Here is a 57,671-nt window from a genome sequence, read left to right as displayed (position 1 = left end):
AGCGGGCGGCTGTCAACAATATGAGTCCTTCTAGCTACATGGTTGTTCGGGACGGTCAACGTGTATAAGCTCCACTGCGGGGTAAAACTCGAATCACTACAACGAGGTGCGACTTATGATTCAGGATGAACCGAACCCGCCAATTCCCGACCCGCAGGCGATATTCACCCTCGGCATTACCGAGCCTCCTGACATCTCCGCGCCCGGTCTCCGCAAATGTTTCGACGGTTGCGATGATTCTTGTTAGACTTGTCCAGCTTCTGCAAATCGCGTAAGGCTTGCCTAGACCAATTCACGGAATAAGTCATAGCCCGAGCTGACGCTTTAACGTATCGGTGGACAACGTCCTGCCCATGCGGACGTCCGCTTCGCCTTCTTGAACCGCCCGTTTCTCTTTCTCGGTCTGAGGCTCATCGTCGAGGGGCGCATTGGCGAGTGCCCGTTGCACCGGGTCGTCGGAAGCATCCGTGAACCTCTTCAAGTACCTCAAAACAGTTGGCAACTGGCTCTCCGGAATTTCATCAATTATGCGATGGATTTCCTCTCGGGTCACGTTCACCGTCATGTCCCCTTTTCATCGTTAGCGCGTACCTTACACGATGACGCAACTGCCTCTGCCATTCCCATTGTATCATAAACATTTGAGCGAAAGCTCACCTCAGGATGAGAACATGATTTCAGTTCTCGCCTGAAAAAGCCGCCCGCTCCCTCATGGGAGCGCGGGCGGCCTTCGACAACATCGGCCCCCTGGGGCAAGTTTATGCCGCTGCCCGCATCATCGGCGCTTCTTTGCTTCTTCTTGTTTTCTTAAGACCTGTCGCTGAATCTTTCCGGAAGGCGTCATGGGGAAACTCTCCACGAACTCGATCTCTCTCGGATATTCGTAAGCAGCCAGACGGGTCTTGACCCAATCTTGGAGCTCCCGGACCAGGGCCGGGCCGGCCTGGGAGGGACCGGACAATTTGATGAAGGCCTTCACGGCCTGGCCCCGGACGGGGTCCGGCGTCCCCACCACGGCGGCCATCAGCACGGAGGGGTGTTTGACGAGGACCTCCTCGATTTCCGCCGGCCCGATGCGATAACCTGCCGAGGAAATAATATCGTCGTCCCGGCCGATGAAGATAAAATTTCCGTTCTCATCTCTGTACCCCAGATCCCCGGTTCGGAGCCAGTCCCCTACAAACTTGCGGGCCGTGGCCTCCGGGCGTTTCCAATATTCGAGAAACATCACCGGATCCGGCCGGCGGACTGCGATCTCCCCCACTTCTCCCGGCGGAATTTCTGTGCCATTTTCGTCGATAATCCGCACCACGTGTCCGGGCACAGGCCGCCCGGCGGAGTTGGGCGTTGGGGGATAGAGCTTGCCCGCATTGGTCAACACGAGGTTGCATTCCGTTTGCCCGTAGAATTCGTTGATGGTGAGGCCCAGTGCTTCCCGGCCCCACTCCATGGTCTGCTCGCCGAGGGGCTCGCCGCCGCTGGCCACGGTGCGGAGGTCGAGATTCCAGCGGTCGCGGGGGTTTGTGACTCCCCGCATCATTTTGAGGGCCGTGGGAGGGAAAAAGACATTTCTCACTCCCCATTTGGCCACCAGGGCGAAGGCCTCTTCCGGGTCGAACTTTGGCATGCGCCGGGCGAGAACCGGGACCCCCCAGTACAGGGCCGGAAAGAGGACATCGTACATCCCCCCGATCCACGCCCAGTCTGCCGGTGTCCAAATAAAATCCCCCGGGGCGGGCATCAAATCGTGGGACAGACTCACGCCGGGCAGGTGGCCCAAGAGCATGCGGTGGGCGTGCAGGGCGCCTTTCGGGGCCCCGGTGGTCCCCGAAGTATAGATGATGATCGCCGGGTCGTCGGCCCGGGTGGGGAAAACGTCGAATTCCGGGGAAGCGGCGGACAGAAGGTCCCCCCAAAATGTTGTCCCGGGTACCCGGCCGTCTGTGACGATGATTCGTTTCAGGCCGGGCATCTCGGTCTGGTGGTCCATCACCACACCGACGTGTTCGTGATCAGTGATCAGCACCTTGGCTTCGCTGTCATTGAGTCGATAGACAAAAGCTTCGGGGCCGAACAACGTGAACAATGGCACCACGATGGCACCGAGTTTATAAGCCGCGATATGGGCGATGGGGAGCTCCGGGCATTGCGACAAAAACACGGCGACTCGATCTCCGCGATCCACGCCCAAACCGCGGAGTGCATTGGCCAGGCGATTGGACGTTTGCTCCATCTCCCAGAATGTCCATTTTTCGTGGTGACCGTCGCCCCGGTCGTAGACCAGCGCCAGCTGGCCTCTTTTTGACGCATGCCGGGTGCACACTTCTTGTCCAATGTTGAAACGTTCCGGCACATCCCACACAAACTTGCGGTCAATCTCCTCATAAGACATCGGGTGCGCTGAAGTTGTGGCCCAAAAATCATCTCGGTAGTACGACAGCATAGGTGCACACACCCTTTCGGCTTCAGCTTTCAGTCCTGTACCATGACCCTACACGCCCAAGTAAAGCAGTGCCTCTTCACTGTCGGATAAATCGGTCACGTCTCCGCTCAATTGAACCGCGCCCTTATTCAGGATATAGGCCCGCTCGCTGAGGGAAAAAGCGAACTTGGAGTTTTGTTCGGCCAACAAGATGCCAACTCCCGTTTGTGCCAGCGCCGCGATCCGATTGTGCAACTCTTTGACAACAAGCGGCGCCAGGCCTTCCGTGGGTTCATCCAGCAATAAAATTATAGGATTCGCCAAAAAAGCACAAGCCATCTTAAGCATCTGATTTTGGCCGCCGGAGAGGACCCCGGCGGCGACATGGAGCCGCTCTTTCAGAGCGGGGAAGATTTCAAATACCCGGTCAAAAGCCTCGGAAGCATCTTTTTTCTTTCGGTGGCCCCGACCTTCCACGGCAACCTGCAGGCACTCTCTTACGGTCAGCTGGGCAAAGGAGCGCCGCCCGCTCGGCACGTACACCACGCCCTGCCGGGCGATCTGGTAGGCTGGCAAATGGGTCAGTTCCCGCTCCGCCAACTTTATGTGCCCTCGAACCTGGGGAATTAAACCCGCAATCGCCCGCAGGGTCGTGGTTTTGCCGACGCCGTTGCGACCCAGAAGCGCCACCACTTCCCCGGAATGAACCTGCAGAGAGACTCCGTGCAGAATGTGGCTCTGACCGTAATAAGCGTGCAGATTCTCGACTTGCAAAACAGTTTGATCCTGTGCGGATGACGCTGAACCGGCCATGATGTCACTCTCCCAAATAAGCTCGCTGGACAGCAGGGTTCTCACGGATTTCTTGGGGTGTACCCCGGGCGAGAACCCGACCGGCTTCCATCACGGTGATTCGGTCTGCCAGGCCGAACACCACTTCCATGTCATGTTCGGATAATACCACCGTCAGTCCTTGGGCCGCGACGATTCGCCGAACCAATTCCACGGTTTGCTGGGTTTCGTAGGGCGACATCCCGGCAGTCGGCTCGTCCAGCAGAAGAACCTTCGGCGAAGTGGCCAAGGCCAAGGCGATTTCCAGGGCCCGTTGGTCACCGTGGGACAAGGCGCCTGCAGGAAATCCGTGGTGTTCCGTCAGATTCACCAAGGAGAGCAACTGTTCCGCTTCCTTCCGTACAGATCGCTCACTTAGCCCCCACACGCGATAGGTGTGGCGGTTTGCCGTATGTACGGCAGACAGAACGTTTTCAAGGACCGTCAGGCTTGGGAAAATATTGGTGGTTTGAAAGGCCCGGCCAATTCCAAGACGGGCGACCTTATGCGGCTTTTGTCCCGCGATATCGACGTTGTCCAGATAGATATGCCCGCTCGTGGGTTTCATGTGGCCGCTCAAAACATTAAAAACCGTCGTTTTCCCGGCGCCGTTTGGCCCAATAATGGCCATCACTTCCCCGTGACGCACCTCAAAGCTGACATCATCGACAGCCGGGAAAGTCCCAAAGTATTTTTTGATGTGTTCCACTTTTAACCGTATCCCTGAATCAGAGGGGTGATGGGCCATCGCTCTACCCCCGTTTCATCCATAGCTGCCGGATTTGAGACAATGCCCGAGAAGCGCCGCCCGGGTACAGCAGAACGAACCCGAGGACGATCAGGCCGACAAACAGCGGCCAGTGTTGGGTTTCGGTGCCCACCCACATTTGCAAAATCGTGTATATGAACGCACCGACGATGGGTCCTATGAAGGATCCCATGCCGCCCAGCACCGACATCAAAATCGGAACTCCCGAGGCTTCCCAGTTCAACATCGCCGGATAGGCATGTTGTTGGTACACAATGAACAACGCTCCCGCGAGTCCGCAAAAAAATCCACTGATCACAAAGGCCGCAAGCTGGACCGAGAACACGTTGACGCCCAGAGCTTGGGAACGAGTCCGGTTGTCGCGAATGGCCCGAAGGGTGAGCCCAAAGGGAGTGCGCCGAATCCACCATAACACCACGGTTCCGAGAGTGCCCACGATTAAGATAAACTCGTAAGAAGAAACGGGATTCCTCAGATAGTCCGGCAACGGAATGCCGAAAATCCCCGTATCACCCTGGGTGAAAGAATAAAACTGAATGCTCAGCGAGTAAAACAACTGTGAAAATCCCAGTGTCAATAACGCGAAATAGAACTCCCGAGCCCGAAGGGACAGGGCTCCAATGATTAAAGCTACGATTGCCGCAATGAACGGAGCCAACACAAACCCGATTTCGAAGGGCGACCGATTGTGCATCCACAGCAAACCGATGGTGTAGGCGCCCGTCCCGTAGAACACCGCTTGTCCAAAGCTCACCAACCCGGCGTCGCGAACGAGGAAATTCGTGGCCAGGGCGAACAGCGCCGCAACCAAGGCACTTTCCACGATCAGTGTCATTTCAAGCGTCATCATAAAAGGAACGCCTGCCAAGATCAGAAAGACAATCAGGGAAAACCACCCGGCCAATCTGGTCTTGGGTGTTTCCACCGCCTGCGTTGACTCCGCACGGACTTTCGCTTCGTTCGCCATCTACGCCTCAGCCTTTCCAAAGATGCCTGTCGGCCGAATGATCAAAACCAGAATCATCACGAGATACGGAGCCAATGCCGCCACCTCTGGCGCAATCAGGTTCCCAAGGGATTGAAACAACCCGATGACTAAAGCCCCGAGAGCAGTTCCCCAGATGCTTCCCAGGCCCCCGATCACCGAAACGATGAAAGCCTCCATGACAATCTGAGCGTCCATTCCGGGGCCCAACGAGGTGGACGGTGCCACCAGTGCGCCCCCTAGGGCGGCCAAAAAGGTCCCCAGGGCAAATACCTGGGTGTAGAGTCGCTTCACATTTACGCCAAGGGTATAGATGAGCTCCGTGTCCTGGACCGCTGCCCGGATGATCCTGCCAAGGGGTGTAAACTTCAGCAAAAGCCAGAGTAACGCCGCGATGACAAGGGCCGCACCGATGAGGAACGCGTTGTAAAAGGGAAAAGACTGTCCGCCGATGGCGAAACTCCCGCTTAGACCCCCGGGGATACTCCCTGTTACATTGTTGGGGCCCCACACGATCAAGGTGACCTCTTCAAGCACGAGCATAAGCCCCCAGGTCGCCAGGAGCTGGAAGAGATGTTCACTTTGGTATAAGCGTCGTAAAACGAACATCTCGATGACGATTCCGAGCACACTAACCAGTACTGCGGCCAAAATCAGGGCGATGACAAATCCGGTGGCGCGCATCGTGAGCCCGGCAAAGGCGAGGGTGACCAGATATGCCCCGATCATATAAAAGGTACCATGGGCCATGTTAATAATTCGCATGGTTCCAAAGACCAGACTGAGTCCCGCGGAGACGATGAACAGAATGGCTGCCGTTGAAAGTCCCGTCAAGATGGAAACCATGGTGTCGACTCCTTCACGTCCTTATTGGCCGATGCCGATCTATTGTGCTGACGTCGAGGGTGCGGGAGCATTCATGATTTGGCTCGGAGGAAAGTACTTGATCTCCTCCCAGATCGCAAAGGGATACTTGTCCGTTTTTGCAATATGTCCAACCCATTCCCCGACTTCCGCCTGATGATCGCTTTTGCGGATCGTGATCGGGCCCCGTATCGTGTCGATAGTGGCTCCGGCGATGGCATCCGCCACTTTGTCGGCGTCAAAGGTTCCGGCTTTCTGAACGCCGTAGGCCCAGGTTTGCACGGCGGTGTATGCCAAAATGGCGTAGGAATTCGGATAATCTCCGTACTGTTTATGATATTTATCGACAAAATCCTTCACGCCGGGGGTGTCGATGGCAAAGAAGGGAGCCCGGGCGTATCCCCATGCCCCGACGGGAGCATCGTTCCCCAACGTTTGGAGTACAGTGGGGCCCATCTGGCTGACGAAGGCGGTTTTTTGAAATAGGCCAAAGCCGATGGCCTGTTTTGCAAAGGTGGCGAGATCCCCGCCGTAAAGGGGGCTGAAAACGACGTCCGGCTTTGCGGCCAAAACCGCGCTGATGTCGCTGTTATAATCGGTGGTGCCGAGTTGCGGCCACTGTTGGGCGACGACCTGATAGTCAACGCCTTCGTCTTTCAGTGTCTGTAAGAAATGGTTGACGGTGTCCCGGCCATAGGAATAGTTGGGGGAAATGGTCGCAATTCTCTTCCACCCTTTTTCTTTGATGAATAGGGCCACGGCCGTTGCCTCCATGTTCGTATTCGGAACAACTTGGAAGGCGTACTTCGTGAACCCCTTCGTGGTCAAGTTGATGTCGTTGCTCGTATGGAAGAAGACCAGTGTCTTGTTCTGAGCCGCCACCGACTCAATGGCCGCAGCGCTTGCGCTGGACACGGGTCCAAAGATTGCCACAACGTGATCGTTGAGGATGGCGGTTTGAGCATATTGTGAAGCAAGATTGGGTTTGGCGTTATCGTCGAATTTCTCCAATTCAATTTTTTTGCCGAGCAAGCCTCCTTTGGCATTAATTTCGTCAATTGCCATTTTTTCAGCGTTATATCCGGGTATCCCGAGGGGCGCAGTAGAAGTCGTAAATGAAGTGATGGCCGCCACCTTGACGGTGTCGCCTCCTCCCCCGGCACTGCCGCCGGAACTGCCGCTGTTGGTCGGTGTATTTGCGGCGGTGTTGCAACCGGCGAGTACGAGAGAAACTAACGCTAGGGTTGAAAGAAGCGGGCGTTTTTTTATCATCGAATGACCTCCGATCTGTATTTTTGTATTCATATAGAAAATCTGGCGACAATGATGTTTGACAGATGCTTTCCTTGATGATCACCCCCCTATCATTGTTGCCTCAACGACCTTCCAGCCAAGTTCTGAGGACCTCATCCGTAGCATTTCCCAAAACGGGTGGTCCCGTCATTTCCCCGCCGTATTTCTTCCACGGTGAGGTCGGCCAGGAGAGCAGCCCCATGGTCGGGTGTCTCGCGGTAATGCGGGGCACTTTGCTCATCGCCCATTTTGTCGCCGCCGAGGACACCGATTCTACAATGGCCACCGGCAAGTTGGCCCTTGTAAACGTATTTTTCCAATGTTCGGCTGTGCGGGTGACCAACTCTTTTTCAATCGACTCGTGTAAATGCCTTCTGTCCGCCACCCGTGCTTCGTTGGTCGCCCATTCACTCTTCTGCGGCCACTCCGGATGGCCCAGGGCGTGGGCCAAACGTCGAAATTGTTGATCATCCACAGCTCCCAGGATGAGTGGGCGATCCATCGTTGAAAACATTTCATAGGGGGCGATGTTCGGGTGTTCGGTGCCAGCTGCTTTGTATTCGACATTTCCCGCCAAGTACATGAGCCAGGGGTGAGTCATGAGCAGCGCTGCCGTTTCTTCCAGGCTGACGGAGATATAGGCTCCCTCCCCGGTACGCTCTCTTTGCAAAAGCGCACTGTAGACGCAACTGACGGCCAGAAGACCGGTCATCATGTCAATTGCCGCAACTCCAAGGCGCACGGGCATACCGTCTTCCCCCGGGCCGGTAATGGACATCAGGCCCGATTCCGCCTCCAGCATGACTTCCAGGCCGGGGTCGTTCGCCCGGCGGGAAAATTCGGAATACCCGCGGATAGAGACGTAGATGAGCCCCGGGTGAACCTTGCGCAGCTCGGCGGCACCCAATCCGTATTTTTCTAGGGAACCTGGCCGAATGTTCTCAATAAGCACATCGGCGGCAAGCGCTAATTGCCGAACGATCCCAAGATCGTCCGGACGTTTAAGATCCAACTGAACACTTTTTTTTCCGCGGTTGAACGCGGCAAAATAAACACTTTCTCCTCCGATAAAGGGCGGGCCCCAGTGTCGCGTAGGGTCCCCGTCTGGTCTTTCCAATTTAACGACTTCGGCTCCGGCGTCTGCCAGTAACATCGTGGCGAAAGGCCCGGACAGGATCTGTGTGAAGTCCAAAATGCGTATTCCCCTTAAAACCGACAAGGTATTCACCCCATTGATTCATATTCCGAGTGGCATTATTAACACATGCAAAATTCATTCCCTTTCTTGGAGAGCCAAAGTCTATGCCTTTCAGCTGGGCCAATCTCATTTTTCTGCAGCACGGCTGTTGAGCCGTGATTTCTAGTTTTCTAGAAATAAGTATGTGTTTTTCTAAACAGATAGAAATATTGCGTTTGATCCGGTTAGGACTTGGGGGAGCTATTCATTTTGTTGTACAGAGTGGCCAAGGAGATCCCCAGTTCCTGAGCTGCCCGTTTCTTTGCCCCAGTACTGTTTCCGTATTTCTCTATGGTCGCTCTGATTGTCTCCAGTTCAAGTTCCCGGACTTTGGCCTTTAACGTACTTGATGGCTCCCTGACAGTTCCAAGGGTCCTGGGGATGGTGCTGGGCAAATCCTCTACCGTAATGGTCCAGTCGTTTGCCATACAGGTCGCATATTCGATGGCATTTTTAAGTTCTCGGACATTACCGGGCCAATCATAGGATTGTAAGACATTGATCGCTTCTTCACTGATCGAGTAACAAGGTTTTCCGGATTCGACCGTCGAATTTCCCAAAAAGAAATATATTAGAGGCAATAGATCTTCTTTTCGCTCTCTCAAGGGCGGAATGTGCAGGTTGACCACACTGAGTCGATAATACAGATCTTCTCGGAACCTGGACTTCCGGATGAGTTGATCCAAGTTCTTGTTGGTCGCCGCAATAATGCGGAGATTAACTGTTCGTTCCCGGGTCCCCCCCACCCGCCGTACAGTTTTTTCTTGAAGGACGCGCAACAGTTTGGCTTGGAGATGATAGGAAAGATCTCCGATTTCGTCGAGAAAGATTGTCCCGTGATCGGCAAGCTCGAATAGTCCGACTTTACCACCCCGTTTGGCGGCAGTAAAAGCTCCTTCTTCGTAACCGAATAATTCACTTTCCAAAAGCTCATTTGGTATCGCCGAGCAGTTGACAGGTACAAAAGGTCCATTGGCGCGGGTACTCTTGTTATGGATTGCTTGGGCAAATAGTTCCTTGCCAGTCCCGCTTTCGCCAGTAATGAGTACGGGCAGGTCCGTTTCTGCGGCTTTGCGCGCCATTGTAACGGTGGTGCGCAGCCCTCCTTCTTTTCCGATAATATCTTCAAATGTATACCGGGCTTTGGCCATGGACCCGATAGTCTTCTCGAGGATATCCACTTTCTCCTTGTGTTTTTTTAATTGTTGGTATAGGGCATGTACCTCTGTCATCGCCTTGCTGATCGACACGGCACCGACCACCTTGCCATCGATGATGATCGGCGCCATGTCCACGACGTATTCTACCCCTCCTTCACTGCGAAACACACCCGACCGACTGTGTCCGTCCTGCAGGACGGACACAAGCTGGGCACCGGGCCGAACATCGAGCAAGGGCCTGCCAATGATTTCATCTGGTCGGACACCGGTTATTTTCGTATATTCAGGGTTGACCATTCTGACGATTCCGGCGCTATCGATGACAAGAATCCCATCGTTAATCGAGGCAATAATTGCCTGAAGCCATTCTAAAGGGTGAGTCGTCACGATGGAATCTAGGCGATGAGATGGTTGGCGGGAGGATTTTGACACAAGCACTCCCCCTTGTTGCGAAGAATTTATCGTTGTCCATATGTTTTAAACTTCTCCGCCACCCGGCGGATTTCCTCGTCCGGCAGGATATTCGGTGAGCCGATGGACCTGGCGCGATAGTAAAGCTCCGCCAGATATTCCACCGTTTCAGCGTGGTGAAGGGCTTCATCCAGATGGCCGCCTACCGTAATGACGCCGTGGTTTTGAAGAAGGATCGCCCGCCGCTCGGGCGAGATGAGTTCGGCGGCGTTTGCGGCCAGATCCTCGGAACCGTAAGTGGCGTATTTTGCCACTGGAATATCCGTTCCCATCCCTGCAATGACGTAGTGGACGGCGGGGATGGCCTCGTTCAATACGGCGAAAGTGGTGGCGAACATCGAATGGGTGTGCACTACGGCTCCGGCCCAAGGGTGGTTGTGGTAGATGCGGGTGTGAAGGGGCGTCTCACTAGAAGGCTTTCGGTTTCCTTCCACGACGGAGCCTTGCAGGTTGACCTCCACCATGTCCGAAGGGGTGAGGCCGTCATAGGGGATGCCGGTTGGGGTGATGAGAAACCGGTTGGTTCCCGGAATCCGAAGACTGACATTGCCGGTTGTCCCCGGGACCAGGCCCCGAGCTGCCAAACGGTGGGCCGCGGCGAGCAAAGCGTTTCGAAATTCTTGGATGTTCTCGGGCATGGAATTCACTCCTTAGTCGGGGAGGGTGCTATTTTCACTTAAACGAGCACCACAGTGGATATTCAGTCGTGTCCTAACCAACTTACAGTTCATCTTACTTGCCAGCCTGAGCATAAACAAGAACTCGGCATCTCGTATAAGTCACGTACAGCGTAATAGTCCTGAAAATGGCAGATTATCGCTCATTGAGCAAGGGGGTCAACGCTTAGTTATTCCGCTAACCTTACATGGACTCATCCACAAAATCATATATTATGCAGATGCGCATAAAACACACTGTGTGTAGAAGCTGTGGTGGCGCAAAAGTCTGGGTTACCGTCTGTAACATGCCGGCACGTTTCTTGCATTCTATCCTAGATATCTATAGCACGGAAGGAGGAAGTCGAAGGAGATTCCCAAACCTAGGTTTTTATCATACTAGCAGAACTCTGTGCATTTTTGGGAAGGGAGAAGCGATATGAATTCGGAGGTTCGTTTGCACCGAAGCTTGACTCTTTGGCCAGTGGTTCTCTTTGGATTGGCTTATATGGTTCCAATGACGGTATTCTCGACTTACGGCGTGGTCGCCCAGACAACCCATGGGCAAGTCGCTGCTTCTTACGTAGTGGCACTTGTTGGTATGTTTTTTACCGCGTTAAGTTATGGGAAAATGGTCAGGGCCTATCCGTTTTCAGGCTCGGCATATACGTATACCCAAAAATCAATGAGCCCTCAGTTGGGTTTCCTGGTAGGTTGGGCTGTTCTCATGGACTACTTATTCCTCCCCATGATTAACTATTTATTGGCTGGTATCTTTCTATCTGCAGCACTTCCGGGGGTACCAGCCTGGATATGGATTATTTTATTCAATCTCCTTGCCACTGTGATCAATATCCTGGGGCTACGCTTGGCCAAAAACGTGAATCTCTTATTGATCCTGTTTCAGGTTCTGATCATGATTATTTTTGTTGGCCTGTCGATCAGAGGGCTGCTTTCGGGTCAGGGTGCGGGAACCCTGTTGTCCACACTACCTTTTAATAATCCTGATGGTACCTTTTCCATGATCCTGGCTGGAGCATCAATCCTTTGTCTTTCTTTCCTCGGCTTTGATGCAGTCTCTACGTTTACCGAGGAAACCATTGAACCTTCAACAACTATCCCCAAGGGCATTCTCTTGGTAACAATGATTGGCGGCATAATGTTCATTATCGTGTCTTATTTTACTCAACTCGTATACCCCGACTATAACTCGTTTACTAATCCGGATGCTGCTGCGTTTGACATTGCGCGTTTTATCGGGGGCAATCTTTTCGCCTCAATTTTTATTGCCGGTTATGTGGTAGGATGTTTTGCCTCAGCATTGTCCGCCCAGGCGAGCGTGGCGAGATTGCTCTATGCCATGGGCAGGGACGGGGTATTGCCGAAAAAGGTTTTTGGTTATATTCACCCCACTTATCGCACCCCGATGTTCAACCTCTTATTGGTGACGCTATTTTCTTTGACCGCTTTGGTACTTGATCTCGTAACTGCTGTTTCTTTTATCAATTTTGGGGCACTGGTTGCTTTTACCTTCGTAAACCTATCTGTGATTGCGCATTATTTTGTGAGAGAAAAAAAGCGAACTCTTAAGGACATTCCTAGTTACTTAATCCTGCCGTTAATCGGTGCCATCGTCACGTTCTGGTTGTGGACGAGTCTAGACAAACATGCCATTTTGCTTGGGGCCGTGTGGGCTATTTGTGGCATCCTTTATTTGGCGGTGTTGACGAAAATGTTTCGTCTACGTCCTCCTGAATTTGATTTTAGCGAGATGGATTGAAAAAGAGTTCATATCTTGAGGAGGGCAAGTCATGCGTGCCGTTACAATGGGATTGATTCAGTTACACTGCACACCAGATCCGGAAGCGAATATAGAACGTACTATCTCAGCAATTCAGGATGCAGCTACTAAAGGTGCTCAAATTGTATGCCTGCAGGAGTTGTTTCATTTGCAATATTTCCCGCAGCGGGTTGCTATGGAAAACTATAATTTAGCTCAGCCGACTGACGGGCCTCTGCTCGAACGTATGGGACGTGTAGCGGCGGAACTCGGGATTGTTTTAATCGTTCCCTTTTACGAGCGGGCGGGGAAGGGAATGTATTTCAACAGTGCGGCGGTGTTCGACGCCGACGGAACGATGCTTGGAGTCACTCGAAAAAACCACATACCAGAAAGTCCACAGTATTACGAGAAGTATTATTTTTCTCCAGGAAACACAGGATACCCTGTTTACGCCACTCAATACGGGGTGATTGGCGTAGGGATTTGTTGGGATGAGTGGTTCCCGGAGGTGAGCCGGATACTGGCCTTACGAGGGGCAGAAATTTTATTCTTCCCATCCGCAATTGGGTCAGAGCCAGAACACCCACATATTTCTACTAAAAGAGCCTGGGAAAAGGCTATTTCAGCCCAGGGGATTTACAATGGTGTTTTTGTGGCGGCTGTAAACCGAGTGGGACAAGAAGATCAAATGACTTTCTACGGAGGTTCATTTGTGAGCGATCCCTTCGGTGAGATAAAAGAATCATTAAGTGACCAAGAGGGTTTGCTTTTATGTACTGTCGATCTTACGGATATAAGTTTTGCACGTAATCTTTTACAGTTTTTACGAGATCGTCGAGTCGAGACGTACCAGCCACTCTTAGAACTTGAGAATTTCCAGGCGGGAGGCAAAGTCCATGCGAAAGGCAGATTGGATTCTAGAAAGTGAGGCATTGTTTACAGGAATGACCGCAGGTCCCGAGCCCGGCTGTGTAGCAGTCGGGGGTGATCGCATCTTAGCTGTAGGGTCACTCTCTGAGGTTCGAGACCTTCGCGGTCCTAACACGAAGGTCTTCCGATTCGGGAACCAACTGATCATGCCGGGGTTTCATGATTTTCATTTGCATGTTGTATTGGGCAGTCTATGTCTGGAAACGGTAGATTTAACCTCGGCCACGTCTGAGGAGGAGGCGGCCCTTATGGTCAAACGGTTCGCAGATACGCGACCTGACGATCCGTGGGTTCTCGGTTGGGGATGGTACCATACTTTTTGGAACTCTAAGCGTTTACCACATCGTTCCACCTTGGACCGACTGATTCCAGATCGTCCAGTGTTTTTGTTCAACGCCGAATTTCACGGTGCTTGGCTTAACACTAAGGGATTAGAAGTGGTGGGGATTACCAAAGAAACTCCTGACCCGCCCTTTGGTCGGATTGAACGGGAACCTGATGGGAGTCCGTCGGGCTTTTTGTATGAAACGGCTATGGGTCTAGCGAAAGAAGCATTGAGCTTGTCGAAATCCAGGCGCCGGAACCTCATTAAAGGCTTTTTGAAGGAATGCGCACGGCAAGGTGTTACATCTGTCCATGATATGTTTCCTTTGCCTGGTCTCAACCTGGGAGACCTAGAAACGTACGAGGAACTTGAACGATCGGGAGAATTGACCTCTCGTATTCATTTTTTGTCAGCTCTCGATGGAGATTTTGAGTGGCCGCAATATCTTAGACGGACATACCGATCTGATGTTTTGCAGTTTTCCGGTCTCAAACAATTCCTTGACGGTGTTCCCGTTACCTATACGGCGTATTTACTGAGTCCCTATTCAGATCGACCGGACATTTCGGGTCGCCCTTTGTTTCCCCCTGAGACTGTGAAAGAATGGACAGTTGCAGCCGATAAAGAGGGGTTTCGGGTTCGTTTTCACGCATGTGGAGATGGGGCCGTACGATTAGCACTTGATTGCTTTGAACTAGCAAGGGTAAAAAATGGTCGTAGAGATGCTAGGCACACCATTGAGCACATTGAGGTTATTCATCCAGCCGACCTACCGAGATTTGCTGAACTGGAAGTTATTGCCTCTATGCAACCTGAGCATCTGAGAGCTACCCCGTTCTTCGAAGACAACCCCTACAGGGTTCGCTATGCGGGTGAACGGGAACAGTATCTGTGGGCGATTCGTTCACTCAAGGAGCATGGTGCAAGGGTAGCATTGGGCAGCGATTTTCCTGTAGTTACTATTAATCCTTTCACAGAAATTTATCGTGCGGTGTCTCGATTGCATGATGACGGTCAGCCTGTAGGGGGCTGGAATCCAGAGCAAAAGCTTTCTGTGAATGAGGTTTTGACCGACTATACTGCGGGATCGGCATTCGCGGCGTTTCGCGAGAACGACTTGGGGACCCTGGAGCCAGGAAAAAGGGCTGACCTTGTAGTCCTGGATCGCAACCTCTTTGACATAGATCCAACTGAAATTCGCGATACGCGTGTAATTCTTACCATGATGAATGGGAGAATCGTTTATGAAGGGTAGGGGAACGTAACATGAAAGTGGCTTTGGTTCAAGAGGCTCCGATCTTAAACGATCCTGAGACAAATCTCGTTCTAATCGAAAACTACGTATCGGAAGCTGCAAAGGCGCAAACTGACCTCGTGATATTCCCGGAAATGTTTGTAACGGGGTACTCCATCTCGGCAGAATTTCGAGCTACTTACCGTCACGAACTTTATCTTGAATCTCTACAGGACATGGCAGGTACTTACAAGCTTTGGCTAGTTCTGGGGTATCCAGAACGGGCGGGTGACGGCCAACTGTATAACACAGCTGCCATAATCTCTCCGAAAGGAATCATCGGGCAGTATAGGAAGGTTCACCTCTTTGGGGCTGAGGTTACTATGTTTTCACCTGGTCATTCTTTTCCTGTCTTTGACACACCTTGGGGTCGTATGGGACTCCTAATCTGTTACGACATAGAGTTTCCTGAAGCCGCCCGAATCCTAGCTCTTCGCGGCGCCCAGTTGATCATTGTCCCAACGGCGAACATGATCCCGTGGCAACAATATCAGACTTTATATACTCGAGTAAGGGCGATGGAAAACGGGGTATTCGTTGCTGTGGCAAACCGTGTAGGGAAAGAAGGGCAAGTGACCTTTTGTGGAGGAAGTGCCCTGGCCGGACCGGACGGAAAGTGGGTTATTGAACCCGCCGATGAAAACGGGCTGTTAATCGGGGATATTGATCTTGCTATCTGTAGTGACATACCCCAAGAGGTACAATACCTATCACAACGCAGACCAGATGCGTACCTGCCGTTGATTGAAAGAACCTTATGGCCTCCCAAGGAATAGAGAACGTGTTTATTCGCCCCGCCCGGGGCTGCGGGCGGCGAGGAACCGGGCGGCATCGATGGCCACCTCCAGGGCGAGGCGCCGGGGCGGCTGGTTCCAACCGTCTCCCAGAAGTGCCGAAATCTGTTCCAACCTATAATAAAGGGTTTGCCGGTGAATGAACAGGGCTTGGGCGGTCTGTTGCTTAGACTGATTGCACGCGAAAAACATCCGGGCCGTTTCGACAAGCTCCGTTCCGTGTAAACGGTCGTGGGCAAGCAAGGAACCAATTTGGCCGTCTACGAACTCGGCCAAGGCACGTTCGTCCATTTGAAGGAATACTTGCCAGGTGTACAGGTCGTCGTAGGACAAAAACGAGATTCGGGGTTGGCCATTGTCCGCTTGACCTGCTACGCTTGCGGTGCTCTTCGATCCACTGGCTGCCAAAAGCCGCGGGCCGGGTATCGCCGAGGAGATGCCGAGAGGGTGACCGGAGCTGGGCATCTGGGCGGCCAGGGCATGGGTGGCCTGACGCCACGCCTCGGACACCTTCGCCGGGTGGAACACGATCCGACCGATCCCCACAACCCACTCCTGGCCGTCTCCAGCATTGCCGGAAGACAGTCGGCGCATAAGTTCCCTCAATGCCTCGCGAACCCTCATCATGACCTCGGGTTCCAAGCTCCTGGCCGGATCGCTGTCTCTTGCTGGCGGACTGGGAAACGAGTCCCGGGCGGGACGGGTGTGCGCCCTTCGGCTGCCCGTCAGCTCTGACGATTCCTGGACAAGGGTACCCGTACTCGAAACCACCGCACCCCGGGGACGTCCACCATTCCGCGTACCTTTTGTGCCCCCCGAGTCCGCCGTAGCCCGGGTATTCGCCGCGATCACAGCCCAGTGGTTTCCCACCGGGGACAACCAAGCGGTAAAACCATAATTTTGAAACACCCGGGGGAGAATTCGGGCGGCCCGGAGTAATAGGCGATCTTCCGGCGACCCTTCCAGGGAGTCCCTCAGCGCCTCCCCGGGTTCTTCTGCTTGCGTTCCTGGTGTGGCACTGCCCGGGTTGGGGGCCGTCGCAGCCTCTACCGCGCCTCCCCGGGGGAGAGGAAGGATCGCTGTCACGACCAGGGCAGTCTCCGGCCTCAGGTGTTTGGCCGCCGTTGCGGGCAGATGATCCACACCCCGGTGGAGCAGATCGTCCATCCACCGGCGCGTGGTTCGCAGGCGCCGCTCTTCCAGGGACATGCGGCGCAACAATTCTTGTGCGATGGCGGTGGCCGCCCGGTCCAGCACAAGATGCAAAAACTCCGTGGGTTTTCCTCGTACAACGACGCTTAACTCCCCGACCCGGGTGTCCATGGCCAGGATGGGTTGATAGAACACCCGAGGGCCCCGGGATTCCCCGGCGGCTTCCCCGGCCCCCGCAGCTTCGGTGTCGAGCGCTTCCCCCTGTCCCGGGCCGGTCCCTTCCGGGGTTCCGCTCGCCGAAGCCGCCATCTCCGCTTCGGCGTCTTCGGGGTACACCAACACCTCCCCATCCTCCTCTTGCAGTCGAACGGGGCAGCCGGTCTCTCGATACAGGAGTTCCAGAATTCGCCGCAACCCTTGGGGGCGCAGCGTCAATTGTAAAAATTGGCGGGAAATCCGTTCGAGTTCCACCAACTGGTCGTGGTGGCGGTTGATCAAATGGGCGTGGATGTCCTGGGTGATATCGATAAACCGGACGGGTCGCTCGAAAACGATAATGGGGAACCGGCTGGCATCGGCTAAAGAGCGCAAGCCTTCGGGCACTTCCGGAAAATACTTGCCGAGCTCGATGCACAGTCCGGAGACTCCTCTGTCGATCAATCCCCGCACATACTGGAAAGTCAGCGACTCGTCCCGGCCGAGTCCAACCCCTGTGGTGAGAATCAGTTCTTCGCCATGGAGCAACTCCGCGGCGTCGGTGACCTCCAGGACGTGCACCCAGCGCACCGGACGCTCCAACCCGTCCCTTCCGGCCACGAGTTTTGCGTCCTGAAAAATCGGACGTTGAAGAACATCTTTGACGCAAAAAGGCTTGCGGATGGCCATGGGCGCTCCCTCCAGTTTGACCTTACCAGACCGTAGGCCGGACGTCTATCCCAGAAAAAGGCCTACACGATTTTTGCCTTGGCGACCGGGGAACTGGAGGCGCCGGTGGATGTCGTCGGAGCCTTTGCCGCCGAGGTGGTGGCCCAGGCGATCCTGGACGCCCTGCCATGAGAGGAGGCACAGATTCGCCCGGCCGGGAGGTGGCTGGGCGGATTTTTTTGTCTCTTGATCCTCCCGAGCAGGAAAATGTCCAACATTCGCTGAATCATCTATCAAGACGCTCGTGGATCCAGCAGGAATCTTGTCGAAAAGGATTGTGCGCCCGACATGAACCGTGAAGTCATTGCCCAGTCGCAACATGTGTATCAGCCCATCGTTCATTTGGCCTCGGGAGAAGTGGCGGGGTATGAAGCCTTGGTGCGGGGGCCTGCCGATCTGGGACTTTCGTCTCCCCTGCAGTTGTTTCAATGGGCCGAAGATCAGGGCATCGCCGAACAATTGGATGTGGCCTTGTTTCCAAAAGCGCTGGAGGGTGCCCCGCCGGGCCGGGTGTTTGTCAACGTCCGGGCGAGCACTCTGGCAAACTATGGCGAGCGGGTTGTGGAGCACCTCCGGGAAGTGGGGGGGCACAGGGTGACGGTGGAGATCACCGAGCAAGCGGCGGTGAAAGACCTGGTCCAGCTCGAACGGGTAGTGGACCAGATCCACCGGACGGGGGCGAAGGTGGCCCTGGACGACGTGGGCAGTGGGTATGCCAGCCTCGAATGGCTGCTGCACGTCCGTCCGGACGTGCTAAAGATGGACATGGTGTTCACCCGGGCGGCGGCGAACGGGACGTGGGCCGGGGAGATTATCCGCAGTCTGGCCAGGCTGTCGAGCACCGTCGGCGCCATGTTGGTGGCGGAGGGCATCGAGACCCGGGAGATGTGTGGGGCGGTATCGAATTTGGGCGTCGAGTGGGGTCAAGGGTATCTGTTCAGTCGACCCGCCCCCGCGTCGGCTTTCATTCAGTGAAGACCGGAGGCTTTCGTTCAGGGCGGAGGAGCTTGCGAACCGCCCGGAGGGCGCCGGTTGACAAGATTTGGGCCGTGCGGGTACAAACTACCGTAGAAGGGCGGGGGAATGCTTCAAAGGGGGATGAAAACAGATGCCCGAAGAGTCGGAGTTAGTTCGGGGACTCAAAGAACGCCATTTGCAACTGATCGCTTTGGGCGGTGCCATCGGTGTCGGATTGTTTCTGGGGTCAGCCCGGGCGATTCATTTGGCGGGGCCGGCTTTAACCATTTCGTACCTGGTGGGTGGACTCGTCATTTTCCTGATCATGCGGGCACTGGGCGAACTGGCCTTGTACAAGCCCGTGGCGGGGTCGTTCAGTACATACGCCGAGGAATTTGTCGGCCCTTGGGCCGGATTTATCACGGGGTGGACCTATTGGTTCATGTGGATCACCACAGCGATGGCCGAAATTACCGCGGTGGGGGTCTATGTACGATATTGGTTTCCCGCGGTGCCCCAATGGCTGCCGGCATTGATCGCGCTGGTGATCATGTTTCTGGTCAATCTGATTGCCGTCGGGGCTTACGGAGAGTTCGAGTTTTGGTTTGCGCTGATCAAGGTGGTCACCATCGTCGCGATGATTGTGGTCGGCTTGTTGATCATCCTGTTTGGGGTGTGGAACCATGGGGAGCCGGTGGGATTCTCAAACCTGTGGAGCCACGGGGGATTTTTCCCGACGGGGATCAGCGGTGTACTCCTCGCCCTGCAGATGGTCATGTTTGCCTACGTGGGCGTGGAGTTGATCGGGGTGACCGCCGGTGAGGCCCGGGATCCGTCGAAAACGATCCCGGCGGCGACCAATAAGATCATCTGGCGGATTCTGATTTTCTACGTCGGGGCTCTTTTGATCATTATGAGCCTGTATCCGTGGAATGAGCTCGATGCTCAAAATAGCCCCTTCGTGCTTACTTTTCAGCGGATCGGCTTCCCAGCCGCCGCGGATCTCATCAACTTCGTCGTCCTGACGGCGGCGTTGTCATCGTGCAACAGCGGAGTGTTTAGCACTGGGCGCATGCTCTATTCGTTAGCGCAGTACGGCCAAGCGCCCCGGTTTCTGCAGGGTCTCAGTTCCAGGCGGGTGCCGGCGACGGCCATTGCCGCTTCTGCGGCGGTGATGCTCGTCGGGGTGATCCTCAATTATGTGGTGCCTCAGCAAGTGTTTACGTACGTGACGAGCCTGGGGGCTGAAGGGGCGATATGGACCTGGGGCATGATTCTCGTGGCTCATATGGCCTATCGCCGCCGGGTCGCTGCCGGCCAGGTGCAGGGGGTCAAATACCGCATGCCCGGGACCCCGGTGACGAACTGGATTGGTCTGGCTTTCCTGGCCCTGGTGGTGGTCTTGCTGTTGTTCGATCCCGATACTCGGGTGGCTTTTTATGTGGCTTTGGCATGGTTTGCGATCTTGGTGATTGCGTATCAGTTTGTGCGCCGCCGGGCGGGGCATGGTATGGGCGCGGAAGGTCCAGGCCGTCCCTGAAGATTCGCCGAGGGGTAGGGGCGCGTTTGGCCTGATTCGGGGGATGTTGCGGCGGCACACCGGCAACATACGGTGTTGCCGGCAACACAACTACTATTGACAAGGTGCCTCCAGACGAGAATAATAGACGAGAACCAACTTGAAGAAGGCTGCAGGTAACAGCAGACCGTGTGGCCCCCTAGATGTGCTGTAGTGGCGAAATCCTCCCGGGGAGGCTCGGAATTTGGCAAAACGAAGACGCTGGCTGTGGATCGCCGCAGCGGTGCTTCTCGTCCTCGTTCTCGGCACCGGCGGGTATTACGTGTGGTCGATCCGGCATTTTGTAGGGGCAATCCAGGGCGAGTCCGCGGATTTGCCCCAGTGGACGGGGACGGAGCGTGTGAACATCCTGATGATGGGAGTGGACAATCGCAACCACGACCCCCATCCCCGTTCAGACACGATGGTGTTGGTCAGTGTAGACCCGGTGACCAAAACGGCGCAGATGTTTTCGATCATGCGCGATACCTGGTACAAGATTCCCGGATATGGATACGAGAAGATTAACGCCGGTTATGCGTTCGGTGGACCGCAGCTGGCCGTAAAAACGGTGGAAGATTTTCTGCAGATACCGATTCATTACTATGTCGTGACCGATTTTGTCGGGTTTGAAAAAGTGGTGGACGCCGTGGGCGGCGTGGATTTGAACGTCGAGAAATCCATGAACTACGTGGACGACGGCGTTTACGACATCCACCTCAAGGCCGGGTATCAGCATCTTGATGGCGCCCACGCCCTGATGTATGTGCGGTTTCGCCACGATGCGGAGTCCGATTTTGGCCGGACCCAGCGGCAGCGGGAATTCCTGCTGGCGTTGGCGAACCGGTTGAAGGCTCCTTCGTCCATCGCGAAGTTGCCGATTATTCTTCAGGCCATGGAGCCCTATGTGCGCACCAATATGAACTTTGGGGACATGATTCGTTTGGCCGGTTTGATGCGGGGGGTGGACATCAGCCAGGTGCAGACCGCCCAGATCCCCCAAAACCAGGATCTTCTCCCAGAGTATGTGGACGGCCAGGCGGTGCTGATTCCTCATGTGGCGGCATGCCGGCAGACGGTGCACCGGATGTTGGGCATGGCCGACGCCAGTACCTTGACGGCTTCGGCGTCGGAGGATTATTACTGGAACCTGTACAAGAATGGCGGGCCGGCCAAGTCCACCACGAAGGCGGTGGCGGCTCCTGCCCCCCAACCGGCCCCGGCTCCTCAACCCGTGCCGGAGCCCTCGGCCCCGGCCCAGGAGTCCGGGAATTCGAGTGATCAGGGGACGACCACGCCGACCAATCACAAGCCGTCTACAGATAACGGTGGGCCGTCGGGGAACAGCGGCAATGAAAAAGGTAACGGATCGGGACAACCCGGGCCTGCGGGTGGCTCTCAAGCGGGAAGCGGTGGGACGAGCGGAGGTGGCGGCACGGGAGGGAACGGCTTGCCAGGTTCTGGAACGACGAACCAGGGTGGGTCAGTTGACACAGGGACAGGGACAAAGGGCGGAACCGGGGCAGCCACTTCTTCCGCGTCTGCTCAGAACTTCAAGACGTTGCACCGAGCGGGATAGCGGCTCTCGTTTCTGCTCTACACATGATAGCCAGCGGCGATTTGCGGCATCACCACCGCGAATGGCCGCCTTCTTTTTTGAGGGCTTGGCGACCACCGGGCGGTCCAAATGACTGGTGCCCTCCTCCGACCCGGTGCCGTTTTCTGGACCTGCCCTTCCCGTCTCTCCCCATGCGCCCAGTTTCCTTCTGAGGTACAATAGTCCCGAAGAGATCCGTATCCGATGGCGTGGGGGGACTGTAGATGCGTTTTGCGGTAATCGGGGCCGGAGCGGTTGGCGGGTATTTTGGCGGGCGGCTGGTCCAGGCGGGGCAGGATGTCACTTTCATTGTCCGGTCCCGGCGGCGTCGTCAACTGGAAGATAAGGGGCTGGTGATTCAAAGTCCCGATGGGCACTGGAGCGGGCCGGTAAAAGCCGTGGAGTCTGCCGAGGGCGTCGATGCCGATGTGGTGTTGTTGACGGTCAAAGCCTACGATGCCGAAGGGGTCTGGTCCAACCTGGATCCCTTGGTCCAGCGGGGGGCGGCGGTACTGCCCTTGCTCAACGGCGTGCGCCATATGGACATCCTTCGCCGCCGGTACGGGGACGATGCGGTGATCGGCGGCCTGTGTCACGTGGAAAGCTACTTGGACGACGACGGCGTAATCCACCGCAGCAGCCGGGTGCAGGACATTACCTTCGGGGAGTGGAGCGGAGTGATCACTCCGCGCATCGAAGCCCTGGACGAGGCGTTTCGCAGGGCGGGAATCGGGTCTCACCCCAGTTCGGCCATCGAGGTCGCCCTATGGGACAAATACGCCTTTATCACGGCGGTGAGCGGCACCACGGCCCTGACCGGAGCGGGGATCGGCGTGGTGCTGGGCCACGGGTCGTCCCGGGCGGTGTTTCAGCACCTGGTGGAGGAGGCGGTGACCACAGCCCGGGCCCGGGGAATCTCCATGCCCGATGATGCCGTGGAAACGGTGATGCGACGGGCGGAAGGGTTCGAACCGGGGATGCTCGCCTCCATGGCCAAAGATCTTCGGGCGGGGCGGCCGGTGGAAATCGACCACCTCCAGGGGGCCTTGGTGGAGATGGCCCGGGAGTACGGGGTGCCCGCGCCGGTCCACGAAGTGGTGTACGGCCTGCTCACCGCCGCGGTGGCCGGCCGTTCGGTGGGCGGGGATCGGGCATGAAAGGGTTTGAAGACGGGGCGCTCACCTGGGCTGATGTGGATATATCCGCCATCCGTCACAATGTTGAATCCTTTCGCCAGTTGACCCGGGACGCGGAGATCATGGCGGTGGTGAAGGCGGATGGCTACGGGCACGGCGCGGTGCCGGTGGCCAAAGCGGCCTTGGAGGCCGGCGCCCGGCGCCTGGCGGTGGCCCGGTTGGAGGAGGGGCTCGCCCTGCGGAAAGCGGGCATTCGCGTCCCCATCCTGATCCTCGGGTGGATCGACCCCGGAACTGCCCGGGAGCTGGTGGCGGCGGATCTCGAGGTGGCGGTTTTCGATCCCGCCCACATCCCCCCATTGGCAGCGGCCGCCAGGGAACTGCACAAACGGGCCGGTGTGCACATCAAAATCGACACGGGCATGGGGCGCATCGGTTGGCGGGATACGGACCAGGCGCTGAAGTGGGCGGCCGAGCTCAACAAGGTGCCCGAAGTGGAGATTCGGGGCACCTTTACCCATTTTGCCGCGGCGGACGCCGAAGATCTCACCCATGCCCGGGGCCAGTGGCGTCGCTTTGACCACTGGGTCAAAGCCTTGGAGAGCCACGGCATGCGCCCCCCGCTTATTCACGCGGCCAATACGGCGGCGGCTCTCAGCTTGCCCGAAGCCCACTACGACGCCCTCCGGGTGGGGATCGGACTGTACGGCTACCTGCCCAATCCGGGGTGGAAGGCGCCCGTTGTACTCCGCCCGGCCCTCCGCTGGATGGCCCGCCTGGTGTATGTCAAATGGGTGGAGCCTGGCGCGACGGTCAGTTATGGCTGCACGTACCGCGCTCCGGCCCGCCGGCGCATCGGTACGGTGGCGGTGGGGTACGGGGACGGGCTACGCCGGGGATTGTCCAATGCGGGGTACATGCTGGTTCACGGCCGGCGGGCGCCCATTGTGGGACGGGTGTGCATGGACCAGACCATGATCGATCTTACGAACATTCCCGAGGCACGCTCCGGGGATGTCGTGACTGTTCTCGGTCGCGACGGGGAGGAGAGCTGGACCGCCGACGATCACGCCCGTCTGCTCGATACCATTTCGTACGAGATTCTCTGTGGGATCGGAAAACGGGTTCCCCGGCGGTACGTTTGATGGCCAGGGGATCGATGGATGCGGATTCTCCACCTCGGGGGCCGGGTGGTGCCTCCACTTTGGAACTCGTCCGATCTGGAACTCGTTCGGTTTACCGCCGTGGCCCTTTAATGATCGATGGCGGACAGAAGGGCCAGGGCAGCTTCGGCAGGGCTGAGATGGGTGGTATCCACCCGAGGTGCCTGAACCCGGGTCCACTCCTGCTCGGTGGCATCTTTAAAGGCGATGGGGCCGGGGAGCGCCCCGTCCCGGGCCAAAAGCCGCCGGCGACGTTCATCGTTTTCACAGGTCAGGACCACCACCGCCATGCCCCGTTCCCGCGCCCACTCCGCCTCTTCCACTGTCCGTCCGTCGTCGATGACCAGGGGGCCAGTGCTGTTCTCCAACGCCGCCTCTGCATGTCGGAGAATCGGGTTGGGCACGAAGCTGCGTAAAAACGCGCCGGTTCTCTGCAAGTAAGTCCGGCGGATCGATTTGGCTTCATCTTTCAGCCAAGGGAACGCTGTCTCCACCACCCGATGGATCGGCTCGGCCAGAGAATACCTGCGATACCCGTAGTTTTGCTCCAGAACCTGGGCGGTGGTCGTCTTTCCGACCCCCATGGCCCCCACGATCAAAATCGACGTCCCAGGTCGCATCGCCGCCGTCACCGTCTTCACCCCATCCATATTGTCTCTATTGGCATGTCCGCAGGGAGACAAAAACGGCGGCGCCGGTTTTTGGCCGACATCCGCCGAAACGATTGCCGAATTGACTGCCCACCCGCGTCACGCCTTTAAGATTGCGTCGATTCCTCCCCCTGGTCTTCCCCTGACCACGACTGTTCGGTTAAAGCTCCCGACACCTCCTGTGCCCTTGACCGCGACTGCCGACGGACGACATGCCCGCATAAGGCATATGTATCGCAGGAACTCGGAGCTCGGTTCGTGGGCGGAACCGGAATCTTTCAGGACAATCAGCGGACCAGTCGATGAACAACGACCAAAAGAAGCATCGTCGCCACGTACCGGATTTCGACCTCCGGGTCGTGCCATGGCTGTTTTGGTCGAGATAGGTCGGGCGTTTCGATCCCCTATGCCAACATTCGCCTCAGGTCGCGATACATTGCTGATTGTGTTCTTCGAGGCGCCTCCTCTGAACGAACACCACCAGATGGTCGAGTTGTTGGCTTTTTCTCACCATCTGAGGATCGGTTAAACGCCCATTGCACTGTTCGAACAACTGGACCAATTCGGCCCGAAGCTGGCTGATCTGGTCCGCCACCACCAACATGCATAATTCCCTCCTTAAAACAAAAGATGGCCAGATGCGCGAGTAGGGTCTTGCCGCTTGCATACGGAGGTATTATACAACGGTTTGTCGGTGAAGGCTATATATTGAAATATACAGACTTTCGACTTTTTCTGATCGCCTTCGACAAGCCTCAAGGTCTGGCGCATAAGTCGACCGGCCCCGGCACATACCTGATGGTGCAAGCAGAGGGGGGAGAGTCCGTGATCAAATATTTTGACGACGGGGATCGGATTTGGCACCTCCGCTATGGGAAAGGGCGGGTCCTTTCATCTTCCGCCGGAACGGTGTTGGTAACATTTGATAGAGGAGGAACGAAAGCTTTCACCAAAGACGACTGGGCGCTATGGCCCTGGCCACCTTGGCGGCGGATTCGGGCCACAGCGCCGTAGCGGTGAACCGGGGCCAGCCGGCCGGTCGGAACAATGGCCGGCTTCCCGGGTTTCTGGAGCAGGCACCGGCGCGTCCGCGCCGGCCCGGGTGCCCCGGTCGCTCACCGGCAGGCAAGGACACACGCTGCTGGTCAAAAGGTTTCAGTCGTCCCGTTGATCGAATTCACCGGGGTCTGCATCCATATAGTCTTCGTCGGGACTTTCCGTCCCATCCCCGAATCCCCGCAACTCTTCTAAAGCGTTGAGTGCCTCCGCCCCCAAAGTCTCCCGCACCAAAGGATGCTCCCGATTCAGACGCACGGCGGTAGTGGGGAAATCTGGGTTGTTCGGATTCGGCACTTTGTAGACCTCAAGAATCCCTTCATTCTTCGCTGCGTTCAGAATGTCTTCAAACCCGAAGCGGTAAGGGTAGCGCCGGGTCAGTTCCCGCTGCAACAAACCAAACCCCACAAAGGGAAGCCGTTCCTGCATTCCAGCCAGGACGTGAATGACCTGTTCCAGATCTCCTTCTGAGATCTGCGGCCCCGCTTCCCGAATCCGGTCCCGGGTGATTTCCTCCCGGTGGTCCAGGGCGGTGAAGGTTTCCGCCCATTCCCGCAGCGCCCGGTGAGTATAACTTTGAAAGCCACATAAATGAATATGTTTCCCGTGCTGGGTCAACCTGCGGAAAAGCGGCACCCAGCTGATGTCTCCACCCACAAACAAATGATCGGTGATGTGGGGGAGCGTATGTACACTTTCGAGCGCATCCAAGGACAACTCCAGGGCGACGGCGTCCCGGTGAAATTCTCCTGCCTCCCGGGCGGCCACGTGCCGGGGCTGAATCCCGACCTGAAGCAGCCGGGTTTGCAATCCGTAATCTCCCCGGTCAAAATCCCCATAGGCCAACGTTCCGCACCAGTGGCCCTGCAGGCCGCAGATCTCCTTAATCACCCGAGACAATTGGTCAAAATCCAGTTCTTTCCCCACACCTCGGTGCACGATTTCCCCTAATTGCTCCCAATGGACCCACGCCAAACTATTGCGTTCCACCACAATCCCCTCCAGAATACGTCGTATGCCTTCATACTGGACGAACCCCGTCGACCCCTTCCAGCCATTCGGCCCATGTGGGACCCCGCCGCAACACCCGGGCAGCCTCTGCTGCCAGGTCCCGGACCACGTCCCCGGCGGACCGGACCGAGTGAATCAGTCCCACTCCCTGGCCGGCGTTGACATACCCTTCATCCATATGCCCTTCAATGGCCGCAATCCGGTTGTTCCTCCCCACGATAAAGGGCAACAACTCTTCCATAGACGGTCGCTGTTTCTCCAGATCGAGAATTCTCTCTGTGAAAGGACTCCGCAACACCCGGGTCACCCGCCCCTGACTCCGTTCGATGACCACGGTCGCTTCATCGCCGGCCTCCACCAGGGTGCGCTTATAGGCCGGGTGGGCTTCACATTCCTCCGTGGCGACAAACAGCGTGCCGATCTGGACCCCGTCGGCGCCGAGCATGAGAGCCGCCGCCATCTGTTCCCCCGACGCAATCCCCCCCGCTGCTGCCACCGGCACATCCCGGCCCCTCTCCCGGAGGGCCCGCACCACCTGGGGAACGAGCGCCATCGTCGTGATTTCCGCCGGGCCGTTGTGGCCGCCCGCTTCAAACCCTTCGCACACCACGACGTCGGCTCCCCCCTCGGCCGCCTTCAGGGCCTGGGAGACGGTGGAGGTGAGCACGATCACCCGAAGTCCCATTTCTTTAAATTGCGGAATGAGAGGCCGGGGATTGCCCGCCGATAAGCTCACCGCAGCGATGGCGCGGCGATGTTGATCGATAACGTCAAAATAAGGGCGATTATCTTTTCGTTCGCTGATGGGAATGTTCACACCAAAGGGTTTTGTGGTCAAGGACGCGGCCAATGTAATCTCTTCGGCAAACTGTTCCGGGCTGCGTCCCGCCGATCCCACCTGGCCGAAACCTCCGGCTTCAGATATCGCTGCCGCCAACCGGCCATTTCCGACGTGGGCCAACCCCCCTTCCAGGATGGGGTAGCGAATCTCCAATACCTGACAGAGGCGAAATCCCCACTCATCTTCGTCCCAATTTCCCGGCATATTCGTCACCTCACTGACACAGACCTATCTCCACACTCAATGTATCATTATATGCGCCTTGGGGGAAGAATATCCGTTATCCTTCTCGCTGTTTCTCCAAAGTTCGACAAGTCCATTCATAAGCCGCATCGGCGATTTCGCCCAGGCGACGGAAGTCGTTCACGGCGATGGGGGGGATTTCGGGATGGATGACCCAATCGGCGGCGAGGTGAGCCGTACGGCTCTGATGGGCCAAAATCACGTTCACGGAGCGAAACAGAATGGAGATCGGGCCGTCGAACCGCCGCTGAGGCCGCCAACCCCAAGGGCTGACGAGATCCACCGCCACCGCAGCCGGGGCCCCGAGCGCCCGAAGGGGAGCCACCGGGCAATTGTCGAGCAGTCCCCCATCCACGAAAACCCGATCTTTCCATACCACCGGTTGAAAAATCACCGGGACGGCTGAACTGGCCAAGAGGGCGAGAGAAGCCGGAATCTCTTGAATAACCTCCCAGTGCAGGCCCCTTGGTCCACGAAAGGCCGATTCAGCCCCATCGGCGTCCTTGATCTGCCTTTCCGTTGCCGGTTCCAAGGGGGTCCCGTCCTTCCCATGACCCGGTGCGTCCTCCGATGACCCGTCAGTTCGAGGGGGCAGCACGTCACCAAGGGGGCGGGACGCGAAGATCACTTCCCGTCCCCGGCTGAGATCCACGGCGGAGAGCGCGACGGGGCGGGGAAGATCCCGCATTATACGAAAATCCGTGAGAGAGGCAAGCCATCGTTCCAAACGGGATGCACGAAAAAACCCCAGCCATTCCCCTCGTTGGCGGAGGAGCCGCCGCCGGGCGAGTCTTCTCCAGTCCACATCAAAATGCCGCCGCTCCAAGCGATCGAGGAGGCCCCGCAACTCCCGGTTCTCGTACCCGGCGGCCCACAGCCCGGCGACCAGGGCGCCTCCCGAGGTACCCGACATATGGGTGATGACATACCCGGCTTCTTCGAAAGCCCGTATGACCCCGACGTGGGCCGCCGACGCCGCGGCTCCTCCGGACAACGCCAAACCCACCATTTTCATTTTGCTTTCACCGCCCACTTCGCTCTGAGGCTCACTACTCCGATGGCTCCCTGGCGTTTCGATAAGACCCGGCACCCGGGGACGGCGGCTGACCGGGCCACCTCACCATGGCCAGCAGTCCCAGGGGAATCGGCAACCAGAAGGTGATCCCCCGATACGCCAAGGTCAACGCCCAGGACTGGGTCCAGGGGACGCCCAACCAGTGGTACAGGGCGGCCATGGACACTTCGAAGATTCCCAGGGAAAAGGGCAGGGCCGACAAGTTGACCAGAAGGACCACAAGGCCATATCCGGCGATCAAGTGGTGCCAGGGCAACGAAATGTGCAAAGCCGACATGAAGGAAGCCAAGGTGCCGATGCGCAGCACGTAGAGCAGAAGATTCTCGGCCAGCGCAACGCCCCACAATCCGGGTTCTTTTCGGATTCGCTCCCAAGTGGCCTCAAAGGCGCGAAACCGCTCCTCCGGGTCCCAGATTCTGCGCCGCCGACGGGGTACCCCGGGGGAGGCCGGGGCCGGGGTGGCTTGGGTCGGAGAGATCCCGCCAAAAAGTTCCGCGGCCCCGGCATTTGGGGAACCCGTGCTTGTCCGGCGCCTGCGCCGGGCCCGCCATCGCTTCCACCAGGCGGGTTCGTGAGCTTTCCACCAATCGATCAACCCGCCGATCCAATGCACGATTCGCCGGACCGCCCGGCGGCGAACCGGTGTCCATAGGAACCCCGCCCCGAGCACCACGCCGCCGATCGCCGCCCACCGGCCGACGAGCAACGCCTGATGAATGGAGGGCGGCAAGGGAATGTCAAAGGTGGACAAAAGGACCACCGACAGGGCCACAATCAACAAAGTCGCCACCAGCCCCAGGGAAGTAAACAAGCCCATCATCCACAATGTACTTGCCCAAGTGACCCCCCATCGGGCCCCGGCCACCGCCAGGACGGCGATGGTGCTGGTGCCGGCGGTTGGAAGCAACCGGTCGACGACACCGGAGACAAGGAGCAGGCGAAACAATGCCCCTCGCGGCACCGGGGTGCCCGCCGCCCGGTACAGCCGGCCCACCAGATCCCAGTAAGTTAGGAGGAACCCCGTCTCGCACGCCACCGCCAAAAGGGTCCCGGCGGGCGAGGCGTGCCGAATCACGTCCAGGATATGCCAAAGCTCATCCCGATAAAACCAAAGGGCCACAGAGACTCCGAGCACCAAGGCACCGAGCCAGATCCATAGCCATATGCGATTGGTGGTCCCCGGTTCCCGGGGTAAATCTTGGGACAGCTGATCGGCCACTGAGCGATCCTCCTCACTCGGGCAGGGATGGGATCTTCCCCTGCTGAAGCTTAGTATGACATATTTTGAGGGAGGGGGAGGCCATGAAAAAGCGGAATGTGCGCTGGGTCGCATGGCTGCTGGTCTGGCTGATGGCTCTCACCGCGGCGCCGGTGGGGGCCCTGGCCGACACCTGGTCGCTGACGGCGAATCTGCCCACCAGTAGCGATGCGGCCCTGTCGACGAATTCGAAGGTCATGGATGTGACCGTGACCTTCAACAACGTGGTGGATATCAAATGTCTGGTGCAACCCGACGGTTCCCAGGCGATCAACACCTATGAGAATCCCCAGATTCAAGGGAATCAGGCGACCTTTCCAGGCGTCGTGCTGAACCCGGGGCTCAACCTGATTTCCTTTCTCGGCACCTCGGGAAATCTTCAGGTGCAATCACAAACGTATTACGTCAACTTTCTCAACAATCCCCGCCTCAGCAATATTCAAGTGCTGGGGACGAACATCGATTCGGATTCCACCGTCGCCGTTGAATCCAGCCCGGTCAGTCTTCAGTACGACACGGAAAATGCCACCCGGAGCACTGTGAACGGAACCAGTGTATTCGGGTCGCCGGTGGGGACGAAACAAACCTGGACGACCACCCTAAAACTGAGTCCCGGGCAAACCCCGGTCACCATCGTCGCGGCTAACGCCCAGCGGTCGGTTGCCGTGCAAAAGTCGGTGGTCCTCCTCGACCCCGCCACGAAGTCGGCCCCCTTCGGTGTGACGCTGACCAGTAACGACGGCCAGGTTACCTCCCTGTGGGCAGGGCAGAAAGCGCGGGTGACGGGCTCCCAGCCTCTCACGGTCAAGGGCCAATTGGCGGCACCCGGCTCCGCGACCACTCCACCCACGGTGGAAGTCTCGGTGGATAACGGCCCATACCAACCCGTCACTTCTATCTCGGCGTCCGGCACGATCAAAGAGATGACCCAGTGGGGCGCTTCTAGCCCCCTTCAGGTGTGGGGCTGGAGTCTACCCCTTTCGACCCTCCCGGGGTCAGCGCCGGATCACACTCTCCAGTTGCGGGTGACGGTAAACGGGACGACCAACCAGACTGCGGTCGGCGACTATGCGTTCACCTACGTGGACACCACTCAACCATACTGGGGTAATCCGGCGCAATTGTTCGGAGTGACTTGGGCGGGTAGCACCGTTCAGGCCGCCCAGTCGATGCCTGTCGCCGATCCTTGGACCGTCTCCCAGGCGCCTGTCGACTTGGCGCTGTCTTTGAACAACTTCACCGGGACCCCCGATTTTAGCCAAATAAAGATCCAAGCCAAGGATGCTCAAGGCAACGTGATTGCGAACAACGTGTCCGCCACAATCGGGACGTTATCCGGACAGCCGAACACCGCGGTGATCGAATTCGGCTCCGGCGTTCTGCCCTCCGGGGACTATAACCTGGTCATCTCCATGCCCGGTGTGCCCCAGGATTTTGTCCTGCACACGGTGGTGCAGCTCTCGCCCATGCTCCAGGTGGAAGTAAAGCAGGCCGGCCAGACCCTCTCGGACGGCGCGGTGGTCCAAAAAGGCGATCCCGTCTCGGTAACGGTGACACCGATCAACTTCAGCCAGATGCCCCAGGTGTCCGGCTCCGTGAACGGGCTGAACTTGGCGCTCTCCCAGTCCGGAAACACGTATCAGGTGGGCAATGTTCAACTGAGCGAGGGAGCCAATACCTTCACGTTCAGCGCGGAGGACCCGACCAGTCACGTTCGGGTGACTTCCACCTTGACCATTTACAAGGCGAGCCCGTCGAATTTGGCGATCACCGGTTTTCAGGCGGTATCCCCGGCCGACGGGACCGTTCTTCCTTATGATGCCACAACGAATACTTATAGCACGTCCTCCCAGCGGGTGGATCTGGAACTGAAGGTCGGCCCTGTGGGGATCGGCCCCAACCAGGTCAACCGCATCGATCTGTATAAAAATGGACAGTTGCTGACCACGCTGTCCACCAATAACCCGAACCAGACCGGTTACACGTCATCTTCGTTGAATGGGCTCACTTGGTATTACCAAGGGGATGTCGTTCGCGAGATTTCCGTGGACAATACCGGCACGATGAGCCTGCGGATTTCGAGCCGGGATTCGGGCAATGGGAACTGGCTGGGGGTCGCCATGCCCGCCAATCAGACCACCAGCTTTAAAGTCACGGCGTACTCCATCTCAGCGGATGGGCACGCCATTGGTCAGCAGGTGACGCAGACTTTACTTGTGGCTAACCAACTTAAACCCTACCAGGTTTATCTCTTTAACGGGCCCGGGTCCACTCCGAACAAGCCCTTGGGCGATCCCGTGGATCTTACCCAACCGGTTCAAGTCAATCAGAACTTCCTGGATGTGATCATTGCCACCCCGTCGCCGGCGGACGCGGTAACGATCAATCGCCAGCAGGCGGTACAGTGGAAGAATCCGCCCGGTGCGGACGGAAGCCAGTGGTATTACGGGGTGGAGCTGCAGAATCTCAAGACCGGATTGAACAAAATTGCTTTCACCGTTCAGTCGGGTTCGGCGAACGAGAAGGGCACCTTGTTGGTCAATAATCTGGACCAGGCCCTCACCTACGGCCAGGCGAAAGCCTATTTTGGCAAATCTACCTCCATCAGCGTATTTGACAAACAGGTGTCTTTGAAATTCCCCAGAAACACGATGCTGGCCAATGCGGTGGCCGAAGGGAGCGAGATCATGCCCGGGGACGGGGCGACCAACGACCGGTATCTCCTGTTTGGCATCGCCGACCCCCAAACCGGCTCCATTATCGGTCCGAACGCTTCGTCAAACGGGAATCCTTTCGCGAAAGTCCCGGATCAACTGCCCGCCGGGGGCTGGGCGGTGGCGAGTCCGGTGTACTGGATCGACGCTGGCCCCAAAAACTTCAACACAGAAGACTTGGGATTGCCACCCTTTGTGCCCGCCGGCGGGATCGATCCCTTCAACGCAGGCAACGGGTTTGTCCAGCGGGGGGGACCCAACGGCGGAGCGAACGATTGGATGCAGCCCACGAAAGAAGGAACGTTGACCCTGGCCTATGACCCGCTCATCCGCAATCAGGAGGCCGGGCGGCTCACAGTCTTTTATCTGGACATGAGCGCGGTGCAAAACGGCATCTCGTCCAATCCCTGGCGGAACATCGGAGGGGTCGTGAACCTCTCCAGCCACACCATTTCCGTGCCCTTCCGGCATTTTGGGTACTACGTGGTGGCCAAGGAGGTTTACTCCTATCAGGACGTGGCGTCCCATCCCTGGGCCAAGGATTACCTCGAAACCATGTATTCAAAAGGAATCATGACCAACGACCCCGCCTTGGTGGACGCCTTTAATCCTGACGTGCCGATCACCCGGGGTGAGTTCACAACCATGGTGGTCAAGATGCTGGGGCTCCCGCTGGATTACGATCCCAATCACCGCCTGTTTATTGACGTGGGCCAGGCCACGGGGGGCCTGTATGACTACCGGTACATCGAGACCGCCGCGCGAAAAGGCATTGTTCACGGCGCGGGGCCGAACATTTTCCGGCCTGGTGACCCGCTGAGCCGTCAGGAGGCGGCGACGATGATCGCGGCGGCGATGAACCTCAAGATGACCGATGGCGTGTCGGCGAAAGCTGCCCTGTCCCGGTTGTACGGCGATGCCAATTCGGTGGACCTCTACGCGGCGCCGGCGGTGCTCGCCGTGAGCCAGAAAAAGATTATGGAGGGGTCCCCAGCCCCGGGGTCGGTCACCACGGGCCGAGGGAGCAAACCGGTGATGTATTTTAACCCGAACAGCCAGCTCACCCGGGCGGAAGCGGCGGCCATCGCTTATAACGTGATGAAGCAACTGAAAAAGCTGTAACCCCCCTGAGTCTGCAGGGTGACGGAAGCAAAAAGGCTGTCCTCGGGCGGTCAAGCCGCCGGGGACAGCCTTTCTTGCAGGCCCTTCGGACCCACTTGGTCACACCTTAAACCGGCGGACCACCTGCAACAACTCCTCCGCCATGCCGGCCAGGGCCTTGGCGGAGGCGGTGATTTCCTCGATGGAGGCCGTCTGTTCCTCGACCGCCGCCGATACGGTCTGAACTTCTCCCGCGGTCTTCTGGGCGGTGGTGACGATCTCGGATGAACCGTGCAGGATCTGATCGGTACCGGCGGAGAGCTCCTCCACAATGGCCGACATGTCCTGGATGCGGTTCGTGACCCCTTGTACATTCTCAAGAATGCTCGTGAAGGTCTCCCCGGCCTGCTCCACGGTGCGAGTGCCCGTGGCCACGCTGTCCGTCCCCCGCTCCATGGCGGCGACCGCCTCGGCCTGGTGGGCCTGGATCGTGTCAATGAGGGCTTTGATCTCTCCCGCTGCCGACGATGATTGCTCGGCCAGCTTGCGAATCTCCCCGGCCACCACGGCAAAGCCCCTGCCCTGATCTCCTGCCCGGGCTGCCTCGATCGCCGCGTTCAGGGCCAGCAGGTTCGTCTGTTCCGCCAAACTCTGAATGACCTCCACGATGGAACCGATCTTCGCCGAATGCTCGTCCAGGTCGTGGACCGCCTGGGCCGTCCGGCTCACCGCTTCCTCGATGTGTTCCATCTGCTCGGTGATCTGTTTCACCATCGCCCGGCCGCCTTCGGCCGCTTCGGCGGAGCCCGCCGCCAGCACCGTCACATTCTGCGCCGATTCCGCCGCCTGTTGTACGCCTGCCGTCATCTGGCGCATGGTTTCGGACGCTTGGCGGATCGCCTGAAGCTGTACGTCCGCCCCCTCGGCGATGGCCTGGATGGAGTTCGAAATCTCCGTCGCTCCTTGGCCCACCTGTTCGGCTCCCGCGGTCAATTGTTCCGAGGTCGCCGCCACCTGCTCGGTGCTGGCCAGAACCTGGCGCAGGATGTCCTGGATACTGTCCAGCATCTGGTTGAAAGAACGGGCCAAGTCAGCCACCTCGTCCTTGCCCTTGACCTCGATGCGCTGGGTGAGATCCCCGCCCTGCAGCGCCATTTCCTTCATCCGGGTGCTGACCCGTTGAATGGGCACCACGATGTTCGCTGCAGTGCCCACTGCAAAGGCAATGGCGATGACAATGGAGGCTGCGGAGAGCACGCCGAGAACCAACCGTTCCTGCAGGTACGCTTTTTCCACTTTAGCGGCTGCATTGTCCAGCACATTTTGAATCTCATTCGCAATATCGGCGTAGGTGGCGCGAAAATCATCCATGTACACTTTCCCGCCGGCGAAGTTGGCCCGGGCCTCGTCCATCTTCCCCGCTTTGGCCAGGTCGATCTCTTGTTGAAAATAATCCTGAACCCGGTTGATCTTCGGGACGGCTTCGGCATTCAACAGTTCTTTCAGTTTGGGGTACGCATCGCTGTGCGACTGGAGATACTCGAGGTCTTTTTTGAGTTGATCGCGGCCACTGAGATACGGCTGCAGGAAATACTGATCTCCGGTGAGGAGGAATCCCCGGGTTCCCGTTTCTTCGTTGAGCAGGTCGACCATAAGGTTGTTTGTCGCCTGAATCACGGGAATCGAATTGTTTACCACAAACTGGTGATTGTTTCGCATCAGATTGAGCTGGATATACGCCATCACCGCCTGAACCACCATAAGCACCAATAAGACCGAGAATCCCACTGCGAGCTTTGAACGAATTTTCACCTACTTGTCCCTCCTATCTTGCGGCCTATTGATCGCCAGATGTCTGTTTCACAAAATTCGTCCGCCTCCAGACGGTTCCCTGCACCGCCTCATCCATTGTTTTCCGTCGGCAGTTGTGCGGTTGGAAGAAATCCGTTAGGATGAAAAAGGGAGAGGAGGAGGGTCCTTCGTGCAAATCAGCTCGCGGTGGACCGGGCGCCGCAATGGCCTCACCGGGAAGGTGCGCCGACCTGGGTGGGCGGTTGCGCCGTTGCTCGTTCTGGGGTCATGTCTGATAAGTCCGGGCGTGTCCCAGGCGGCCGCCGATCATCCGGCGTTGTACGTGGACGGTAAGCGGTTGACGAACGACGTTCCCCCATACATAGTCCGCGACCGGGTTATGGTTCCGGTGCGAGCGGTGGCGGAAAGTCTCGGCGCTTCCGTCTCGTGGAATGAAAGGCAGAAGACCGCGACCGTTGATCGCGGCCCGGTGCATATTGAGATTCCGATCGGCCGCAATGTGTTGTACAAAGATGGCTCGGAAGTTCGCCTCGACGTCCCCGCGGAGCTGGTGAGGGACCGGACGATGGTACCTCTGCGGGCGGTGGCCGAGGCGTTGGGAGAACAGGTGAACTGGGACGGGGTTCAACAGGCGGTGTTCATTGTGACCCCGCCATCTTCGGGAACAGGTGGCTCCCCGCAGACGGGCAACGCCGGACAGACCGGGACTTCCGGTCAGACGGGCAGCCCTGGCCAAAGTGGCACCTCTGGTCAAAGCGGCGGTCCTGGTCAAAACGGCAACCCCGGCCAAAGCAGCAGTCCCGGCCAGAGTGGCACTTCGGGCCAAACCCCCACTCCTGGCCAAAGCGGGGTTCCCACAGCCGGGGGCGGACCGGGTGCCGACAGTCCGAATCCGGACGTCGTGGCGAACTTGATCGATGTACAAAGCGCCGAGCCCGGAGTGACGATCGGTCAAGTGAACAAGATCCGGGCCTTGATCCAGGATGCGGGCATTTATGATCGGCTGCGCCAAGATCTCCCCGGGGACTTCACTCAACCGGTGCACATCCATTTGGTGATCACGAAGGACGGGTTTAGCAAAGCCCTGGCCGCCGCCGGGATGAGTCCCGATCAGGTGGAGACCTTTTCGGATATCACCAGCGGGGCAGCTTTTGGCAACGAAATTTACCTGCCTCTCTATGTCGTGGCGGACGACGCCCAGATCGCCAATGTGCTCGCCCATGAACTGACTCACGTCTACCTGGATCAAAATGGCCTGGGGAATCGGATCCCCGTGTGGTTCAACGAAGGGCTGGCCTGGCACGAGGGTCTCGCCGCCCAAGGGAAGTTCCAGGCACCGGTAGTGCTTGACGGGTGGAAAAAGCGCATCGAAGCGGCGATCATCGACGGTCGGCAGAAGGGCCTCCTGGGGCCGCTGACGGGGATTACCGAAGACTTGATCTTGCACACCCCGGCCTACAATCCCGAATGGCAGGGGTACGTGGCATTGGAACACCTGGCCCAGGGCCACTGGGATCGGGTGCGGGAGTATTTGACGGCAGTGAAAAACGGCACTCCCGAACAGGTGGCTTTTTCCCGGGTTTTCGGGCAGACGGAAAGCGCGTTCAGCGACGAGATGGATCGCCGCCTGGACCAGGAGGCCAGCCAGCCCGACCCGGGCGTCACGGTGGTCTTGAACGTTCTCCCCGGCTTCTCCGGAAGCCTGGGGGTGTTGCCAAAGGGAACGGATGTCTGGGATAAATCCCGGGTGACTCCGGGGAGCTACCAGGTGACTGTGACATCGGATGGCACCATCAGCGGCCTGGGGAATAGCCAAATCTTTTACACCGTGGCCGGTGCTGACCCGAACACCATGTTCATCGGGGTGCAGCCCGACGGCACCGGCCCTGGCGGCGTGGGACAGGAGGGCGGGTTTGCGGTTTCCTACGCTTTTGGCAGATATTTTTACCAAAACGCCTGGAGCCGGACGATCGGCGATGTCCCCTCCTTCAGTCAAACCGATACGATCCTCGGTGTTCAGCTTCAAGACATCCAGTCCGGCCTGCCATCCAAAGGATCCTCCTAACAGGCCGATCGAACGGGGCGGCACTCGGCGTTCAGCCTGGCGCCGCCCGGCGTTATGGTTGGGTCACCCGCCCGGCCACCCCTGGCCCGGTGGCGGTTTTTATGTCCAGGGACCGAAGCGCCGCTGCGAAATTCGTCAACCTCTCTCCCCCAGAGATTCTCAGGCGGTGAAGTGCATAACGGCCCTGGGACAGAGAGGCGGGGCCTGGACGGGTGGTTACAGCGACCAAGTACCCCGTTTCCTCCGCATCCTTCTCCACCGCCGGGTCGTAGCTCCCGGCCGGGTAACATAATGCATACACAGGTTTATGTAAACGTTCTTCAATTGCCACCTTGGATGTCCGCAATTCCTGAATTGCCAAAGGCTTTGGCAAGGAAGCCAGATTCAGGTGATGAACGGTATGGGACTCCACGTCAAAGATTCCCTCCCGCTCCCCGGACTCAAGATCTTCCCAGGAGACGTAATTCGGTTTCCCCACGGAACCGGTGATCACAAAAACTGTGGCCCGGAGGCCAAGCTTTTTTAAGACCGGGTAAGCGGCGGTCATGACATCTTTGTACCCGTCGTCAAAGGTGATCACCACGGGCTTAGCGGGCAAAACCTCTCGACCGGTCCACGCTTTGAGGAGATCGGCCAAGGTTACCGCTGTGTATCCATTTTGGGTGAGCCATTCCATCTGTTGCGCGAAAGTGGCCGGATCGACGCAGAGGCGGTTCCCCGGGTTGTGGGAGATCGAATGATACATCAGGATGGGAACCAGGACCCCGGAATCTTTCACCCGGCTCAATACAGCATCCGTTAACCCACCTAGGGGATCGGGAGTAGCCGCCTCCCCTCTCAACGAGCCGGTATCTGGCCACGTGCCTGCCGCTTGACTCTCCGCTTGTCCGCCCCGGGTAATTTGGGAAACAGGGAGGTGGGGCGGCCCCGGGGTCGGCAAGACCTGGGAAGGGTGGTCGGAAGGCGCGGGTCCTGCCGCAGACATGGTGCAACCCGTCAGGGTGACGGCCAACGAGAATCCCCACAGGACCAACCCCCTCCGTATCTGAGCCGTCCCTCTTGGAGAGTGCACCTCCCTCCCCCCGGTCACCTTTTTGCCCGCTTTACCATCCTGATGGTGCTTGGCCCCTGAACTGCGTCTCCGGTGCATGGGTCCCCTCTCCCTCTCCGTGCTATCCGCTGAACATCAGCAGCTGCCAGCTCGGTTTGCTTTTCTTCCATTATAGCGGATAGGGTTGGCGTAGTTTGCGTGCTCGTCCCATGACTGCAGAGACCCCTTTTGCCCGCTTCGGCGCATACTAGCCCTAGGACGATCCTGGGGGGAGGTGGGCCGATGGGAAAAGGAAGACGCATGCTTTTTGTCTTTTTTGGGGTGTTGATCGGCGTCGTCCTGCTTCCGGCAGGACTTCGGTCAGGTCTCATCAACCACCCGGGTCGTCTCCTCGATGTCCCGGGACATACAGGGGTACACCCCTGGGCCCTTCCGTGGATTGGGCGGGTGGGGTCCGGGGACGGCGCCGGGGGGAACGGGATCGCCTCCGGGTCCCAGCCCCCGATGTCGGAGCAAACCCCAAGCTCTTCCGGGAACCCGGATCCCCTCGCTCCCGACCCCCGGACCTCTCCCCCCGGGACTGGGCCGTTTTCGACTGGGCCAAGCCCCGGAGCCGTCCTGCCAAACATGAACGTGCTTCTCGTTGGCGTCGATCGGCGGGGGAAAGAGATCGGCCGGTCGGACACCATCATCCTCGCGGGAGTTCGGCCTGCCCGGCGGGAAGTTCTTTTGTATTCGATTCCCCGGGACGCCCGGGTGGCGATTCCCGGGGTGGGCTTTACGAAGATTAACCACGCCGCCGCTTATGGCGGGATTCCTCTTCTAAAATCCTCTCTGGAAACCTGGTTGGGCGTTCCCATCGACCACTGGGTGACGGTGGATTTTGAAGGGTTCCGGCGGCTTGTAAACCGCATTGGCGGGGTGCCGGTGGATATCGAAAAAGCGATGGATTACGATGACCCCGAAGACGGAACCCACATCCATCTCGTCCCCGGCCGGCAGTGGCTGGACGGCCAAGGGGCTCTGGATTACGCGAGGTTTCGTGGAGATCCCGAGGCGGACTCGGCCCGGGTCCGGCGGCAGTTGCAGTTGGTGCACGCCCTTTTCCTTCGCAGTTCAAACCCTGGACTGTGGCCCGCCCTGGCGGCGGAGGCCATGACCTGGAGGGACCACATCAAAACGGATCTTGGCATCAGGGCCCTTGTCAATCTGGCCGTTGCCCTGTACCCTTTTGACCAGGTGACAGTTCGCACCCGGGCGCTGACCGGCGTCTCCTATGTGGATAATCGGGATGGGGTGTGGTATCTCACCCCGGATCGCCGGGAAGTCGATCTTTTGCGCCAGTCCCTGGCCCGGTCCGAGGCCCGGGAGGCGGGAAGTTGAACGGGAAAGGGGTCGCCATGGGGTCATGGAGCAGCGGGTGGTAGTGATGGGAACGGGCTTTGATCCGGTGACCTTGGAAGAGGCGGCCAAGCGGATCGCCGAGTGGGTGGATGGATGGAACGGGGCCGGCCCTTTAAAGCAGGTGGTGACCGCCAACCCCGAGGTGGTGATGCTGGCCCGGAGGAATCCCGGGGTGGCACAGGTGGTGCGTCGGGCGGATTTGGTCACGGCAGACGGGATCGGAGTGGTTTTGGCGTCAAAATGGCTGGGGACTCCAGTCCCCGAGCGGGTCACCGGGGCGGATTTGGCCGATCGGCTCCTCGGTTTCGCCGGACAGCGGAAGTGGAGGGTGTACCTGCTCGGGGCATCTTCCGCTTCTCTGGGCGGTGCTTTGGCAGAATTGAGGCGCCATTACCCCGAGGTGGACTGGCATGGACATCACGGATATTTTGATCAGCAAGGGGAAAAGGAAATCCTTCAGGAAATCGCCGAAGTTCGGCCTCATCTGCTTTTCGTCGGGATGGGGGCACCCCGCCAGGACCTGTGGATCGCTCGGCACAGGGATCTTCCGGTGGGGGTGGCGATGGGGATCGGCGGCACCATCGACGTCTGGAGCGGCGCCGTCAAGCGGGCTCCTGTGGCCTGGCAGCGGCTTCACCTGGAGTGGCTGTACCGGCTGATCCGTCAGCCGTCCCGGATTCGCAGGCAGCTGGTGTTGCCGCACTTTGCCCTGCTCGCTCTGGGGGCGGCCCTGACGATGCGGAGGAGGGGTGGGCCGGGCCCAAAGTGATCGCCAGCGTTTCGGTTGCTCCCGAGGCGCATGGGTGCCGGGGGTGGCGCCGATTTTCCCGTTGACGCCAGGTGGAACGCATACTATAATTATTACGTTTTATCAGCGGGTTTGATGCGGATTTGCGCCCAGGAATGGAGGAGTGGCACGTGCCGAGGCGGTACCTGTTCACGTCGGAATCCGTGACGGAAGGCCATCCGGATAAGATGTGCGACCAGATCTCCGATGCGGTATTGGATGCGATTTATGCGAAAGATCCGATGGCGCGGGTGGCGTGCGAAACGTCCGTGACCACGGGACTGGTGCTGGTCGCCGGAGAGATCACGACGGAGTGTTATGTCGATATTCCAAAAATCGTCCGCGAAACCATTCGCGAGATTGGATATACCCGGGCAAAGTTTGGTTTTGACGCGGACACCTGCGCGGTGATCACCTCCATCGACGAGCAGTCCCCGGACATCGCCCAGGGGGTGAATCGGGCGCTGGAAGCCCGGACCGGCGAGATGTCCGATGAGGAAATCGAAGCCATCGGGGCCGGGGATCAGGGCCTCATGTTCGGATTTGCCGTGAACGAAACTGAGGAACTGATGCCGCTCCCCATCTCCCTGGCCCATCGGCTGGCAAAGCGCCTGGCCGAGGTGCGCCGGGAAAAGCTTTTGTCGTATCTTCGCCCGGACGGCAAAACCCAGGTGACGATCGAGTACGAGGACGGGCGGCCCGTGCGGGTGGACACCATCGTGATCTCCACCCAGCATCATCCGAAGGTCAGCCTGGACACCATCGAAAAAGACATTAAAGAGTACGTCATCGATCCGGTGGTGCCCCGACACATGATCGATGTCCGCACAAAGTTTTTCATCAATCCCACCGGGCGGTTCGTCATTGGCGGCCCCCAGGGGGACGCCGGGTTAACCGGGAGAAAGATCATCGTCGATACCTACGGCGGGTATGCCCGGCACGGCGGCGGGGCTTTTTCGGGGAAAGACCCCACCAAAGTCGATCGCTCCGGGGCTTACGCGGCCCGGTATGTGGCGAAAAATATCGTGGCGGCAGGGCTGGCGGACAAGTGCGAGGTTCAGGTGGCCTATGCGATTGGAGTGGCCCGGCCGGTGTCCATCATGGTGGATACGTTTGGCACGGGGCGGATCAGCGAAGAGCGCATCGAGCAGTTGGTTCGGGAGTATTTTGACCTGCGGCCCGCGGGGATCATCCGGGAATTGAACCTCAGGCGTCCCATCTACCGACAGACGGCGGCTTATGGGCATTTTGGACGGCCGGATTTGGACCTGCCCTGGGAGCGGACTGACAAAGCCGAGATCCTTCGGGAGGCGGCGGGACTGAAGTTGATCGGCGGATGACTCGGACAAGGCCAGAGTACCCTCATACCGAGGACAGGGTCGACGTATACTGTAGTATCACCCTTACCCCATTGCAATCGGACGCCTGGAAACGGCGTCCCTTTTTTATTTCCGCCCGCCGCCCGCATCGGTTCGGAAGAGGCCGGCGAAAGCACAGGCCGGGGAGGAGGTATGCAGAGAAGGCCGGATGCTTTGCCCTGCGCGAATTCTGTCGAAATTTGTCCTGTCCAAGTGATGGCAGGGCAAGGTATAATGGAACCAGATACATACAAGTCGGGAAACGGATCGGTGGAATCAGCAGTTCGGTACCTCCCGGTAACGGGCTGTGAGATGTCAGGTGCAATGGGGAATGGTTTATGGCAGAGATACGGATTCTACTGGTGGACCATCACCTTCGGTACCGCCGGGGTCTGCGTTCCATCCTGGAGATGGAAAAAGAAATGATGCCGGTGGGAGAGGTCCGCAATATTCAAGAGATCCAAAATGTCCTGGAGAATACCCCGATCGACGTGGTGGTGCTCGACCTGGCGACGGCGGGGGACAAGGCCGCTGAGGCAGTCAGCACGATCAAATCGATCCGCCCGGAGACCCGGGTCATGGTGCTGGCCCATGAGGCGAATGGCCGATTGGTGGAGGTTTTGGCCGCGGGGGCTGATGGGGTGCTCCTGAAGGATGTGGGGGCCTCGGGCTTGGTGGATGGCATCCGGGGTCTGGCCAGGGTCGGGGCTTATCTCCACCCGGCGGTGGCCCGGGTCGTCCTGGAGGTGCTCCGAAGCGTCTTGGTCGACGGCAGGGAGGATGCGGCATGCGGGGAAGCCGTCGGCTGGGGCGGGGCCCAGGTTCCGGCGGCGGTGGCGGCTCCCACTCCCGCCCTGGCGGTTCACGCGCCTGCCGGGGAAGGGCGGGACGCTTCGAGGGGGGAAGCCGGGTGGGATTGGATGGTAGACTTGGAATCGGAAGAGGCCGGGGAAGACAGGGCGCCAGGGATCGTGGCGCCTTTGACGAAACGGGAGTTCGAGGTGCTTCAGCTCCTCGCTGAGGGGCGGAGCAATCGGGATATTGCGAAAGCTTTAGTCTTGAGTGAGAAAACGGTGAAAAATCACGTGGCGAGCATCCTTGATAAGCTGGTGGTCAGGGATCGCACCCAAGCGGTACTGGTTGCCCTGCGGCGGGGATGGGTGACGTTGAGTTAGGGGAACGACCGGCGGGTCCGGCGGGTACTGGGCAATCACCCCGCCCATGGGCCCGGCATATCATGGCAGCACCGAGGGAGGTGCTGCCGCATGTTGGCCGTATTATTGTGGATATTTTCCGTTTATGGTTTCATTAGCGCGGTCTGGCATATATTTGGCCTTTTGAGCTATCGGCGGCCGGTGTTTCCGCCCACGGACGTGACCCTGGTGGTCCGGAACGCCGAGTCGTTTATCGAGGGCTTACTGAGGCGGATTGCCGCCGAGGTGGCGGTGGCGGTTCCGGGATTGCGGGTGGTCGTGGTGGACGATGGATCGGTAGATGACACCATGGCGATTGTGGAGCGATTGGCGGAGCGGGAGACGTGGCTCGAAGCCTATCCGGTTACAGCCGGAAGAGCGCCGGGGGTCGGTGCGGTCTTGCCCGGGGTGACGGGAGGCTCCGCGGGGTGGGGGGCAGCCGTCGGTCTGCCCCTTCCGTCGCGGGCCGGAGCTGCGCCCCCGGCGCCCAGGCGGTGGGTCGGGTTTGATCTGCGGAGTGGAGCCGGCTTGGAGACGGTCATGCCAACCCTTCGGGCGCTGTATGGGCTTGGGCCCGAGGCCGGGGCGCGCCGGGCCGAGGCGGCGGGGACGGGGGAGCGGGAACGGCACATGTTTTGAGATTTTGCAGAGGGCGGGGGAAGGTCGGCCGGGAATTTTGCTGCGCGTCTGCGCATAAACCCCCGGGTTCTGAAGAGACTACCAAATACCCAACAGCGAAAGGGGGGAGAGCAGATGGCGCGTGGCCAAAAGCGGAATACCCCCGTAGTTCCTCAGGCCGGCCGAGCCCTTGATCAGTTCAAGTACGAGGTGGCCCAGGAACTCGGAATTCAGGTGCCCCAGGACGGCTACTGGGGGACGATGTTGACCCGGGATACGGGGGCGATCGGGGGGAACATGACCCGTAAGCTGGTGGCGTTGGCCGAGCAGCAGCTGGCCAACTACGGCGGAGCGGGGGCTGGTCGTACTCCTCAGGCTTAACGGAGTCACAGGGATGGAAAGTGCCCGGGGATCCTGAACAAAACCCGGAGCGACGGACAGGTAGGGCGAGTCAGGGCGGGAACACCGATCGACGGTGACCGCCCGTTTTTTTTCGCCCGCCCCGGGGTGCGGAAGGAGAACCGACGGCCGGTGTAGAATTGAGCCAAGAGGCGAACAGGACGTGAAGACAGGGAAAAGCGCGGCCGGCGGCAAGGGAAAGGTCGGAGAAACGGTTGGAAATGGTGGTCGGTGTGGTGGAGCGGGTGACCTACGCGTCGGAGGACGGCCGATTCACGGTGTTTGTCCTGCGGCCGGAAAACGGTGGTCCGGAAGTCACGGCGGTGGCCCGACAGCAGGTGCGGGCTGGAGAACGACTGCGGTTGACCGGGCGGTGGAAACATCACCCCCGATTCGGGGCCCAGTTGGATTGTCTTCACGTGGTAAGTCTTGCTCCCAACAGCCGGGAGGGGTTGATTCGATTCCTCGGCGGAGGATTGATTCGCGGGGTGGGGCCGAAAACTGCCGAACGGCTGGTGGATCATTTTGGACAAGACATTTTGAGGGTGATCGAGGACGAGCCCGGACGGCTTCGGGAAGTGGAGGGGATCGGGGCCCGGAAGGCGGAGCAGATCGCGGATGGATACCGGGAACACCGGCAGATGCGGGACCTGATGATGTTTTTGCAGGATAAGGGCGTGGGGCCGGGGCTGGCCGGGCGGATTTGGCGGACGTTTGGGCACGATGCCCTGGCGGTGGTGCAACAAACGCCGTATCGGCTGGCCGAGGAGGTGTGGGGTATTGGCTTTGCGACGGCGGACCGCATTGCCCGGGAGGTGGGGATTGCCCGGGACGATCCCGGGCGCTTGCAGGCGGGGGTCTTGTATGTGTTGATGCAAGGGGCGGAGGAAGGGCACACCTGTCTGCCGGAAGACCGATTGGTGGAGCGGTCGGTGCGGCTGTTGGAATCTCCGCCGGACGCGGTAAAGGGGGCGATGGCCGACCTGATCGCCCGGCGGCGGGTCTACGGGAGCGTGGTCACCGGGGAGAGAGGCGGGGTTTACTATTCTCCGGCCGTTTATTACCACGCGGAACGGGGGGCGGCCCAACGGTTGACGGCCATGACCCTTTGGTCGGCTACCGAGGCGGGCCCGCTCGGGCCGAAGGAGACCTCGCCTGCCGCCGATAAGGAGGACGGCACGTCCCCAGGACCGGAAGGTTGCCGGACCGCGTCGTCCGATTCGCCCGCTCCGTTCGATTCACCCGAGGGTGGCCGGGATGTTATTTTGACTCCAGAACAGTTCGAAGCGGTGCGGGCGGCGGCCGAGGCTCCTCTGGTGGTGATCACCGGCGGTCCTGGCACGGGCAAGACCACGGTCCTGCGGGAAATCCTCAGGCGCTTGGAGGAGCAGGGCCGGAAGGTGGAACTCGCCGCCCCCACCGGCCGGGCGGCGAAGCGCTTGGAGGAGAGCACCGAGCGGCCTGCCAAGACCCTTCACCGCCTCCTTGAGGCGGGCCACGTGGAAGGCCGGGGATTGCGGTTCCAGCGCCACGAATCCCGGCCCATCGAGGCGGATGCCGTGGTGGTGGACGAGTGCTCCATGATGGATACGCTCCTCCTCTATGCCCTTCTCCGGGCTTTGGTCCCGGGCACCCGACTGATCCTGGTGGGGGACGCGCACCAGTTGCCCTCGGTGGGGCCCGGCCAGGTGCTGGAGGACATCATCGCCTCGGGCTTGGCCCGGGTGGTGCGGTTGACCCGGGTGTTTCGCCAGGCTTCGGAAAGCGGTATCGTGCGCAACGCATATCGGATTCTCGAAGGGCAGTTGCCCGAACTCCGGTCGCCGGAAGGGGATTGGTTCTGGTTGGAACGCCGGGACCCCGAGGCGTTGGCGCGGGAAGTGGTGTCCCTATATGTCCGGCGTTTGCCGACATTTATCGGCGGGGACGGGGAAATTCAGGTCCTGACCCCCATGAGGCGGGGGCCGCTCGGGGTGGAGGGATTGAATCCCCGCCTTCAGGGCGAGGTGAATCCTCCGGGGCCGGATAAGCCCGAAGTCCAGGCGGGGGGCAAGGTTTTTCGCCTGGGGGATCGGGTGATGCAGGTCCGCAATGATTATCAAAAAGAAGTGTTTAACGGGGATGTGGGCCGGGTGGTGGAGATCGACCCCGAGGAACGGGACATGACGGTGGAATACCCGGATCCCGCCGGCCCTCGCCGGGTGTTGTATCGGGATGGGGAGTGGGACGATCTGCAGCTCGCTTATGCCCTTTCGGTGCACAAAAGCCAAGGGAGCGAATACGACGCCGTGGTGATCCCCGTCGTGCCCGCCCATACGGTGGTCCTGGAGCGGGCGCTGCTGTACACGGCGGTCACCCGGGCGAAACGATTGGTGGTGCTCCTGGGGGACCGCCGGGCGCTCCAACGGGCTATCGCCCGGGTGCGCGGGCACAGCCGTTCGACCCTTCTCGCCGCCCGCCTGCGGGGGGAAGTGGAGGATTTAATCCCCGGCGGTTAAAATAGGGTGGTGTTTGGCTTGAGCGAAGAGGCGGTCCGGGCGGGTCTGCCCGGCTGCGGTCACACGTGGAGACGGACGGGAGATGGTGCGCGTGGTAATGGGCGGTGTTCATGGTCAGAAGCCTTCTTTTGCCGTGGTGGTGGATTCCACGGCGGGAATCCCGGAGGATCGGGTCCAGGCCCGTGGCCTCACGGTGGTCCCACTGACGGTCATTATCGGCGACAAGGCTTATCGGGAGGGCGTGGACCTTGCGACCAGAGAGTTTTATGCCAGGTTGAAACAGGGGGCTCCTCCCCCCACCACCTCCCAGCCACCGGTGGGGGAGTTCGTTGACGTATTTTCCCGGCTACTGGAAGAGTACACGGGGGTAGTGTGCATCGTGCTCTCCAGTGCGCTGAGCGGGACGGCCCAGGCGGCCCGGACGGCGGCGTCCCAGGTCTCCGGCCTCGTCGCGGTGGTGGATTCCCGATTCGCCTCCTACGGGATGGAGGTGCTGGCGGTGGAAGCCCTGAAGATGGCAAAGGCGGGCCGGTCTCCGCAGGAGTGCGCCAAGCGCCTTGAAACCCTGGCGGGGCAGTTGCGGGCGTATTTTGTCGTAGACGATCTGAATTATCTACACCGCAGCGGGCGGCTGGGGGCGGCCCAGGCGCTGATGGGAACGATGCTTCAGGTGAAACCTATTCTCACCCTGGAGGAAGGACGGCTGGCCGTGGCGGAGAAAGTGCGGACCCACCGCCGGGCGGTGGAGCGGATCCTGGAGCGGGTGGAAGAAGCGGTGGCGGAAGGGCCTCAGAATATCTGCGTCATCCATTCGGATCGTGAGGCGGACGCTGAAGCCCTACGTCAAAGGGTGGAGGGCATGGCCGCGGAGCAGCCCGTCCCGGTGCGGGAGCTCGGCCCGGTGCTCGGGGCCCACGTGGGCCCGGGAGTCTTGGCGTTGCTTCATTATCCGGCGCAAGGGTAAGCCGCGTCACCCCGGCGACATGGCTCGGGGCTCATCAACGGTTTACCACCCGGTGCAAGGCGGGGAGGCTTCGTCAATGGGGTGATCAACAGCCCGGAATTTTGTAAACATCTATAGACGAACATATATTTCTGTTGTACAATCGTCTCATGAAACTCTCCGATTGGGCTAGGCAACAAGGAATCTCCTGCATGACCGCTTGGCGTTGGTGGAAAGACGGCAAGCTGCCTGTACCCGCCCGTCAGACCGAATCCGGTACGATCCTGGTGGATGTTCCTCCGACCCGTGAAGGCGGCCGGACGGTCGTGTATGCCCGGGTGTCCTCTCACGACCAGAGGAGTGACTTGGACAGGCAAGTGTCTCGAATCACCCGGTGGGCAACCGAGCGAAACCTCGCCGTGGACGAGGTGGTGACGGAGGTCGGATCGGGGATGAACGGGAAACGTCCAAAGCTCCGGCGTATTTTGGCGGATGCGCGGGTGACGACCATCATTGTGGAACACCGGGATCGACTGGCGAGGTTTGGCGTGGAGTACCTGGAATCTGCACTGGCTGCTCAGGGCCGTCACATCGTGGTGGTGGATTCCGGGGAGACCCGCGACGATCTGGTCCGGGACATGATCGAGGTCTTGACATCGTTCTGCACCCGATTGTACGGCCGACGGGGAGCACGGAATCGGGCTTTGCGGGCTGTGACCGCCGCAAAAAAGGATGGGAACGAATCATGAAGGTGCTTCAGGCGTACCGCTTTGCGCTCGATCCTTCGCCGCATCAGGAGAGGATGCTGGCCTCCCACACCGGAGCCCGGCGGTTTGCCTTTAACTGGGGGCTGGCATTGGTAAAAGAGCGATTGGAGGCCAGAGGACGAGGCGAAGACGTCGAAGTGCCGTGGACCCTTGCCGCCCTTCGGAGGGAGTGGAACCGGCAGAAGGAACAAGTCGCCCCGTGGTGGCGGGAGAATTCCAAGGAAGCGTACTCGGCTGGGCTGGACGGCCTGGCCCGGGGGCTGAAGGCGTTTTTCGACAGCCGGTCCGGGAAGCGGAAGGGGCGTCGGGTGGGGTTTCCGAAGTTCCGGAAGAAGGGCCGGGGTCGGGAATCGGTGCGGTTCACGACGGGAGGTGATCCGGGTGGACGACAAAAGCCACGTCGTTTTGCCCCGGATCGGGCGGGTGAGAACGCACGAGATGACCACGGCGCTCTTGGAACGGGTGCAAAGTGACCGGGTGCGGATTCTGTCGGCGACCGTCTCCCGGGAAGGCGGGCGGTGGTTTGTGAGTTTCACCTGCGAAGTGGAGCGGGACGCCGGGCGGCCGGAGCGCCCCCGGGACGTGGTGGGAGTGGACGCCGGGCTGAAACACCTGGCGGTCCTGTCCACGGGGGAGAAGGTGCCGAACCCGCAACCCTTGCGCAAGGCATTGCGAAAGATCGCGCGGTTGAACCGGGAGTTGGTCCGGCGAAAACGCAGAAGCCGACACTGGGAGGATACCCGTCGGCGTCTGAACCGGGCCCACGCGAGGGTGGCGAGAATTCGCTTGGACGCCATGCACAAGCTGACTCACCGGCTGGCGACCACGTTCGGCACCGTCGTGGTGGAAGACCTGAATGTGGCGGGGATGGGGCGGAACCGGCGATTGTCCCGGGCGATCTACGACGCGGGGCTGGCGGAGTTGAGACGGCAGTTGCAGTATAAATGCGAGTGGTACGGGTCCCGTCTCGTCCAGGCCTCCAGGATGTATCCCAGTTCCAAGACCTGCTCCAGGTGTGGGGCGATCAAGGAAATCCTTCCGCTTTGGGAACGGGTGTACCAATGTGACGTATGCGGGACGGTGATGGACCGGGACGAGAATGCGGCGCGGAATCTGGCGGCTCTTGCGGCCGCCGTCGCCGGGAGTGGACCGGAGACGAAAAACGCCCGTCGAGAGGATGTAAGACCCGACTTGACCGGGCGGTCTTCGATGAAACGGGAAGCCGGCACTAGGCAACTGGGTAAGACCGGCGCCCCTGTCCCGCAAGGGACGGGTACTTGAAACAGATGTATATGTTTCAAGTAACGGTTGTACTCGTGGCGGAGGTTCGGCGCGGGAAGGAGGTTTGAGGGTGGACCAGTGGTTTGGTGGGGAGTCGGGGGGCGGGGGGGAACGGAAAGCCCCGGGGATCGGTGGCCGCCTGCGGACGTGGTTTGATCCACTTTGGCCGCCGCCTCCTGGGTGTCCTTTTTGTGGCCGCCGGGGGAATCTGGTCCCTGTAGGACTTCCAGAGTTGGACAGGCCCCGTTTGGCCACCGCCTGTGACCGCTGTGCCGGGCAACTCATCCTTCGTCATCATCCGCCCCACTGCCCGGGGTGCGCCAGGAGCACGCCGGCTCCGGGGCTGTGTCGAGACTGCCTCCGACACCCCTTGGGTCTGCGCCGGGTTTGCGCCTACGGGGCATATCGGGGAGCCCTGCGGGAGGCGATTCATCGGGTGAAATTCCAACGGGACGGCGGTCCGCTGGAGCTTTTGGCGGGGATGCTGGCGGTGGCGTGGCGGGACCTGAATCCGCCGCCAGACGCACTGATCGTGCCCGTGCCCATGCACCCGGAAAAGAGGAGGGCTCTCGGTTGGAACCATGTGGAGCGGGTGGCAAAGGGGCTTGGGAGGGCCGTGGGCCGAGCGGCGGTGCCAGCCCTGGAGCGCCGGGGTGAGCTTCGGAGCCAGGCGACCCGGGGACGCCGGGAGCGGCTCACCGCTTTGGAGGGCCGCTTTGCCCTCTCCCCGGAGGCTGCGGAGATTCGGGAGCGGGCGGTGGTGCTGGTGGACGACGTCCTCACCACCGGGGCCACGGCGCAGGCCTGCACCCGGGTGCTCCGGGCCGGGGGTGCCCGGGAGGTGTACGGGCTGGTCATCGCCAGGTAAAGTCTGGAACAAGGAGCGCGGCCACGGCTGGAGGGAGGCGAGGTCGGCGGTTTTTCACGAATTGCTTGCGCAAAATTCCGCCTTTCGAGCCATAGACGTCGCGGCATTTCTGTGGCAACATGAAAAAGGCGGGCGGCGGTGGGACGGGCCGTGTTTGCCAATGGACTGGCAACCCGGACCGACCGCTCGCATACACTGAGCGATTGAGGAGCATTCCTCACTGTTCGGAGGTGGAGGCGGTGGCCTCAGGCCTAAACACGCGCCGCACGTTTGTGGAGATGTTTCAGGGGCCGACCCTGGCCCACATCAAGAGCCAGATCCAGCTGACCCAAGACGCCGAGCGGGCGGACCCCATTTCAGTTTCCCTGGTTAAGGACCGCCGGGAATTCAACGCTTTGGTGGTCTTCGCTTATCGGGATCTGGAAACAGACGAAGAATGAACCCGGGCCTTGCGGAGGCCCATTTTTTGCGCAGGCATGGGCGCCTCCCGTCGCATCCCTCAAGTTCTCTATTGGTGCAAATGGTACGGCACCGTGGTCACCACCACATCCCGGTTGCGCATCAGCCACAATCGGATCAGGAGCGCCGTCTGGTTGTGGAGAGCATTGTGCCACCACCGCCTCGGGATGAACTGGGGGACGATCACATGCACCCGGTCCGGCCCGCCCTCGATCCTCTCCAAAGTGCCGATGAACAGGGACAACGGCCGGAGAAGAGATCGGTACTCGCTCTTCAGCGTATACAGCTTGCACGGCGAGCCCCACGCCTCCCACTGTTTTTTCATCCTCTCGATGGACTCCTCGTCAAACCCCACATAAACCGCGATCACGTTTGTGTGAATGCTTTGGGCGAAGGACAGGGTGTTCAGGACCACCCGATGGACCCCGGACACCAACACGATGGAGATCACCGAATGGGTTTCCGGGCGTTCCTCCGCCAGGTCGATGGCGAGCTCCCGGCCGATTTGCTCATAATGGCGGTGCACCGCCGCCGACAGGGCGACCAAGAGGGGCAGCACCACGATCACAATCCACGCCCCGTCCGTGAATTTGGTCACGGCGAAAATGATGGCCACCAGAGCCGTCACCCCGGCCCCCACCGCGTTGATCGCCAATTTTACGGGCCAAATCCCCTGGCGAAGCCGCAGCCACCGTCGCACAAGGCCCGCCTGGGCCACGGTGAAGGACAGGAACACCCCGATGGCGTACAGGGGGATGAGGGCGTTGGTCTCGGCGTGAAACACTTCGATCAGCAACGAGGCCAGGGCCGCCAGCACCAGCATGCCGTTGGAGTAGCCCAGCCGGTCGCCCCGGATGGTCAGCGCTCGGGGGAGGAAGCCGTCCGCCGCCACCAAAGCCGCCAATTGGGGGAAACCCGTAAAGGTGGAGTTGGCGGCGAGGATGAGGACGATGAAGGTCGACCAAATGATCACCTGATAAACCACCCCGTGGCCAAAATACAACCCCGCCAGCTGGGAGAGCATGGTGTTGTTCGGGTTCACCGAGATGCCCTGGACATACAGGTGCCAGGCAAAACCCAGCAAGGTGATCCCGGTGATGACCCCGAGACCGATGTACGCTTTGATGGCGTTTTTCTGATGGGGCTCCCGGAAAACCGGCACAGAGTTGGAGATGGTCTCGATCCCCGTCAACGCCGAAGACGCCGAACTGAACGCTTTGAGGGCGAGCAGCAGGGTCAGCCCGGCGGGCAGCACGCCCAGAGGGGGCGTCACGGCCTGGTGGAACCCGTGATGGGCCTCATTGACAAATCCCGCGAAGATCAAGGTCATCATGCTGATCATGAACAGGATTGTCGGCCAGGCAAAAATCGACGCCGATTCCGCCACCCCGCGCAAATTCACGAGGAGGATGATCAAAATGCACAGGATGGAGAGGGTCGTTTCATAAGGAATCACCTGGGGGTAGGCGGAGGACACGGCCTGAATCCCGGCGGATACGGAGACGGCGACGGTGAGCACGTAATCCACCAGGAGGGCGCTGGCCGCCACCAGGGATGCCCAGGGCCGGCGAAAATTATCTTTCGCGATGGCATAGGCGCCGCCTCCGTCGGGATACGCCATGATGCCCATGATGTAGGAGGTGATCAGGATGACGAGCAGAGACACCGTGGCCGCGGTGATGGGGAGAATCAGCCATTTGGCCGAATCCCCGAGGCCGGCGAGCTCCGTCATGCCCGCCTCCGGGCCGTAGGCTACCGATGAGTACAAGTCTGCTGCCAGGACCGGCAAAGCCACGTACCACAACAGTTTGGTGTGTTGGGCGTAAAGCTCCCGGGTGCGCATGGGGCGCCCGATCAGGATGCGCTTGACGGCGCCAAAATTCAAGATCGCAAAACCGATGGCAAGAAGCGCCAGGACGATGAGCACCGGGTGAAGCCAGGGTTCCAAAGAGGCCAGCATAACCGCACCTGATCGAGTTTCCGGGATCACGGTCCGCTTCCTGTTGGGGCGCGGCTTTCATTGTTTGGTCCGCGAGCCGCCCGCCGGGTTCTCGACCAGGGCCTTCGCCCCCTTTCGACGACGGATTCAGAATGCCGAAACACCAAGGCAAGAAACCGGCGGGCTGAAGCCGGCCCTCACCTTTACCTCCGAAGTATACTGCGGCCCGGCCCCCGGCAAAAGGGGGAGGGTTGGACGGGGGGAAATTTGGCCGATCAAACAGTTCTTCGGTTTCATATTGGCGGCCGAATTCGCGCACACTGCATGTGACCAGATGTGTCCCGGTCGGCTAGAGCGGCGCAGACGTGCCGAAGGGCAAGGCAGGTGGAAGGCGGTAAAACAGCAGTTATCGGAATTGCAATTGTCCTTTTTGATGATTTGGCTGGTGCTGGGCACCGGGATTCTTTTTCTCCCGTTTGCCATCAGCCGCTTCGTCGTGCGGGACGCCTGGTTGACGGGCCCCTTTTTCTTTATCGGGGGTGCGGTCGTGGTTCTCGTCATCATGGGGTTTCGGCGCATGTTCCCGGGCCAGACGATGATGGAAGGCTATTTCACGGTTTTTGGCCCCTGGTTCGGTCGGGCGGTGGGTTTGGGGTCGTTGGTTTGGCTGTATGTCACTGAGGCCACGGCCATTCGTCAAATGGTGCTGTTTCTCACGGATACGCTTTTGTCCGACACCCCGGGGTACGTCATGGCCGGGCTCTTTTTTATTCCGGTGGTTTATGCCGTAACCCAAGGGCTTGAGGCGGTGGGACGGATGGGGGAGATCATTACCCCGGTCGGGGTGGTGCTTGTGATGGCCCTGTCTCTTTTTTCTTTGCAGTATGCGGATTTTCACCATGTGCAGCCGGTGTTGGCGGATGGCCTCGACCCGGTGCTCCGGGCGACGGTGGTGCCCTGGCTGTATGGTGTGGAACTCATGACGGTGGTTCAAATTCGCCCGGCGGTGGCGGGGGGGAGGATTTATCGGCCCCTGTGGGTGGCGGTGGTGGCCATCAGTGTGGCCGGGCTCCTGGCGGAGACGGTGGTGACGACGATTCTCGGCGACTCCCGGCAGCACGTGCATTATCCGACCCTGGAAGTGGTTCGAGCCCTGAGGGTGGCGGATTTTTTGGAGCGGCTGGATGCCATCTATGTGATCGGCATCTTGGCGACGATGTTTCTAAAAGTATCGGTGCTTCATTACACCCTGGCCACTGCAATCAGCCAGTGGGCGGGCCTTCGCCACCACCGGTCTGTGGTTGTCCCCGGGGCGATTCTGGTATGGGCGGGGAGCTTGATGTTGTTCTCCAGCGGTATTAACATGCGGTACGAGATCATCAATGATGGCTGGGGGTTCTCGATGGCGGGCGGCGTAGGGCTGCCCGTGGCGGCGGTGGTTGTGCAAGGGGTCCGCCGGGGCTTCGGCCGGTGGTTGGGGCGGAGCGCAGCGGGGTGAGACGCGGCGCGGGGCGGGATCGCGGTGCAGGAGACTACCGGGGGCGGGACGAAATTTTTACAATAAGGATGTGGGCCGGGTCGGAGGCCCGGCGCGGTTGCGGCGGGGGGGTGCGCGGCGTGGATTTTGCCAACTGCAAGCGGTGCGGGCGGATTTATCAAAAGGTGGGCCGGGAGCAGGTTTGCCCGGCTTGCCGGCGGGAGGAAGAAGAGCTCTATCAGAAAGTGCGGGAGTACGTGTCGCAGCACCGGGGGGCGACGATCGTCGAAGTTTCCGAGGCCACAGGGGTTGATCCCGATTTGGTGCTGCAGTTTTTGCGGGAAGGTCGCCTCACGGTGGTGAGCGGGGGGAATATGCGCTATCCTTGCGAGCGATGCGGCCGCGAGATCACCAGCGGGCGGTTCTGTGACCGGTGTACCGCCGAGTTGGCCAAGGGGTTTGCGCAGGTTAAGAAGGACGATGACGGCAAGTTTCACACCCGCCCGGGCTGGACGAAGCGGTCGTAGGGTTCGGAGGTGGAGGGAGTGGGGGGGAGATCCCACTCCGATGGAAGGGTGAATGGGGCATGGTTGGGCCGTTTAGAAAGGGTGTGAGAGAATAAGGGCTGGACACCTTCTGGCCTGCTCATCTAACTCTTTGACCTGTTTTGGGATTGCATCTTGTAAAACTCGGTCATAATTCTCAAATCAGTTGATGATCCATCAATTCGTCATAAGCGTTGCGGATTTCGTCAAGTGAGAATTTATCTCCTTTAATCTCTTGAACGGTCTTTATTACAGATTCCGGGTCCGCATTTTTGCCATATCTCTTTTTCGACACAATGACAAAGTGGGTCGTTGACCATAATTCTAGGGTTTTCGGGTCATCCGGCAAAATGCTGAGCAGATCGTCAATCTTGGACTTATATTCTTTTACGATCTGGTCTTCGGCAATTATATCCTGGGCTTGCGGGCCCGGTTGAATGGTCCAGGCCTGAAATCTTCCATTCTGTTCCTGTTCCATGGTGATGGCCCCTTGCATATGGATGTTATCCATTTCATAATCCAGAGCAGATGAGTAGGGACCGTAGTGATAAATACGAAACGTAAGGCCGGTTGGAATGCCGGATGATGTTAAAAAGTAGAAAATCTTTTGAAAGGCTTTTTTCCCTTTAATTTGGCCTTGTCGCATGGTGACATATGCTGCGAGTGCACCCAATCCCATCATTGTCACTCCCATTCCATCTTGAATTTGCGCTTGGAAAATTTGTGCACGTCGTTTTTTAGTCCGCGCTCACAATAGATCCTAGCATACAGGATCGGTTCGTCGATTTTACTAACAATGCGAGCGACGTCTTGAAAGGGTTCCGGTTCGTCGTCATTGGAAGTTACAACCCATATCGTAGGTTCCTCTTCATGTTCGAATTTGATAGGAGTCTTGGAGGCGAAGTCGGCTATGACTTGATTATATCCAAACGTCTGTTCGATGTCAAGAAGCAATTCCTTGAGCCGTTTGGTTTCTTGGGAGCTTAGAGGTCGGCGGGCAGGTGCTTGATACGCTAACACAAAGTGTTCCCGGTTTAGAATCCGCCGCCCCCATGGCGACGGATGCTCTTTCGCACGCTCCAAAACGCGTATATCATCCCAGTTCAAATACTCCTCCACGTTATCGGGTAGTGTTTTTCGGTCGTTTGGCAGAAGGTCTTGCAAAAAGCGCTCCATCATTTTGTCATAGACCCGACGAGTTTTGTGAAAATAAATTTGCACGAACATGTAATATCTTGCCATTACCAATCCCTCAACAGCTTGTACCCCTCCTTCCTCGACACCCAGCCTCCACGTCCTCTCATGGGGGAACAAGCACAAGGTTTGCAGGATTCTCGGCAGATCAAATTTTCCGTATTCGACACCTAGTGATATTGAGTCTCTTAACAGGTAGTCCATCTTATCAGCATCAAGTTCACCGATTAAAAGATCTCGGAGTAAACGATAATCCTTTTCGGGCAATCCCTGGGTAATCATGTCAGCTATGTGTTGTCTGCCGAATTCAAATGGCTTGCCGATTTCGTCAACGATGTCCCCAATTGGCGTTTCACAAATAATCTTTGCGCCCATCATTTCGTGATTGAGGTCCGCCGGGAAAATACCATCTGATGTGTGAGAGAACGGTGCATGGCCAATATCGTGCAACAATGCTGTCAGTCGAAGCATTTGTCGGTATTTCATGATTTGTTGTTTCGTCCAGTTCAATTCCGTGTGGTGTTTATTTACGAGTCGATCAAATATGCGGGTTGACATCTGCATGACGCCAAGGGAATGGGTAAAGCGTGTGTGTTCTGCTGTTGGATAAACAAGGTAAGTGGTCCCAAGTTGATGAATTCGCCGCAATCGTTGAAAAGGGGCACTGTCCACAATCCGCAGTTCACTTCGGCTGAGCTCGATAAAGCCGTGGATCGGGTCTCGGATTTCAAACTTCGGCTCATATGGCATATTGGATCCCTCA

49 protein-coding genes are annotated in these 57,671 nt (G+C 58.8%); 26 read left to right on the top strand and 23 right to left on the bottom strand.

Annotated features, from left to right (window positions below; all coding sequences use genetic code 11):
* Positions 1-55 precede the first annotated feature (55 nt).
* The 11 genes from CVV65_RS17485 to CVV65_RS14930 form a co-directional block, all read right to left on the bottom strand.
* Positions 56-235 carry a type II toxin-antitoxin system RelE family toxin gene (locus CVV65_RS17485; RefSeq protein ID WP_407928408.1) on the bottom strand — a complete coding sequence of 60 codons (180 nt, stop codon included), beginning with the start codon at positions 233-235 and terminating at the stop codon, positions 56-58.
* Between the two features lie 69 nt (positions 236-304).
* On the bottom strand, positions 305-559 hold the full coding sequence (locus CVV65_RS14975) for a hypothetical protein (protein ID WP_100668823.1): 255 nt from the start codon (positions 557-559) through the stop codon (positions 305-307).
* 216 nt (positions 560-775) lie between these two features.
* Positions 776-2,443 (bottom strand): acyl-CoA synthetase, encoded by a 1,668-nt coding sequence (locus CVV65_RS14970; RefSeq protein ID WP_100668822.1) that lies wholly within the window; start codon positions 2,441-2,443, stop codon positions 776-778.
* Between the two features lie 48 nt (positions 2,444-2,491).
* Complete coding sequence (locus CVV65_RS14965) at positions 2,492-3,235, bottom strand: ABC transporter ATP-binding protein (RefSeq protein ID WP_100668821.1); 744 nt, start codon at positions 3,233-3,235, stop codon at positions 2,492-2,494.
* Between the two features lie 4 nt (positions 3,236-3,239).
* Positions 3,240-3,962, bottom strand: a complete 723-nt coding sequence (locus CVV65_RS14960) for an ABC transporter ATP-binding protein (RefSeq protein WP_198592054.1) — start codon at positions 3,960-3,962, stop codon at positions 3,240-3,242.
* 43 nt (positions 3,963-4,005) lie between these two features.
* On the bottom strand, positions 4,006-4,989 hold the full coding sequence (locus tag CVV65_RS14955; RefSeq protein WP_100668819.1) for a branched-chain amino acid ABC transporter permease: 984 nt from the start codon (positions 4,987-4,989) through the stop codon (positions 4,006-4,008).
* A complete protein-coding gene (locus tag CVV65_RS14950) occupies positions 4,990-5,853 on the bottom strand; it encodes a branched-chain amino acid ABC transporter permease (RefSeq protein WP_100668818.1) in 864 nt (287 codons plus the stop codon). It abuts the gene before it with no gap.
* A 39-nt stretch (positions 5,854-5,892) separates the two neighbouring features.
* Complete coding sequence (locus CVV65_RS14945; RefSeq protein ID WP_157935549.1) at positions 5,893-7,143, bottom strand: ABC transporter substrate-binding protein; 1,251 nt, start codon at positions 7,141-7,143, stop codon at positions 5,893-5,895.
* A 103-nt stretch (positions 7,144-7,246) separates the two neighbouring features.
* Positions 7,247-8,392, bottom strand: coding sequence for a CaiB/BaiF CoA transferase family protein (locus CVV65_RS14940; RefSeq protein ID WP_269148828.1), 1,146 nt, complete (start codon positions 8,390-8,392; stop codon positions 7,247-7,249).
* A gap of 194 nt (positions 8,393-8,586) precedes the next feature.
* On the bottom strand, positions 8,587-9,993 hold the full coding sequence (locus CVV65_RS14935) for a sigma-54 interaction domain-containing protein (protein WP_232796642.1): 1,407 nt from the start codon (positions 9,991-9,993) through the stop codon (positions 8,587-8,589).
* 26 nt (positions 9,994-10,019) lie between these two features.
* Entirely contained in the window at positions 10,020-10,670 is a 651-nt protein-coding gene (locus CVV65_RS14930) for a class II aldolase/adducin family protein (protein WP_100668815.1), read from the bottom strand.
* Positions 10,671-11,127: 457 nt separating this feature from the next.
* Between CVV65_RS14930 and CVV65_RS14925 the strand changes: the two genes are divergently transcribed.
* From CVV65_RS14925 to CVV65_RS14910, 4 genes are read left to right on the top strand one after another with little or no spacing between them, the layout of a single operon-like run.
* On the top strand, positions 11,128-12,468 hold the full coding sequence (locus tag CVV65_RS14925) for an APC family permease (RefSeq protein WP_100668814.1): 1,341 nt from the start codon (positions 11,128-11,130) through the stop codon (positions 12,466-12,468).
* A 31-nt stretch (positions 12,469-12,499) separates the two neighbouring features.
* Positions 12,500-13,399, top strand: a complete 900-nt coding sequence (locus CVV65_RS14920) for a carbon-nitrogen hydrolase (RefSeq protein WP_100668813.1) — start codon at positions 12,500-12,502, stop codon at positions 13,397-13,399.
* The gene (locus CVV65_RS14915) at positions 13,368-14,981 is read left to right on the top strand and encodes an amidohydrolase (protein ID WP_100668812.1); all 1,614 of its coding nucleotides are present in this window, start codon (positions 13,368-13,370) and stop codon (positions 14,979-14,981) included. Before CVV65_RS14920 ends, CVV65_RS14915 begins: the two co-directional genes overlap by 32 nt.
* Positions 14,982-14,992: 11 nt before the next feature.
* Positions 14,993-15,796, top strand: a complete 804-nt coding sequence (locus tag CVV65_RS14910; protein ID WP_100668811.1) for a carbon-nitrogen hydrolase family protein — start codon at positions 14,993-14,995, stop codon at positions 15,794-15,796.
* A 9-nt stretch (positions 15,797-15,805) separates the two neighbouring features.
* Here the strand turns inward: CVV65_RS14910 and CVV65_RS14905 are convergent, their stop codons facing one another.
* Positions 15,806-17,851: a PucR family transcriptional regulator gene (locus CVV65_RS14905; RefSeq protein ID WP_100668810.1), complete on the bottom strand. Its 2,046-nt coding sequence runs from the start codon at positions 17,849-17,851 to the stop codon at positions 15,806-15,808.
* Between the two features lie 327 nt (positions 17,852-18,178).
* Here CVV65_RS14905 and CVV65_RS14895 point away from each other — a divergent pair, with 327 nt between their 5' ends.
* The 5 genes from CVV65_RS14895 to alr all read left to right on the top strand — a co-directional run bounded on the left by CVV65_RS14895 (position 18,179) and on the right by alr (position 24,283).
* On the top strand, positions 18,179-18,865 hold the full coding sequence (locus tag CVV65_RS14895) for an EAL domain-containing protein (protein WP_100668809.1): 687 nt from the start codon (positions 18,179-18,181) through the stop codon (positions 18,863-18,865).
* Between the two features lie 133 nt (positions 18,866-18,998).
* Complete coding sequence (locus tag CVV65_RS14890; protein ID WP_100668808.1) at positions 18,999-20,387, top strand: amino acid permease; 1,389 nt, start codon at positions 18,999-19,001, stop codon at positions 20,385-20,387.
* A gap of 223 nt (positions 20,388-20,610) precedes the next feature.
* Positions 20,611-21,984, top strand: coding sequence for an LCP family protein (locus CVV65_RS14885; RefSeq protein ID WP_100668807.1), 1,374 nt, complete (start codon positions 20,611-20,613; stop codon positions 21,982-21,984).
* A gap of 242 nt (positions 21,985-22,226) precedes the next feature.
* Positions 22,227-23,159, top strand: a complete 933-nt coding sequence (locus CVV65_RS14880; protein WP_100668806.1) for a ketopantoate reductase family protein — start codon at positions 22,227-22,229, stop codon at positions 23,157-23,159.
* A complete protein-coding gene (gene alr, locus CVV65_RS14875) occupies positions 23,156-24,283 on the top strand; it encodes an alanine racemase (RefSeq protein ID WP_100668805.1) in 1,128 nt (375 codons plus the stop codon). Before CVV65_RS14880 ends, alr begins: the two co-directional genes overlap by 4 nt.
* A gap of 107 nt (positions 24,284-24,390) precedes the next feature.
* On the opposite strand, the gene CVV65_RS14870 is transcribed toward alr, so the two are convergent.
* The 6 genes from CVV65_RS14870 to CVV65_RS14840 all read right to left on the bottom strand — a co-directional run bounded on the left by CVV65_RS14870 (position 24,391) and on the right by CVV65_RS14840 (position 30,396).
* On the bottom strand, positions 24,391-24,933 hold the full coding sequence (locus CVV65_RS14870) for an AAA family ATPase (protein WP_232059758.1): 543 nt from the start codon (positions 24,931-24,933) through the stop codon (positions 24,391-24,393).
* Positions 24,934-25,372: 439 nt separating this feature from the next.
* On the bottom strand, positions 25,373-25,555 hold the full coding sequence (locus CVV65_RS14865) for an aspartyl-phosphate phosphatase Spo0E family protein (protein ID WP_157935547.1): 183 nt from the start codon (positions 25,553-25,555) through the stop codon (positions 25,373-25,375).
* Positions 25,556-26,106: 551 nt separating this feature from the next.
* Entirely contained in the window at positions 26,107-26,997 is an 891-nt protein-coding gene (locus tag CVV65_RS14855; protein ID WP_157935546.1) for an NYN domain-containing protein, read from the bottom strand.
* 31 nt (positions 26,998-27,028) lie between these two features.
* The gene (locus CVV65_RS14850) at positions 27,029-28,063 is read right to left on the bottom strand and encodes an NAD(P)H-dependent flavin oxidoreductase (protein WP_100668801.1); all 1,035 of its coding nucleotides are present in this window, start codon (positions 28,061-28,063) and stop codon (positions 27,029-27,031) included.
* A 76-nt stretch (positions 28,064-28,139) separates the two neighbouring features.
* On the bottom strand, positions 28,140-29,117 hold the full coding sequence (locus tag CVV65_RS14845) for a patatin-like phospholipase family protein (protein ID WP_133121329.1): 978 nt from the start codon (positions 29,115-29,117) through the stop codon (positions 28,140-28,142).
* Positions 29,118-29,151: 34 nt separating this feature from the next.
* The gene (locus tag CVV65_RS14840; RefSeq protein ID WP_157935545.1) at positions 29,152-30,396 is read right to left on the bottom strand and encodes a lysylphosphatidylglycerol synthase transmembrane domain-containing protein; all 1,245 of its coding nucleotides are present in this window, start codon (positions 30,394-30,396) and stop codon (positions 29,152-29,154) included.
* An 83-nt stretch (positions 30,397-30,479) separates the two neighbouring features.
* Here CVV65_RS14840 and CVV65_RS14835 point away from each other — a divergent pair, with 83 nt between their 5' ends.
* Positions 30,480-34,271 carry an S-layer homology domain-containing protein gene (locus CVV65_RS14835; RefSeq protein WP_100668798.1) on the top strand — a complete coding sequence of 1,264 codons (3,792 nt, stop codon included), beginning with the start codon at positions 30,480-30,482 and terminating at the stop codon, positions 34,269-34,271.
* A gap of 99 nt (positions 34,272-34,370) precedes the next feature.
* Here CVV65_RS14835 and CVV65_RS14830 read toward each other — a convergent pair whose 3' ends face one another.
* Positions 34,371-36,062, bottom strand: a complete 1,692-nt coding sequence (locus CVV65_RS14830) for a methyl-accepting chemotaxis protein (RefSeq protein WP_100668797.1) — start codon at positions 36,060-36,062, stop codon at positions 34,371-34,373.
* A gap of 169 nt (positions 36,063-36,231) precedes the next feature.
* Here CVV65_RS14830 and CVV65_RS14825 point away from each other — a divergent pair, with 169 nt between their 5' ends.
* On the top strand, positions 36,232-38,127 hold the full coding sequence (locus CVV65_RS14825) for a stalk domain-containing protein (RefSeq protein ID WP_100668796.1): 1,896 nt from the start codon (positions 36,232-36,234) through the stop codon (positions 38,125-38,127).
* Between the two features lie 52 nt (positions 38,128-38,179).
* Here the strand turns inward: CVV65_RS14825 and CVV65_RS14820 are convergent, their stop codons facing one another.
* Positions 38,180-39,277 (bottom strand): polysaccharide deacetylase family protein, encoded by a 1,098-nt coding sequence (locus CVV65_RS14820; protein WP_100668795.1) that lies wholly within the window; start codon positions 39,275-39,277, stop codon positions 38,180-38,182.
* A 183-nt stretch (positions 39,278-39,460) separates the two neighbouring features.
* On the opposite strand from CVV65_RS14820, the gene CVV65_RS14815 reads away from it, so the two are divergent.
* The 13 genes from CVV65_RS14815 (at position 39,461) to CVV65_RS14760 (ending at position 51,734) form a co-directional block, all read left to right on the top strand.
* A complete protein-coding gene (locus tag CVV65_RS14815; protein WP_133121328.1) occupies positions 39,461-40,561 on the top strand; it encodes an LCP family protein in 1,101 nt (366 codons plus the stop codon).
* 25 nt (positions 40,562-40,586) lie between these two features.
* Positions 40,587-41,351, top strand: a complete 765-nt coding sequence (locus CVV65_RS14810) for a WecB/TagA/CpsF family glycosyltransferase (RefSeq protein ID WP_100668793.1) — start codon at positions 40,587-40,589, stop codon at positions 41,349-41,351.
* Between the two features lie 149 nt (positions 41,352-41,500).
* The gene (gene metK, locus CVV65_RS14805; RefSeq protein ID WP_269148827.1) at positions 41,501-42,709 is read left to right on the top strand and encodes a methionine adenosyltransferase; all 1,209 of its coding nucleotides are present in this window, start codon (positions 41,501-41,503) and stop codon (positions 42,707-42,709) included.
* Positions 42,710-43,065: 356 nt separating this feature from the next.
* A complete protein-coding gene (locus CVV65_RS17320) occupies positions 43,066-43,902 on the top strand; it encodes a response regulator transcription factor (protein ID WP_100668791.1) in 837 nt (278 codons plus the stop codon).
* 90 nt (positions 43,903-43,992) lie between these two features.
* Positions 43,993-44,559, top strand: a complete 567-nt coding sequence (locus CVV65_RS14795) for a glycosyltransferase (protein ID WP_100668790.1) — start codon at positions 43,993-43,995, stop codon at positions 44,557-44,559.
* Between the two features lie 114 nt (positions 44,560-44,673).
* The gene (locus tag CVV65_RS14790; RefSeq protein ID WP_013076908.1) at positions 44,674-44,919 is read left to right on the top strand and encodes an alpha/beta-type small acid-soluble spore protein; all 246 of its coding nucleotides are present in this window, start codon (positions 44,674-44,676) and stop codon (positions 44,917-44,919) included.
* Positions 44,920-45,158: 239 nt separating this feature from the next.
* Positions 45,159-47,435, top strand: coding sequence for an SF1B family DNA helicase RecD2 (gene recD2 / locus CVV65_RS14785; RefSeq protein WP_100668789.1), 2,277 nt, complete (start codon positions 45,159-45,161; stop codon positions 47,433-47,435).
* 82 nt (positions 47,436-47,517) lie between these two features.
* A complete protein-coding gene (locus CVV65_RS14780) occupies positions 47,518-48,399 on the top strand; it encodes a DegV family protein (protein ID WP_100668788.1) in 882 nt (293 codons plus the stop codon).
* Between the two features lie 149 nt (positions 48,400-48,548).
* Entirely contained in the window at positions 48,549-49,127 is a 579-nt protein-coding gene (locus CVV65_RS14775) for an IS607 family transposase (RefSeq protein ID WP_100668787.1), read from the top strand.
* Positions 49,124-49,618: a helix-turn-helix domain-containing protein gene (locus CVV65_RS16995; protein WP_198592053.1), complete on the top strand. Its 495-nt coding sequence runs from the start codon at positions 49,124-49,126 to the stop codon at positions 49,616-49,618. The genes CVV65_RS14775 and CVV65_RS16995 overlap by 4 nt, the downstream gene beginning before the upstream one ends.
* A complete protein-coding gene (locus CVV65_RS14770) occupies positions 49,527-50,426 on the top strand; it encodes an RNA-guided endonuclease InsQ/TnpB family protein (protein WP_198592052.1) in 900 nt (299 codons plus the stop codon). Before CVV65_RS16995 ends, CVV65_RS14770 begins: the two co-directional genes overlap by 92 nt.
* A gap of 70 nt (positions 50,427-50,496) precedes the next feature.
* Complete coding sequence (locus CVV65_RS16610; RefSeq protein WP_133121326.1) at positions 50,497-51,294, top strand: ComF family protein; 798 nt, start codon at positions 50,497-50,499, stop codon at positions 51,292-51,294.
* A 239-nt stretch (positions 51,295-51,533) separates the two neighbouring features.
* Entirely contained in the window at positions 51,534-51,734 is a 201-nt protein-coding gene (locus CVV65_RS14760) for a hypothetical protein (protein WP_133121325.1), read from the top strand.
* A gap of 68 nt (positions 51,735-51,802) precedes the next feature.
* Here CVV65_RS14760 and CVV65_RS14755 read toward each other — a convergent pair whose 3' ends face one another.
* Positions 51,803-53,713: an APC family permease gene (locus tag CVV65_RS14755; protein ID WP_100668784.1), complete on the bottom strand. Its 1,911-nt coding sequence runs from the start codon at positions 53,711-53,713 to the stop codon at positions 51,803-51,805.
* Positions 53,714-54,026: 313 nt separating this feature from the next.
* Between CVV65_RS14755 and CVV65_RS14750 the strand changes: the two genes are divergently transcribed.
* A complete protein-coding gene (locus tag CVV65_RS14750) occupies positions 54,027-55,190 on the top strand; it encodes a GerAB/ArcD/ProY family transporter (protein WP_133121324.1) in 1,164 nt (387 codons plus the stop codon).
* Entirely contained in the window at positions 55,187-55,696 is a 510-nt protein-coding gene (locus tag CVV65_RS14745; protein ID WP_133121323.1) for a TIGR03826 family flagellar region protein, read from the top strand. Before CVV65_RS14750 ends, CVV65_RS14745 begins: the two co-directional genes overlap by 4 nt.
* A 175-nt stretch (positions 55,697-55,871) precedes the next feature.
* On the opposite strand, the gene CVV65_RS14740 is transcribed toward CVV65_RS14745, so the two are convergent.
* Both CVV65_RS14740 and CVV65_RS14735 read right to left on the bottom strand, forming a co-directional pair.
* A complete protein-coding gene (locus CVV65_RS14740; protein ID WP_133121322.1) occupies positions 55,872-56,402 on the bottom strand; it encodes a hypothetical protein in 531 nt (176 codons plus the stop codon).
* Positions 56,399-57,658: an HD domain-containing protein gene (locus CVV65_RS14735; RefSeq protein WP_100668780.1), complete on the bottom strand. Its 1,260-nt coding sequence runs from the start codon at positions 57,656-57,658 to the stop codon at positions 56,399-56,401. Before CVV65_RS14735 ends, CVV65_RS14740 begins: the two co-directional genes overlap by 4 nt.
* Positions 57,659-57,671: the final 13 nt, after the last annotated feature.

Origin of the sequence: Kyrpidia spormannii, from assembly GCF_002804065.1 — a bacterium.
GTDB classification, from domain to species: Bacteria; Bacillota; Bacilli; order Kyrpidiales; family Kyrpidiaceae; genus Kyrpidia; species Kyrpidia spormannii.
Note: the sequence above shows the minus strand (reverse complement) of the source record. Positions and strands in the feature narration are given on the sequence as shown.

Bases quoted from the DNA above. Each gene is read 5' to 3' on its own strand.
- CVV65_RS16995 (WP_198592053.1), top strand. From the start codon at position 49,124: ATGAAGGTGCTTCAGGCGTACCGCTTTGCGCTCGATCCTTCGCCGCAT.
- CVV65_RS14755 (WP_100668784.1), bottom strand. From the start codon at position 53,713: ATGCTGGCCTCTTTGGAACCCTGGCTTCACCCGGTGCTCATCGTCCTG.
- CVV65_RS14780 (WP_100668788.1), top strand. From the start codon at position 47,518: ATGGTGCGCGTGGTAATGGGCGGTGTTCATGGTCAGAAGCCTTCTTTT.
- CVV65_RS17320 (WP_100668791.1), top strand. From the start codon at position 43,066: ATGGCAGAGATACGGATTCTACTGGTGGACCATCACCTTCGGTACCGC.
- CVV65_RS14795 (WP_100668790.1), top strand. From the start codon at position 43,993: ATGTTGGCCGTATTATTGTGGATATTTTCCGTTTATGGTTTCATTAGC.
- CVV65_RS14965 (WP_100668821.1), bottom strand. From the start codon at position 3,235: ATGGCCGGTTCAGCGTCATCCGCACAGGATCAAACTGTTTTGCAAGTC.
- CVV65_RS14945 (WP_157935549.1), bottom strand. From the start codon at position 7,143: ATGATAAAAAAACGCCCGCTTCTTTCAACCCTAGCGTTAGTTTCTCTC.
- CVV65_RS14815 (WP_133121328.1), top strand. From the start codon at position 39,461: ATGGGAAAAGGAAGACGCATGCTTTTTGTCTTTTTTGGGGTGTTGATC.
- CVV65_RS14920 (WP_100668813.1), top strand. From the start codon at position 12,500: ATGCGTGCCGTTACAATGGGATTGATTCAGTTACACTGCACACCAGAT.
- CVV65_RS14915 (WP_100668812.1), top strand. From the start codon at position 13,368: ATGCGAAAGGCAGATTGGATTCTAGAAAGTGAGGCATTGTTTACAGGA.
- CVV65_RS14950 (WP_100668818.1), bottom strand. From the start codon at position 5,853: ATGGTTTCCATCTTGACGGGACTTTCAACGGCAGCCATTCTGTTCATC.
- CVV65_RS14970 (WP_100668822.1), bottom strand. From the start codon at position 2,443: ATGCTGTCGTACTACCGAGATGATTTTTGGGCCACAACTTCAGCGCAC.
- CVV65_RS14865 (WP_157935547.1), bottom strand. From the start codon at position 25,555: ATGTTGGTGGTGGCGGACCAGATCAGCCAGCTTCGGGCCGAATTGGTC.
- CVV65_RS14955 (WP_100668819.1), bottom strand. From the start codon at position 4,989: ATGGCGAACGAAGCGAAAGTCCGTGCGGAGTCAACGCAGGCGGTGGAA.
- CVV65_RS14880 (WP_100668806.1), top strand. From the start codon at position 22,227: ATGCGTTTTGCGGTAATCGGGGCCGGAGCGGTTGGCGGGTATTTTGGC.
- CVV65_RS14775 (WP_100668787.1), top strand. From the start codon at position 48,549: ATGAAACTCTCCGATTGGGCTAGGCAACAAGGAATCTCCTGCATGACC.
- alr (WP_100668805.1), top strand. From the start codon at position 23,156: ATGAAAGGGTTTGAAGACGGGGCGCTCACCTGGGCTGATGTGGATATA.
- CVV65_RS14810 (WP_100668793.1), top strand. From the start codon at position 40,587: ATGGAGCAGCGGGTGGTAGTGATGGGAACGGGCTTTGATCCGGTGACC.
- CVV65_RS14790 (WP_013076908.1), top strand. From the start codon at position 44,674: ATGGCGCGTGGCCAAAAGCGGAATACCCCCGTAGTTCCTCAGGCCGGC.
- CVV65_RS14845 (WP_133121329.1), bottom strand. From the start codon at position 29,117: ATGAAAATGGTGGGTTTGGCGTTGTCCGGAGGAGCCGCGGCGTCGGCG.
- CVV65_RS14820 (WP_100668795.1), bottom strand. From the start codon at position 39,277: ATGCACCGGAGACGCAGTTCAGGGGCCAAGCACCATCAGGATGGTAAA.
- CVV65_RS14735 (WP_100668780.1), bottom strand. From the start codon at position 57,658: ATGCCATATGAGCCGAAGTTTGAAATCCGAGACCCGATCCACGGCTTT.
- CVV65_RS14905 (WP_100668810.1), bottom strand. From the start codon at position 17,851: ATGGCCATCCGCAAGCCTTTTTGCGTCAAAGATGTTCTTCAACGTCCG.
- CVV65_RS14835 (WP_100668798.1), top strand. From the start codon at position 30,480: ATGAAAAAGCGGAATGTGCGCTGGGTCGCATGGCTGCTGGTCTGGCTG.
- CVV65_RS14850 (WP_100668801.1), bottom strand. From the start codon at position 28,063: ATGCCGGGAAATTGGGACGAAGATGAGTGGGGATTTCGCCTCTGTCAG.
- CVV65_RS14925 (WP_100668814.1), top strand. From the start codon at position 11,128: ATGAATTCGGAGGTTCGTTTGCACCGAAGCTTGACTCTTTGGCCAGTG.
- CVV65_RS14895 (WP_100668809.1), top strand. From the start codon at position 18,179: ATGAACCGTGAAGTCATTGCCCAGTCGCAACATGTGTATCAGCCCATC.
- CVV65_RS14930 (WP_100668815.1), bottom strand. From the start codon at position 10,670: ATGCCCGAGAACATCCAAGAATTTCGAAACGCTTTGCTCGCCGCGGCC.
- CVV65_RS14890 (WP_100668808.1), top strand. From the start codon at position 18,999: ATGCCCGAAGAGTCGGAGTTAGTTCGGGGACTCAAAGAACGCCATTTG.
- CVV65_RS14750 (WP_133121324.1), top strand. From the start codon at position 54,027: ATGTGTCCCGGTCGGCTAGAGCGGCGCAGACGTGCCGAAGGGCAAGGC.
- CVV65_RS14910 (WP_100668811.1), top strand. From the start codon at position 14,993: ATGAAAGTGGCTTTGGTTCAAGAGGCTCCGATCTTAAACGATCCTGAG.
- recD2 (WP_100668789.1), top strand. From the start codon at position 45,159: ATGGTGGTCGGTGTGGTGGAGCGGGTGACCTACGCGTCGGAGGACGGC.